The following is a 57,671-nucleotide window of genomic DNA, read 5'->3' as shown; positions in this document are numbered from 1 at the left end:
TGCGAATTAGATCGCGAGCGCCTTTAGAAGCCATGATTCAGATTCCTTATACTTTTTCGCCACGAGCACGCATTTCAGTCAAAACTGAATCGATGCCTTTTTTATCGATAATACGCATGCCTTTAGAAGATACACGTAGACGTACGTAGCGGTTTTCACCTTCGACCCAAAAACGGTGCCAATGAAGGTTAGGAAGGAAGCGACGCTTTGTGTGACGCTTTGAGTGAGAAACGTTGTTACCTGTAACAGGACGCTTCCCAGTAACTTGACAGACGCGAGACATAATTTAATTACCTTATGCTATCCGAAAATTATTGGAAGTTGATACTTCCTCAGGCGGAGCGTGGGTCACTCTGGAACTTCTTCTGAGAAGAAGACACTGGGGCCACAAAATCCCGTACCGAGGATATAGCGGCGCGAATTCTCCCACAGTCCCCTGCAAACAGCAAACGATTTGTTAAAAAATTGATCAATATTCACAGCTCAGTAGACTTTTTCGCTTCCAGAGTAAGAAGGTCAACCCAGAAATAAAACAAGTCATTATGGACGATAGAATGACATTGGAAATGATGTACAGATCGTAGGCTTCTTCCACCTTTAACTTGATTGCCATGGACAATATAAAAGTCGAGGAAGAACTACCTATACTCCCCTTTCGTTCAGAGAATATTAGCTAACACCGAAATGATTGCTTGCGTCAGCTCTTGATGAATATCAGATCGACTGCGCTGACCACCATCGTCACATAAGGCATCCGTTTCTTTAACTGCTTTTAAAAACGCTGCAGCACCTTCCCTGCATTCAGGTAAAAAACTGAAATGTACCGCATCATGGACGTATGTCAGAGAACTATTTGGGGCAAGCTCTGCGAGTGTATCGGCTTTGACAGATACAGGCACTTTTGCTGGATCCCCTAAATTGATAAACGATAAAGGAGCATTTATGTGTTTTAAACTAGTGTGGTCAAATGCCTGAGCTAAGCTCGGATCAATTAGCACCGCCGCCCTAGCTCTTGGGTCGATATTAGACTGCTCAAACATAGCTCGATCCGTCTCATACAAGTCAAAACGTTCGACACTTACCTTTTTTTGGTTGATGTAGGCCACACCTGAGGCAAACCAATGGCAGTCAGCCATACTTGGGTAACGCTCACAATATTGAGCATAATCCTCTAAGCTAGCCGTTGCACCGACCAGTTCCATCGCGGCAGCACCACCTAAAGAGAACCCCAATACACCGATACGCTTTTCATCAACATATTCTCGCCATGTAGAATGAGTTGTCAAAAAATCAATCAGAGTCGAAAGATCATCGGTGCGTTGCCATATCTTGGGCGTATCTTCTGGTGTCGAATCTCCTGTCGTTGTCTTTGGGTGATTAGGGCCTGCAACAACATACCCAGCACGCGCTAATTCTGTAGCGATCCACGCCATCCCTTTCACTGATGAACCAGAACCATGAGACAATAAGACTAACGGAAAAGAGCCTTTTACAGCGGGCGCATCACGCCAAGCAGGCACCCCTTCAAATACTTTACTAGCACCTACTTCTTTTAAAATTCCACCTTGCTTTGCCGGATACCAAACATCCACTGACAAATGCTGATCACGCATCTTAGAAAACACCTGAAACGTTTGCACCCCCACCAACGCCTCACTTTTTTCTTCGGCGTATAGAGGCGCAGCCAACATGCCTTGCACCCAAATACAAATTAGCAAAACACCATATAATTTCATAATAAACCCACCCATCTCATTCAGTAAGTGAAGCGTCTATTATTGGAAGGCGATCATTTAAAGCGCCCTAAAACAGGTTTTAGGACGTTCTAAAACAGGATCTGGGAGAATTTGTCTTATAAGTGCCCCCGTTCTGCTAAAGACAAGGGTCGTGAATCGCCCACAATAAAATGATCCAGTAAGCGCACATCAATGAGATCCAATGCTTTGCGAATGCGCTCGGTAATATTGATATCCGCTTGGCTGGGCTCGGACACACCTGATGGATGATTATGAGCCAAGATCACCGCGGCGGCATTATGGGTTAATGCGGCTTTAACGACTTCACGCGGGTAAACGGCCGCGCTATCGATGGTGCCCATAAACAACTCTTGGTAGCGAATTAGCCGATGTTGTGAGTCTAAAAACAACACGGCAAAAATCTCTCGCTGGGAGTGGCGTAGTTGCGTGGCAAGGTAAGTACGCACCGCTTCGGCGCTGTTGAAGATGGTATCGCGGGTCAGTTGTTCCTGTAGATGTCGCTTGGACATTTCCAGCACGGCTTGTAGCTGGGTATATTTGGCATCGCCCAAACCGAAGCCTTGGCAAAATTCGTCGCGTGTGGCGGATAATAACGCTCGTAACCCACCAAACTGATGCAATACCCGTCGTGCCAACTCTACCGCACTGACACCTTGAGTGCCGGTACGTAAGAAGATCGCCAACAGCTCAGCATCACTGAGCATATGGGCGCCTTGCTGTATTAATTTTTCTCGCGGCCGTTCGGCTTCTGGCCATTGCTTGATACTCATAAACACCTCCTTGTGGTACGCTTTACCAAACTCAATACCGTGCACTGGCGACATCCTGTCGCATAGGAACATCACGGTAAAATCGACTAATTTGTAATCAGAAGCTTATTATGTCCAGTCTTTTAAATAAACAGATTTTAGTGGGAATTACCGGTGGCATTGCGGCCTATAAAACCATTGAACTGATCCGCCTATTAACCAAAGCCGGCGCAGACGTACAAGTTGTACTAACAGAAGGCGCTAAAGCCTTTGTGACAGAAATGACCTTACAAGCTGTCTCTGGGCATCCTGTCCGCAGTAGTTTACTCGACCCGGCGGCAGAACTCGGTATGGGACATATTGAACTAGCAAAATGGGCGGATGCGATTTTAGTGGCCCCGGCCTCGGCGGACTTTATGGCGCGCTACAGCCAGGGTATGGCAAATGACCTACTCACCACGCTTTGTCTTGCTAGCGAGGCGCCCGTGATCCTTGCTCCAGCCATGAATCAAGCGATGTGGAAACACCCTGCCACACAAGCCAACCTTAAAACACTTCAAAGTCGTGGTGTAGACATGATTGGACCGGCTTCCGGTGCTCAAGCCTGTGGTGATGTCGGTGTAGGTCGCATGGAAGAACCTGACGATATTTTTCAATCGCTGAAGTTTATTTTAATGCCTACGCAGCAAGACTTAACTGGCCAACATTGGGTTATTACGGCCGGTCCAACCATGGAAGCCATCGACCCCGTGCGTTACATCAGTAATCACAGCTCAGGTAAGATGGGCTACGCGCTCGCCGAAGCCGCCAAAGTACGTGGCGCAACGGTTACACTCGTGAGTGGTCCAGTCAATCTACCTGCCCCTAGCGGTGTGCATCTGGTTGCCATAAAAAGCGCCGACGATATGCTTACTGCGTGTCGTGCTGCCATGACGTCGCCAGCAGATGTCTTTATCGGCGCCGCCGCCGTAGCGGATTTTCGCATGAAAGACGTTGCCACACAGAAAATGAAGAAGACTGGTGACAGCGATGAAATGCAGCTGACATTAGTTAAAAACCCAGATGTGATCGCCACGTTAAGCCAAGAAAAAGCCGCAAAATGCATGGTTGGCTTTGCCGCTGAAACACAAGATGTAATCGCTTACGCAAAAAGCAAGCTAGAGCGAAAAGGTCTGGACCTCATCATCGCCAACGATGTATCACGCACAGATATTGGTTTTAACAATGATGAAAACCAAGTTACCGTGTTATCCAAAGACCACCAATGGACACCGCCGAAAGAAGCGAAATCCGCCCTCGCCGTCGAGCTTGTCGAACTGATCACGCAACACCAATCCCAAATGTCATGAGTTAACCGATGAAACAACCTATTCAACTAAAAATCTTAAATCCTAAAATCGGCACAGAGCTGCCATTACCAAGTTATGCCACAGAAGGCTCTGCAGGATTAGACTTACGTGCCTGCCTTGACGAAGCCATTGTGCTGGCGCCAGGCCAAACCACATTGCTTCCGACAGGCCTTGCGATTTATATTGAAGATCAAAATCTAGCAGCGACGATTTTGCCGCGCTCCGGCCTTGGTCACAAACACGGTATCGTCTTAGGCAACTTAGTCGGTCTAATTGACTCCGATTACCAAGGCGAATTAATGGTGTCATGCTGGAACCGTGGTCAAACGACCTTCACTATTGAACCAGGTGAACGTGTTGCTCAGCTTGTGCTGTTGCCGGTGGTTCAGGCTGAATTCAACATCGTTGAAGAGTTTGAAGCAACCGATCGCGGCACGGGTGGTTTTGGCTCTACCGGAACCAAGTAACTCTCCGCTCCTGATTAATTTAGGTGAGTAAAACTCACCTAAATTAGCTCTCTTTTTGAACTGCCTCACGCTTCTTGCCTTTGGTAAATAAAGATCTCTTCTTTTGGTCAATTTTGCGTCAACTTTCATCATTTATAACTAGAGAGTCGACGCAGTTCACGTTATTATTTTGAGACATAAGTGGTCGCTTACACTCGCTGTAATGATTCTGCTACATGCTTCAAGTAGACTCCAGCGAACAACGCTTTGCGTCACTTCACTCTCTTCTTTGACTCAGTCAAAAGAGCTCTTTAAATAACAATAGGAGTGTTCCCATCGTGGCTTACACACGAGAATCTGCATTAGATGTTGCTCAGGTATTGAGCGAGTCGCTACCCTACATTCAGCGCTTTGCTGGCAAAACGCTGGTCATAAAATATGGCGGCAACGCCATGACTGACGAAGCGCTTCAAGCAGGGTTTGCACGCGATATCGTGTTAATGAAAGCCATTGGCATCAACCCAATTGTGGTGCATGGTGGCGGTCCGCAGATTGGCGAGATGCTAGCCAAGCTCAGTATCGAATCTAAATTCATCAATGGCATGCGTGTGACTGACACCGCGACCATGGACGTGGTGGAAATGGTGTTGGGTGGTCAGGTAAACAAAGACATCGTCAACATGATTACTCGTGCTGGCGGTAAAGCCATTGGCTTAACGGGTAAAGACAGCGGATTTATTAAAGCGAAAAAGCTGTTTGTAAAACATCAAGCAGAAGGCATGAGCGCACCAGAACAAGTAGACATTGGTCATGTCGGTGAAGTGGCAAGCATTGATACAAGTGTTCTAAAAGTCTTAGAAAACAGTGACCTGATCCCTGTTATCGCACCTATTGGTATTGATGAAGAAGGCAATGCCTACAATATCAATGCGGATTTAGTGGCGGGTAAAGTTGCAGAAGCGGTCAATGCTGAAAAGTTAATGCTACTGACCAATATTTCTGGAGTACAAGACAAGCAAGGTAACGTACTAACAGGCCTTAGCACGATGCAGGTCGACAATCTGATTGCGGACGGTACGATTTATGGCGGCATGCTACCAAAGATCAGCTGTGCCCTTTCTGCTGTAAATGCCGGTGTCACGAGTGCGCACATTATTGATGGTCGCGTACCACACGCTACGCTACTAGAGATCTTTACGGATACGGGCGTAGGGACCTTGATCACGAATCAAAACCAAAACGCTTAACTCGCAAACAACATAATTTTAAAAGCGATAGGCAACATTGATATGACCACAAAAAAAAGCGATCGACGCACGGAAATATTACAAGCTCTGGCGGCCATGCTGGAAAGTAGCCCTGGAGCACGTATCACTACTGCTGCTTTAGCAAAAGAAGTGGGCGTCTCTGAGGCGGCTCTCTATCGTCACTTCCCCAGCAAAGCGAAGATGTTTGAAGGGTTGATCGAGTTTATCGAAGAAACACTTTTCACTCGTATCCACCGCATCGTTCAAGAAGAAAGCGATGTACTGGTACGATTAGAGATGATTTTGAAGTTGACACTCGGATTCGCAGAGCAAAATCCTGGGATGTGCCGCTTACTAACTGCGGATGCGCTCGCAGGAGAAACAGAGCGACTACGGGTTCGAATCGCCCAATTGTTTGATCGTATCGAAACACAGTTGCGTCAGGTGTTACGTGAGTCTGAGTTGAAACAAGCCATGCGGCCTGCCATGGGAAGCAACGCTTGTGCGAATTACCTACTGGCATTATTGGAAGGGAAAATTCGTCAATACGTACGTACTGAGTTTAAAACAAAGCCAACTCAGGCCTGGCAGGAACAATGGCAAGTTATTGCCCCAAGCTTAATGATTGATCACGACTAAGCGTGATCAATCATTAGCCGTTAGACACCGTATTGGTCGCGGTAAGCTTTCACGGCTTCAAGGTGCTGAGCAAACTCAGGAGAGTCTTGTTCTGATAGATAAGTCATGATGTCATTTAGAGACACGATGCTGACCACAGGCATATTGAAATCACGCTCCACTTCTTGGATCGCAGATAACTCGCCTTGGCCACGCTCTTGACGATTCAGTGCGATCAGAACACCGGCTGGCTGTGCGCCCGCCGTATTGATGATATCCATGACTTCACGAATCGCTGTACCTGCGGTGATGACGTCATCGATAATCATGATGTTGCCTTGCAGCGGAGCGCCTACTAATGTGCCGCCTTCGCCGTGTGATTTTGCTTCTTTGCGATTAAACACGTACGGTGTATCAATGTCGTGATGATCATAAAGCGCTACGGCGGTGGTCGTCGCCAGCGGAATACCTTTGTAAGCAGGGCCAAATAAAACGTCGAATGACACGCCTGCTTCGACTAGGGCTGCAGCGTAAAAGCGGCCCAGTTTAGCCAACGCTTGGCCTGAGCTAAATAAGCCAGCGTTGAAGAAATAAGGGCTCACACGTCCCGATTTAAGTGTGAACTCGCCAAAACGCAATACGTTTTGCTCGATGGCGAACTCAATAAATTCTCTTTGGTAAGGTTTCATGCCGACTCCAGAAAGATAAATAACTATAAACAAATTGCCTCTTGCCAGAAAAATATGCTTTCCTGACAAGGAATGGGCGCTAATATAACACACGGCTAGGAATTGTAGGGACCAGAAATGAAGGTCATCAGCCTTAATGTAAACGGTATAAAACAAGCAGCAGAACGCGGCTTCTTCGAATGGATGGTACGCCAAGACCCAGATGTGGTGTGTCTGCAAGACATTCAAGCAGATGAACGCAGCTTAAACGACAGCGTTTTCTTTCCATCTGGGTACAATGCGTACTTTTTTGATTCGATGGAAAATCCAGAAGAAGCAGGTGTGGCCATCTACAGCAAAGCCATGCCTAAAGCGATTATGACAGGAATGGGATTCCCTGAGTGTGACTTCGAAGGACGCTTCATCCAAGCCGACTTCGAGAAAGTCAGCATTGGTTCATTCCTCACGCCGCACGGCTCAAACCACGAAGAAGCACTACAAGAGCAGAAATATCGCTTTATGGAAGGTTTCAAGAACCACCTAATCAAAACACGCCGAAAACGTCGCGAGTTTATTTTCTGTGGTACGTGTAATGTGGCACGTTCACCCATTGATGTGAGCAGCTGGTTTGTCAATCAACGCAACTCAGGATTCTTACCTGATGAACGCAAATGGATTAACGAGATTTTCAATGATCACGAATACATCGATGCGTTCCGTCAAGTAAACAAACAAGATAAACAGTACACTTGGTGGCCTGATTATGAGCGCGCTTGGAAGCTGGATGAAGGTGGTCGCTTAGATTATCAAATCACAACACCTGGCCTTAAACACATCATTCAAGGTGGCAGTGTCTACAAAGGGCAGCGTTTTTCGGACCACGCCCCATTGATCATGGAATACGATCTAGACTAACGTGAGTTGAGTGTATAAAAAAAGCCCAAGAACATACGACATTCTCGGGCTTTTTTAACATACAATCGCGCTCGCTTAATCTTGAGCGGTCGCCTCAGCATGAACCGTTAAGCGCAGCTGGTGCATTTCACCGGCTGGGATCTCATATTGGTTATCCAGTGCATTAGCAGTTTCAACACAAACGAATTGACGATAGTCACCTTCTTCCATATCCGTTCTTAACTTCGCAAGCGCCTCACCAGGGTTCCATAATACTGTAGATTGAGCCCCTTCCGACGCCACTACAAACTTACGCTTAAACACAGGATCATGAAGCTCTAACACTTCTGGCGCATTTAGATAAACACGATCTAATGCTTCACAGGGCGAAACGACACCAGATTGTTTCGATATTTTGTTGTCATCAAACTTATCAACGTACTTCACACCCTCTAAACCGCGCACTTCCGCGGATTGATTATCGCCAATATGGAAATAAGTATGAAGTGCCTCAGAAACAGGCATAGGTTTGTCGGTTAGATTGGCAGCAGAAAAATTGATACTAAACCCATCCCCCAAACGGAACACTTGACGCAACTCAAACGCATATGGCCACATCTCTTCAATAAGGGGATGATCCTCTGATGCTAACCGGATAACGATTTTCACATCACCATTTTTGAAACGTCCGACTTCAACTAGCTGCCAACGAAAGTATCGAGCTAAGCCGTGAGCTGGTAAATCTTCGTCTTCGACATTCGAACCAAACCAAGGCCAGCATACCGGCACACCAAAATGGCGACGCCCAAAGCGCGTTTGCGCCCCTTCATTAGCCGATTGAAACAGTAAGTCAGGTTGTCCGGCCGGAACAAAACTCACCAAGTGCCCGCCCCACAGTGCAATACGGGCGGTAAAACTTGGCTGGTCGATGATAATCTCATCGCATTCTCTCAGACTATTAGGCAGTATTTCACCGCCTAACTCCTCTAGCTCGCGCATCAGCTGAGCATCCATTTATCGCTCCAAAAATTCTCTTCAATTGAGTCATATTAGCCCTTCACGCCTGTATTACAATAGTTTGACGTTATGCTGAACATTCAAATCACAAAATAATACTCCGAACGCAAAAATAGCTTACTAAATCGTCGACTTTGCGCTATAACGCTGCCATCGTAATGGCAGGTTAAATCAGGCAAAATAACGCAATTCTACTATCCTTATTTAATACGCTTCTCCCACTTCAACACTCTTGAGAATATGACACTATGAGTGATTATTTTGACCAGAAATCCGTGATCGGTAACGCCGAATGGTGCACCTTTCCATCATTAAACATCCCGGCAATTAAAGCTCGTGTCGACTCAGGAGCTAAGACATCGTCTTTGCATGCAGTCAACATTCAATCCTTCCAGCGAGCAGGCCAGCTTTGGGTAACCTTTGAAGTTCACCCGATTCAAGAAAGTCGTAAAGTCGTTGTTTACTGCGAGGCTGAGGTTGTTGATCAACGGGTTATCAAAAGCTCAAGCGGCGACCGCGAGAAACGTTACGTCATTCAAGTACCGTTACAGCTTGGTGAACGCACGTGGGAGGTTGAGCTTACGTTAACGGATCGCGACAGCATGGGTTATCGCATGCTCTTAGGCCGAGAAGCCATGAACGGCCGCCTACTGGTTGATCCTCAAGTGAGCTGTATATTCGGGGATCGCCCACAAGAAACGCTAGCAAAGCTGTATGAGACACCAGAGATTCGCGAAGGCGGTCTACGTATTGGTGTACTCGCGAGTAACCCTGAGCTGTACAGTAACCGCCGCATCATCGAAGCTGGCGAAGCCATGGGGCACGAAATGCAGTTTCTTAATGTGCGCCACTGCTATATGAAACTGGACGCTACGACTCCCGAAATCCACTATCGTGGCGGCCGTATTCTGAACGACTTGGATGCAGTGATTCCACGCATTCGACCAAGCATGACGTTCTACGCGTGTACCTTGCTTCGTCAGTTTGAGTCATTGGGCATTTTCTGTCTAAACGACTCAACTGCAATCGCTCAATCACGTGATAAGCTGCGTTCACTGCAATTACTGCTTGAACATGGGCTAGCCATTCCGACCACTGGGTTTGCCAATTCACCGTTAGATACAAACGATCTGATTAATATGGTGGGCGGCGCGCCACTCATTGTGAAGCTATTGGAAGGCACACAAGGTAAAGGGGTCGTTTTAGCCGAAACGAAAAAGGCCGCTGAATCTGTCATTAACGCCTTTAAGAGCCTTAATGCGAATATTTTAGTGCAAGAGTTCATCAAAGAAGCCAGTGGTAAAGACTTACGCTGCTTTGTAATCGATGGCAAAGTGGTCGCATCCATCCAGCGTGTAGCCGCCCCTGGAGAGTTCCGCGCTAATATCCATCAAGGTGGTCGTGCTGAATTAGTGAAAATCACGGCGGAAGAAAAGCGCATTGCAATCAAAGCCGCGAAGGCGATGAATTTAAAAGTAGCAGGCGTGGATTTAATACGCTCAAACAATGGCCCATTACTGCTTGAAGTAAACTCCTCTCCAGGTTTGCAAGGCATCGAAACGGCTACCAATGAAGACATTGCCTCGATGATGATCTCGGCTATTGAAAGACGCCTTGCAGCAAAAGCTCGCGACGCCCTTTAACAATATAAAGCAAAAAGGCTCTTACACCATGTATAAGAGCCTTTTTGCTTATTCTAGCTTCAATAGGAGATCTAGCCTGCAACCACGGTTTGATTACGACCTTTGTCCTTGGCACTGTAAAGCGCTTGATCCGCACTTTCGACCCACTGTTCGATCGAATCGTGGGCTTGGTTAAGCTCACTACAGCCTAAGCTAATGGTGATTTTTAGATCACCTTTACTGGTTTTAAAGACATTTTCTTCCACTTGGGATCGAATCTTCTCACAGTAAATTTTGGCATTTTCTTGTGTGGTGTTTAGCAGCAAAATACAGAATTCCTCACCACCATAACGCCCAACAAAATCCCCTCGACGGGATCCGCTGGACAACATTTTCGCCATTTCCTGCAGCACAGCATCGCCAGTCTGGTGACCGTAGTTATCGTTCACACTTTTGAAATGATCTATATCGACAATGACTAACGAGTGCGGACCACTATTCCCTTTTATATAGGCATCAAAGGTAAGCTTAATCGCTCGGTCTAAGCTAGCACGATTATGAAGATCCGTTAGCCCATCCGTTTTACTCAGTTGATCTAGCTTACGATTAACAGCAGAAAGCGCGGCTTTATTGACAGCCACATCCGTTACATCATAAACCACTAAACATAAATGATTGACCGTACCGTTGGCATTATTAATCGGACGAATCACAACATTCTGAAACATTAGTTCTGAAATGCTGGTAATGGCTCGGTAAGATTTAAACGGAAATAAATAAGGGCGCTGTTCCCACGAAATGTAAATGGGCGTTCTTAGCGCTAATACCGTATCCAATTTTTGCTGTAACCAGTTTTGATTGATGGATGGAAAAATATCAAACAAGCTACGTTGACGAGCACTCGTCGAACTCACACCAGAATGGTTTTCCATAAAACCATTCCAAAGCTCCACTTCGTAATTATTGTTGATCACAACCAATCCCACATCGATATGCTGCAACATATCAAACAACCAATGCAGCTCGGTCATATCTGTCTGTTGCGTCATTTCAATCATCCTCAACCAAATAAGACAAAAGATCCTCTAGTACGGGTAAGGAATCTTCTGTGAACAACAACATCAAATCACAACTAATTTGGTAATTATCCACTTCGTATACGATCTCAACAGCCAGCGTTCTTTTCCATTGAGCACGTTTCACATTAATAAGATCAGCGACTTTAATATGCTGACCTAAGACCACTGGATGACTGTAGCTGAAATCAATATTTAGCTGGTCACCTAACGCTTTAATAAAAGGCCCTATTAATACAGAGGAGATATCCATCTGTAATTCAACTTCTAAATTATGATCAATGTCTTCCGTCACATTTAATAGTTTGGCCATTTCAGGAAAACTTGAGTCAGAGAAGATCAGCAATGCTTCCATCGCAATGCCGGCTCCAACAAACCCTTGAGTCACGGCAGAGCAACGACCAGTATTCATTGCACCGTAGGTCAGTGCCATCTGTAATTCACTGACTTCTAAAATATTGACTTTGGGAACAGGCAGTTTCACAAACACATTGAGCATATCCGCTAATACACTCGCAGCCCGCCCCATCGCGACGTTAGACACTTCTTGCAAGCACTGACTTAGACTGAAGTCGTCTGCGGCACTGCTCTCGAGTACTAAACCCTGTGAGTTCGCGCCATCACCAAACAAGTTGTAGTCTTCAAGTGCTTTTTCCAGTACGTCTTGATCGACCGGTTTTTTTAGAAAGTCTAATGCGCCCAGTGCTTTTACGCGCTCCAAAGCTTTCGTCTGGATATCACCTGAAACGACTAACACCTGAGGAGCGTTGGCAACCGACTGCAATGCTTCTAGTGTTTGGTAGCCATCCATCACAGGCATATTCAAATCTAGAAACAGAACATCAACTTCATTAGATTGAATATGCTCCAATGCTTCTTGACCGTTTGTCGCGAATTCTACTTGGGCATCCCATTCTTTGGGCAAAACTCGAGCTAACTGCTTACGCGCAATTCCAGAGTCATCACATATGAGAACTTTTTTGCTCATTAGAGTTACAACCGCCTATGAATTAAGAGCAACTAACCGCTCAATTTTTCTACAAATTTCATCAAGTGTATCGTTTTCAATACACGATTTATAGTCACTCTTTCGACACACTGATATTAGGCAAACGACAACAGCGCTTCAACAACCTGCTGTTCATCATAACGGTCAGGCTTATTGCGGATAAGATCCGCTTTTACGACCGTTACTCCCCATAACTGCAACTGTAATTCATCCACCTCACCATAATCGTAGTTGCTGTCTAACAGTATCCAATTAAGTACAGGCGTCCGACAGTTTAGTTCTGGCGAACCGAGCATTAAGCGCAACAAATACTCGATACGAGCCATGATTGACCAACCCTTTTGTTCCGGATCCTCCCCTAAATTCGGCAAATACAGCTTAGGGTTTGGATTCGCTACGATCGCCTCAGAAACGCCGGACACCAGTAAATTAGCCACAACACTGGTGAAAAAACTGCCTGGTGGATAACAAATGATATCGGCTTGCTCAATGTTCTGCCGACGGTCTTCAGGGACTTGCGCTGATATAGGGTGATTCTCCGTCAAGCCATGATTGAGCCAAATCTCTTCAATTGGAGACGACAGTGGTCGACATTCTTTTCCGGTTATCAAGTGCTGACCTAAGATACATTCACCGGAGGTTAAACGAACCCCTAAGTGATGTGTTTCATCCACGATCGTCGTGACTTCACCAAGCGTTTTAACCAGTCGGGAGAATAGAAAAATAATGGGATCAAGTAATTGCTGATTGCCCAAATACCCTCCTGAAATAATCAAGTTGCCAACACTGGCCCCACGAAGATCAAAGTCCTCTGGCAAATGCGCTTGCAATCGAGCCAATTGCGCTTTGATCAACGATTTCATTGGCGCCACAATGGGCTGCATCAACACATGAGAACCATCGGTTAATTGACCAAATTCCTGCCACAACTGCTCATCGGACATATCGTGTGCCAAACGGTAGCTGAACAGATCAAATACATCGGGCTGCCCTAAAACCGTTTCGTCCGCCAATGCCATAATGCGACTTCGTAAATCCCCTACCGCTGGCATATCAAATGCTTGACGTAACTTTGCCGAACTACCGCCAGAATCAAACGGAGTGACCATGTGGATCGAATGGTGTGTATAACGCTTGAGCTGACGTGAAATTTTATTAAGTGCAGAGCCGCCACTGAAAAATAAAATAGAAGGGGCGAGCTCTGGGAGGCTTTGATAACGATGAACTCGGACGGAGTCCGGTACCACAAGTCGACGCGAGACGTTGAACATAAAATTATCTACTACTGGGTCAATGGAGGTTCTTCCGTGGATTCAGATTGATGTAGGGCTCGCCATACCATCATACAGTTTCGGCCACTATTTTTTGCTTTATAAAGACTTTTATCCGCCTGATCAAAAACCTTCAGAACGGCATCTTCAGCAGTTTGCTGAACACTAATACCACAGCTCAAACTCAAATATTCGTGAGGCGATGTTGGATGAGGGACGCGCTGGCCGTAGACATCCTCAACAATGGACTGAGCAATATTGACTGCCCGGCGCTCTGGGCAGTCAGGGATAAAGACTAAGAACTCCTCCCCACCATAGCGAATCGCAAGACCTGACGCAGGTGTATTGCGCTTAATCGCAGACGCCACCATTTTTAAAATATTGTCGCCCTGCAAATGGCCTAGCTGATCGTTATAGTGCTTAAAATAATCCACATCAAATAACAGAACCGCATAACCACCTTCCCCCTCCCCTGATTGGAAAGAGGCCACTTGCGTATCAAACAACTTTCGGTTTAGTAACCCTGTCAGTGGGTCAATTTTTGCTTCACTTTCCACCACCATCAAAGTTCGCTTAAACTCTTGCTCTGCTTTGATTTGCTCCGTTACGTCCATGAAACACACTAAGTCAGCTCGCTGGTTATCCCAAAATACAACATCGCTGACAATTTCATACCAATGCTGATTGTGCTCATCTAAGTACGTTGCTTTATCAGCTGCTTTTAAACCACTTTTTGATGCTCGAATACTCTGCTGAACTGATTCAGGGAATTCATCCACACAACGCAACTCTCGTTCTGAAAATAACTGGCTCAAGGATTCACTGCAATACAAGAGTTGCTCACCTTGAAACACCGCCACTTTCATGTGCGAATGTTTAATAATCATCTGCAGTTGGTGGCTTGTGGCTTCGATTTGCTGTTGCTGAGCGGTGATCGTGTCCACATAATTCTGCAGCTGCTTCACCAACACACCTAATTCATTACGCTCATCAAACAGAGCCACATCGTCAGCGGTGATCTTTTTCTGTTGCCCGACTAAGTGTTTCAGTGCCTGTAAACGCCTGAACAATTCCCGATGTAAATACACAATCAACGACAAAGCAACCAGCAACTGAATAATAAACATCACCGTAAGCACATCGATAAAGCGTTCAGAACTCGCAGAAATATCATTTGCTTGAAACGTGACATTGTCTTCTGTTTCTATATATACACGATGCCCAAAATCAACCACGCTCCCTAGAAGAATTCGATTTTGAGTACTGAGCCCCAAAACTTCTGTGCGATAGACTTCTTTTTTGGACAGCAACTCAAATACACCGTTAGGTGCACTGATCAATGGATTGATGGCTTGAAATGATGCGCTGTCTACCTGAGATAACGACGCCAACGTTTTGCGGATGTTGGCCAGTGTTCTATTCTGCTCATAAAGATGCTCGTTTGCTGCCAACTGGTTTAAGTCCTGCCAAAGACTATCCAGTAAGACTTTCGCATCGGCTTGATTCACTAATTTATAATGCTCTATGGCTTGTTGTAGAGCTTCTGTGGTGCGTGCAATCAACGTACCTTCTACTTGATCTAACATCGCTTTAGAAAGCGACATATTCATAACACTTGGCTCAACTTTCGCTACAATTTCTGTCAATCTTTGAATTTGCTCGTTAGCGCTGCCAAGCGTTTTTAAGCTAAGTTGTAGCTCTTCCACTTGCTGACGTACTTGTGACATCAATATTCGGCTGTAAGCAGGCGAGTTACTATTAGAGACTTCATTAGAAAGTGTTGCTAAACGGGTGATGCTCAGCTGAATACTGTTCAGTGTTTTTAAGGCAGGCAGCTCTTGTTCTGATTGTTTCGAAACCGCAATGTTTAATTGAGAAAAGTAATACAGTGAGACTGCGCCCGACACCAACATCAGCAGCACCATAGTGAACACAGCGGCTGCAATTCGAGCACGCAAACTCTTGCGAATACTCAACGATTTATCGGGCATAAATTAACGACCTATATCACTTGAAGGTGTGCGATTAATGATTCGACCTTCAATGGCTGGAGAAATGGTGTCAAATTGCTCTAAATAGTCAGAGACAATATTCCATACAAGACGCTGACTGCTTAAGTTATCTGAAATAACCGTTACGTCAGAAAAATTATACCCATCCCCACCTTCTAGCATGTAGTCCGAGATAGCTAGGGTATAGCGCCCTTTTTCAAGAGGCTGCCCTTGAGCATTTTTTATGCTCATTATACGTTGACCTACGGGCTTGCTGCCATCGTATTCATAATGAAGCCCAGACACCTGAAGGAAGCGGCCATCTAAATCTTCCACGCGAGACACACCGTGCTCTAACAGCTGCTTAATTTTGTCCGCATTCACTTCGACGACGTAGACATTCCCTCCAAAAGGTAACTCACGCTGTACGTCTCGACGGGTTAGCACATAGCCAGCTTCATAATCACGATAACCACGAATCCCACCCCCAACTGTCGCGGCAAAATCCGCTCGAGTATAGTGCCGTATCGCATCCAAAACGATGTTCCCCCAACGGGACTCTTCGCTACGTAAAATATTACGATGAGAATCCATTGGCGCAGCAAGAGTAACGAGTTCTTGATTCAGTACCACGTCTAATTGACTGGTATAACGTTTGATCACAGCTTGGAGTTGATCATCTGGCAGCTCATTCGCCACATGAACAATGTGCCCCGTCATTTCATTAGGCTGAATGTCAATCACCGCTAACTCGTCGTCGACACCTCCAGAGAACATCACTAATGGGCGCTCTGAGTGCACTTTATCCGCGCCATCCTGAGTCACCATGATAATGTCTAGGCTCTGTAAGCGACTCAGTGGGACAGATTTCAGATAAGAATTTTCGGTAATTAACAGTACTTTATCTGCACCCTGCTGACGTGCTTGCTCCGCCCAACGCAGCAACTGCTCAGACGTTTCATCCACAATGGCCTGATTAAACAAAAAAGTCGTGTTTACTTCACTCGATACTGTCATCAGTACGGCGAGGGTCATATCACCTAGTGGCAATAAAGCGTAGGGGCGCACGCCTTCAACATGACTCAAAGTGCGACGATCCAGTAAATTCGATAACACCATAGGAAACAGAGCTTGTGTACTCAGTAAAGAAATTTGGTCAAATCCGTCGTTGAATTCTCGTCGATTGACGCCCAGAGCATCAACAGACATCGAATTCATAATGGATATCATATGAGCGCCTTTGTCATAAACCGATAACGGATTCGGATAAAGACTATCACCACCATGAATAAACAAGACTGGCTCATCACCTTGTTTCATTCTTTTGACGTAATTTGAGATCTTCGCTAAGGAATAACCATTTTCATCTGGGTATAACTCTGGAGCATTAGAGGTGAAAATGATCTTCGCGGCCTCCACATTTGCACTCATTAAAGTGATCGTAAAAAGCGTTGTAATAATTCCTTTCATATCGGCGGTCTCATAACTATTTAAACGTCAGTGTACATTCAACTTATTGAGTAAACATGACAGTCAGCTAGACATCTTGATGCTTTTTCCCTAGCCATGTATTAATCACCTCATTCAAGCGGTCTTTTGAAATAGGCTTAGCAACATGATCATCCATGCCTGCCTCAAAGCAAAGCTGGTCATCACCTTTCATTGCATTTGCGCTGAGTGCAATCACCGGTACGTCTTTCGCTGTTGCAGATTCAATTCCTAAACAGCGTATTTCGCGAGCCGCCTCATAACCATCCATGACTGGCATTTGACAGTCCATGAATATTAAGTCGTAGGTTGTTTGCGCCATCATATCTAATGCAACTTGACCATTTTCTGCTACATCCACCGACAAACCAAATAGGCCAAGCATGCCTTTAGCGACAATTTGATTGGTCAAATTATCTTCCACTAGCAAGACTTTTGCCTTTAAGCTCATAGACGTTGCCGGCTCGGTTTGATCAACAACCGTCTCAGATGTACGGTGCTGAACACTGTCTAATGCAGCAAATAATGCTTTACGATGAACCGGTTTATACACTGATGCTGCACCACAACGCTCAACTTCGGTAGTTTGACTTCCCTGACTTACGAGCACAATCACTTGATTTTGAATCGTGGCCATTGCTCCACGAGTTTCATCATTCAAACAAGACTCATCAACAATCAATATATCGCCGTCATTGATAACATTTAGATTCGGTAGCACATCCGAAAACTCACTGGAAACGTGCCATCTTTGCAGCATGGCCTGAATGTAAGGTTTATCCTCCGCCTCTAGCCCCAATGCATAGACCTTAGATACGTTTTGCAATGTTTTTGAAGATAGCTCATTCAAAACCGTTTCTTTAATCGGTAAATTCAACTCAAACCAAAACGTCGCACCTTGCCCTAATTGGCTTTCAACACCGATCTCACCCATCATAGCATCGATCAACTCTTTACTAATCGCCAAGCCTAGCCCCGTACCACCATAACGCCTTGTCGTAGAGGCATCAGCTTGCTTAAAGCGTTGAAACAAACGTTTTTGCAGGCTATCGGAAATACCAATACCACTATCAACGACTTGCAGCTTAAAGGTTGCTTGATTACCGGCTTGAACTTCTTGATGAGCAACCAGCCGCACCACGCCTCCCGTTTCGGTAAATTTAATCGCGTTGCCTAGTAAATTAAGAAGCACTTGTCGTATACGTAAACGATCGCCAAACACCATGGTCTCAGGCAATAATGTTTGTGGTGCGACTAAAACCAAGCCCTTCTCTTGGGCTTTAATACGCATCAAACTCGAAACATCCTCAAGTAAGTCTTGTAAATCAAAATACTCTGGCTCAAGTTCTAATTCGCCCGCTTCAATTTTAGACAAGTCCAAAATATCATTCACCAAGTCCAGTAACGCATCACCACTTTGATGCGCAAGCTCCACTAGCTTTTGTTGCTCCGTACTCATGGATTGGCTCTTCATTAATGTAAGACTGCCCAGCATACCGTTGAGTGGCGTACGAATTTCATGACTCATATTGGCCAAAAAACGGCTTTTAGCTTGATTCGCTTCTTGGGCCTCTTGTGACACCTGCTTCAGCTTTTCTCCTGACTCACGTAACGCTAAGTTGGCCTGAGACAACTCTTTTGTACGCATGGCTACTTGTCGCTCTACTTGCGCGGCATGACTGAAGACAAGACTCAATACCCATCCCAACAGTCCAGCAACGAATAACCCCCCTACCAGAACGAAATGTGTTCCCCAAGGCTGCTCGATAAACTCTGAGTGACTCACATGAATCAATTCCCAGCGGTGAGCTCCAACCGGAATCATGGATCGATGATAAAAAGGAAATGCTTGCTCAGATATTCCCTTTAATAGCGCGTCACTGCTTAACGATGCATTTTTGCTAGAGGCGAGGATGTACGGCGCTTGATTGGCTTGTCGATCAACTAAATAGACTTCAACACCGCCTACTGGATTACGATCCAGTATGCGGGATGATAGGTCATTGATTTCAAAGAGGCCTGTCGCCATCGCATAAAGTTTCTGGTTTTTATATGCAGGAAGAAAAATCAGAACGGCTTTCGTATTCTGGATTAAGGTAATACTAGACGTCGGCATGGCAGCATTGAGTCTGATCGCATTTTTAATTGCGGTACGTCTCGATGCTTCTGAATAGACATCAAACCCAACTGCCTTCTTGTTCGGCTCAAATGGGTAAATCAACCCTACAGACACATAACGATCTCGTGCCTTTACAGGCTCCAACTCACCTTCCGAATTTCGTTGCTTGACTTCAAATGGAAAGCCATACAAAGCACTCATAGTGGCTTCGTAATCCGAAATGTCTTTCGCTTCAAGTACATGATTAACGGACAGCGCTTTGATTGCCCGATCTTGACTCATCACGACGTCACTGTAATTTTGGAACTCTTGTCTTGATACTTGACCGCTCCCGCGAATGTAACCCACCAGACCGTAGAGAACATCTGTTGAATTCTTTACTCTTTCGCTGAGCAATGTTGAGCTTAAATCGGCATTTGCGTTAAAGGCTTGTCGCTGTTTGTCAAACTCAAAATACGCTGTTGATATGGATAGAATCACTGTGGTTATCGCCACAATAAACAACGCCAAAATAATACGAACGGGGTGATCGTAGTAAACGGAAAAATGCTTACGGAACAAGACGGCTAACCATGGCACTAAGACAATGACGCCCACGGAGTCACCAAGCCACCAACTTAGCCAATTTAATGGCGCTTGATCCGCCGACAAGACACCAAAAGAATAGAGAATAAAGGTTCCCGCGCTGGCACTGACAAGACACCCAATAGGACCCGCTAACAAGATAAAACTTAATACATGGCGTATGTTATAAAACTGAAGTTTTTTGCCAATAAAATATCGTATTAAGGCGTAACTAAACGCCGTTTGGACAGAGCTGCCCAACGCGATAAGCACGGGGATTAAAAAAGAAATTTGCCCCGTATTGCTATAACCAATAGAGATATTAACTAAAGCAGAGCCTAAGAAAACACCCATGACAGGGCGATAACCAAATAATAAACACGCCGCAATGGCCACACCCGATGCCGGCCAAATCACCGTGGCATACCCTGGAGGAATGGCAAATGCCTGCCCAAGCCAACCCACCGCAAAATAACAAATCGCCGCGATGATAACTATTTTCAAACTTTGATTTATGAGCATAAATACCCTTTCTAATCTCGGTGCTCACATTGGTAGAAGGTCTACCTAGAAGCAATATTCCGCAGCATTTTCCCTTCTTTCGAATATAGCAAAGCTAAGCATTTAAATATAAGAAAAGATGAAAGAATGTGTAAGTACGCTTCTTAGGGATTAAAAGATAGTTAACCGGCAATCACACATGCTGAATTTGAAGATTGTTTTTTGGAGGGGCTAGAAACTAAAAAACCCCGCTATAAGCGAGGTTTTAAATGGTGCCCAGAGGCGGAATCGAACCACCGACACGAGGATTTTCAATCCTCTGCTCTACCGACTGAGCTATCTGGGCATACTGTAACGGGATAAGGCACCGTTTTTTTACTCAAAAATTGTATAAAACAAGCTTTTAGTAAAATGGTGCCCAGAGGCGGAATCGAACCACCGACACGAGGATTTTCAATCCTCTGCTCTACCGACTGAGCTATCTGGGCAAGTGCGGCGTATTATAAATAACTGATCATACTCGTCAACTCTTTTTTAAAATTTTTATTGATAAGTTAGTAAATTAGCGCGCTCTGGTATGATTAACACATCTTGAGGAGACCTTAGATGCTAAACATTGTTTTATACCAACCAGAGATTCCACCTAATACTGGCAATGTCATCCGACTTTGCGCCAATACCGGCTACAAGCTGCATCTTATCGAGCCACTTGGTTTTGATTTAGATGAGAAAAAAGTGCGACGTGCTGGGCTTGATTACCACGAATTAGCAAATGTTAAACGCTACACCGACTGGGAAGCCTTTCTTGAGCAAAACGAAGGTCAGTTGGGTACTGTTTATGCATTGACAACAAAAGGTAGCCACACTCATTCTGAAGCACAGTTTAAAGCCAATGATGTTCTTGTCTTTGGTCCAGAAACAAGGGGGTTGCCAAGCGATTTTATCGAAGCGCTCCCCTATAGCCAGCGCTTACGCTTGCCGATGCAAGCGGGCTCACGTAGCTTAAATCTTTCTAATACCGTAGCCGTGATGGTCTATGAATCATGGCGACAACTTGATTACGTATTACCCAGCTCGAAATAAAGGGAACGTACTATGCTGCTAGGAAAGCTAATACATCGCCAAACTCGGTCCCGATTAAGATATCGCAAGCAAGTACACCTGCATGCCGCCAAAGATCTAAAGCGACGCTTTATAATGCTCGCCATGGTCGTTGCTGTACACAGCATCGCGATGGTGTATTTTGAAGACTTAGATTGGTGGCAGGCATTTTGGCTAACCATGACCTCGGCCAGCACCACAGGTTATGGCGATTTATCGGCAGCGACTTTTTGGGGTCAGTTTGCCACCATTGTATTAATCTACGGTATGGGTATTACCTTGCTGGCTCAGATTGCCAGTGACTACGTAGAAATTCGCATCATGCGCAAAGAAATGAAGATCAAGGGACGCTTGGAGTGGAGCGATATGCAGGATCACCTTTTAATCATCAATACACCTTCAACGAATACTGAACGCTATTTGAGCTTGATGGTTCAACAAATTTGCAATACTCCTGGATTAGATGATGTACCCATTCAAATCCTGACGCCTAAGTTTCCAGAAGGGTTGCCGGAAACACTCAGAGCAAAAGGCGTCGTTCACCATACAGGTGATGCAACCAGTCCTGGCATGCTCAACAATGCAGGGGTAGCAAACGCTAAATACATCGTGGTGCTGTCCCCAGATAGCTTAAATGCCCACAGTGACAGTTTGGTGTTCGATACCTTACACCGCATTCAAGAGATCGGTACAAAAGCTTTCATATTGGCGGAAGCCATTGATGATGCGAACCGCCAACGCTTCCGTGAAGCAGGCGCCAAAGCCGTCATTCGACCAATACGTGCTTACCCAGAAATGCTGGTACGCTCAATTGTCGCACCTGGCACCGAGCAAGTACTGGAAGATTTGTTTCGCTATCAAGGTGATCATACCGTACGCATAAATGTCTCGTTGTACGATGTGCGCTGGGCGGATGTGGTGACACAATTGATTCAACGAGATATGGGCACAGCCATTGGTTTTGAAGATACGATGGGGAATATTGTGACGCACCCTAAATCAAGTGAGCACATTAGCTTAAACGCTCTAATACTATTGATTGGGGAAGATCAAGTAACGCCAACCAGTGCAGAAGTAAAAGCGCTTCTAGCCCCAAAAAACTGACGTTCAGATCACACCGATGACGCATAAAAAAGCCAAGCAAAAATTGCTTGGCTTTTTTATTAAAGTTGACCCGTCAATATAAGGTACTTTTCCATTAACTGTTCTTCCGATTCCTTGAAATTAGGATCATGAGGGATACAGTCAACAGGACATACCTGCTGGCATTGAGGCTCATCGTAGTGGCCAATACATTCGGTACATTTAGTAGGATCGATCACGTAGATCTCTTCACCTTGGCTAATTGCTTCGTTTGGACACTCTGGCTCACATACATCACAGTTGATGCATTCATCGGTAATGATTAGAGACATGATGCTCTCCTAATAAATCTGATGCCACTCAGGGCATTCATATAATCAATCAAGAACGCTTTTCAGCCGCCAAAGCGGCTTTATGATAGTGTTCGGTTAACACGTGCTTCACTTTAGGGTGAACAAACATTCCGAAGTCACCATTCAATGAAGCAATCTCACGCACCAATGTTGACGATATATAGGAGTGTTTTTCTGACGGTGTCAAAAATAGGCTCTCTACATCCGGTGCAATAACGCGGTTCATATTCGCCAGCTGAAATTCGTACTCAAAATCCGATACAGCACGTAAACCACGCACAACAACCTGACCATTAACAGAGCGTGTAAACTCAGTTAATAAGTTATCAAAGCCAAGTACTTCGACATTATCTAAATGCCCCAAGACATCCTTAGCCAGTTCAATTCGCACATCATGAGCCAAGACCGGTCGTTTCTTAGGACTTGCCGCTACAGCAACAATAACCTTCGGAAACAGTTTAGCCGCACGCTCCACAAGATCGGTATGACCGTTTGTGATGGGATCAAAAGTGCCTGGGTAAACTGCGATTGTACTCATAGCTCTAGTCCAAGTTAGTTTTGTTTAAAGAACCAGACGATTCTCGGCTTACCTTTAGGCTGGGCATCATATAAGAATATTCTGTTCTACTCAAATCAGCCGCCTAAATCTCACCCAATTTGTTAAATAACAAATGGCGCAATAAATTGTTTCAGCACCGAAATGCCTAAGAAGATAAAAATCGGCGATAGGTCAAAACCACCCAAAGATGGAATAAAGCGATGACATAAGCGATACAAAGGTTCACATATTTGCATCACCAACAATGCCCCTGGATGACTCGACGAAGGCGCAACCCAACTTAAAATCACCGAAATCAACATGGCCCAGAAATACAGATCCAACAAGTGGTAGACAACACCTGCCACCGTATAAATCACGTAATGAGTAGGCGTTAACTTGAAACCCACAATAGTCATCACTAGAACGAGAATCAACGCTTGTACAGCCAGAGCCAATACCACAGAAGACGTATCTACACGACCAATGGACGGAATCACTTTACGCAAGGGCTTCAATAACGGACTGGTCGCTTTTACAATGCCTTGGCTAATAGGGTTATAAAAATCCGCGCGGGTTAACTGCAAAACCAGACGCAACAAGACAATAAATAGGTATAAGTTACCTAATGTTTTTACTACAAGAATTAGCGGATCACCCATCTTTTTGGCTCCTGTTTACATTATTTATTGGCAAATTCTTCGCCAAGTTCTTTAGAGCGCTTAGCACATGCTTCGATCGCTGCAGTAAAAAGTGGTTCAATGCCCTGCGCTTCTAACGTTTCCAAAGCCGCCTGAGTGGTTCCATTTGGCGAAGTAATATTACGGCGAAGCTGAGCAATGTCATCGTCTAGTTGGGTCACCATTTCGGCCGCTCCTTTCATCGCGTACGTTGCCAGTTTACGGCAAGTAGCGTCATCCAGTCCCTGCGCTTTACCTGCTTCAATCATAACTTCAAGAACTCGGAAGAAATACGCTGGGGCGCTACCTGATAACGCAGTGACCGTATGCATTTGGTCTTCTTCATTGACCCAAACATGGCTACCGAAACTATCAAAAGCTTGAGCAACCCATTCTTTTTGTGACTCAGTCGTCTTGTCATTGGCAATCAAACCCGACATGCCACTGCCGACCAACGCTGGCGTATTCGGCATAGAGCGAACTACAGCAACAGGTTTAACCAACCATTCAGCTAACGCATCGAGTTGAATACCGGCGGCAACGGAAACAAACAACTGATCATCACGCACAACACTGGCAAAATCTTCTACAACCGATTGCAGCATATTGGGCTTTACACATAGAAAGACCACATCAGCTTGTGCTACAGCGTCTTTGTTGTCGGCATACATTGTAATACCAAAACGCTGCTCAATCGCCTCATGATCGTCGACATTAATGGAACTGCCAACAATAGACTCACCATTATAACCACTTGCCCGCAATCCACCTATAATCGCAGATGCCATGTTACCTACACCTACAAAAGCAATTTTTAAACTCATTTTTCACCTATCTAAACTAATGACTTAAGCGAGCCAAGCTCGCTATGATGTGTAATTTCGCGCACCGAAAATTGCTGTACCGACACGTACCATGGTGCTACCTGAGGCAATGGCAGCGGCCATATCTCCAGACATTCCTATAGACAAGGTGTCAATATCACAATCTTGTTGTTGCAGTGCTTTAAATGCCTGATAAAGCGGGGCATATACTTGAATTTGATCCGCTTCGCTGGTTTGCGGCGCAGGAATCGCCATTAACCCTCGCAATTTGATATTGGGCAGCTGTTGTATCAACGATACCATGTCATCAAGCTGCTCTAATAAAATGCCTGATTTAGACACTTCACCACTAATGTTAACTTGGATCAGAACATTCAACGGTAGCTGTTCAACAGGGCGCTGTTCACTTAATCGACGCGCAATTTTCTCGCGATCAATGGTGTGTACCCACGCCATTGTTTCTGCTATCTGGCGAGATTTATTGGATTGGATCGGACCAATGAAATGCCACTCGATATCACTTAGGTGACTCAAATGCTCGTGCTTATCGACCGCTTCTTGAACGTAGTTTTCACCAAACATTCGCTGACCTGCCGCATACGCTGCCTCTATATCAGCCAAAGGCTTAGTCTTACTAACCGCTAACAAGCGTACGCTATCAGAGGTTCGATCAAACCGTTGCTCTAACGCTACAATGTCTTGTCGTACATGCTTAAGGTTTTCCGCGACTGACACAGCCTTCCCTCTAAACTCGTTAAATATATTAAACGTCGTAGGCTTCATCTAAGTTCTGAACAAACTTACCGTAGTATTCAAGACGGTAACCTAGCCTCTCCGAAACAGCATTCGCAGCCGCGACAGACGCAACGTGCAGTTTTATATGATTCGCTTGCTCTGGGTACAAAGACATCCCAATTTTGACGTCGCCACTTAATACGGAAACTTGATTAGGGTCCACCTTCAATAACGCTTTCTCTATTTTTTGCGCTACGATCGGAGCATCGTCTAATTGCATAATCCGCATGGCCATCACAAACTCGTGATCCGTCTTGTTGGCTAACAAATCATTGTCTCGCAACGTTTCTCGTAATGTATCTGACAACAATTTCAGTTCATCCACGTTTGCATCTTCATTGACCAATACAGTGACATAAGCCAAACGCTGAAAATAACGTCGTGCGTCTCGCAGCATCATATCTAATGCTTTATCAAAGGCATGAGATTGCAGTAACCCGGTTACTTTATTGGTGTGCTCTTGCAGCCGAACGTCTGTATGAAGACGCGCAACGATGGCATTAAACCAATACGGTAATGTTTGAAGCACTTGCTCAACGGACCAGTAATACAAACGCCGCTCAGATTCAGAATTCAAATTTGGTGAGAATAAACAAAAAGTTAGCCAATTTTTGTTTTCATCGTGCAAACTTACCATGTCACACGTTTCAAGAAAGTGTTCATTCAGCGAGTTATGCCAACAGCTCCAGTCTGTTTTTGTAGGTAGATTATGTTCTCTAGCAAATGGTCGTGATGGGCTGGCTACGAAAGTAGACAGCGTCTGCGGTATATGATGGAGGACGCCGAGAGAATCGGTCATTTCAGGCCAATCTTGATAGTTCAAAATGCGCCACTGAACCAGCTCTTTATCACACCAAATAACGCACGGACGCAGTGTATTAGGAAACAACGACCAAATACTGTTCACAACCTGTTCAGTATATGAAGTCAAACCAGCACTGTTAGCCACTAAATCCAACAAAACCAGATCAACTTTGCGTAGCTGTAACAAAAAATCGCGCTGTATGAGCGATTCATGCACAGCTTCAATCTGTGACGAGTCTTGCTTTAGTGCATCCATTATTGCTGTCTCCATAAACTCCATTACCAAACCAGTTAAAGCCTATAACAAATATAAATACGCCCAGTAGGGCGTATTTATGTAAACCTGTTAACTCTATCATAAATTAGAGTCTATTCTGAGCAAAGCTAACTAAGTGTGTACACGCGCTGCCCAGAAATAAAGGTCTGCACAACCCGGCCAGTCATTTGCTCGCCCGTAAAGCCCGAGTTCAAGCCTTTAGATTTACGTGTTGAATGATCCCAAAGCCAGCGATCGGTACTATCGAAAATAACAAAATCAGCAAAGCTACCAACAGCTAAAGAACCCGCTTCTAGGCCAAAACATGCTGCCGGACCATAGGTCAAAGCGGTAAGTAGCTGATCCAGAGATAAGTCGCCCTCATCCATTAAACGTAGCGCCAAAGGCAGCAAAACTTCTACGTTTGCCATACCAGGCTCAGTTGCTGCAAACGGTGCGACTTTAGCCATTTTTTCGTGAGGTTGATGATCCGAGCAAATTGCGTTGATAACGCCTGTCTTTAACCCCTCAATAAGGGTCAAACGATCGTTCTCAGAACGCAATGGCGGAATAACATGGAACTGGCCATCAAACTCTTTCAGTACTTCATCGGTTAATAGCAGGTTATGCAACGCGACATCACATGTAACGTCTAACCCTGCCGCTTTCGCATTCGCGATCATTTCGACAGACTTAGCACAAGATAATCGAGCAAAGTGCGCTCGCACGCCGCTTTTTTCAACCAGCAGCAAATCTCGCATCAATGCAATGGTCTCTGCTGTTTCTGGAATTCCAGCCAAGCCGTGCATAGTAGACATCATGCCTTCATGGGCGCATCCACCTTCAGATAGACTACTGTCATCAGAGTGAAAGACTACCAATAAGTCATGTGTCGCGGCGTATTCAAGCGCACGTGAGAGTACTCGATTACTCGCAATATCATGACCGTGATTGGAAAGCGCTACACAGCCGGCATCTGTCAAAGCAACCATATTGCTCAATTGTTCACCTTGCAATCCTTGCGTGAGCGCACCAATAGGGAACACATTCGCCATCCCCGCGTCATCGGCTTTATCTTGAATCAAAGCAGCAACGGCCGGCGTATCCACAATCGGCTTCGTGTTAGGCGGACAAATCAACGTAGTCACACCGCCAGAAACAGCGGCCCTTCCTTCGGAAGCAATGGTGCCTTTTTGAGAATAACCCGGCTCTCTTAAGGCGACGGCGGTATCAACCAACCCTGGTAATACCCACTTACCTTCGACATCAACAACCTCACAGTCGTCGAAACCAGATGGCGCTTCGCCAATGGCCACTATACGATGGTCTTCGACAAATAGATCCACAACAGCGTCCAGATTTTGACTCGGGTCGATGACACGACCATTACTAATACGCAATTTCATAGTTAGCCCTCATCTACCGCCGTCTGTTGTTCTTGCATTTGTCCACTCATGGCCATGGACATCACAGCCATGCGCACCGCAATACCATTGGTCACTTGATCAAGAATGACGGCTCGGTCGCTATCCGCCACCTCCGAAGAAATTTCCACACCTCGGTTAATTGGGCCAGGGTGCATAACAATGGCATCGGGCTTCGCCCATGCTAATGTTTCTTCCGTCAAACCGTATAAACGGTAGAACTCGCTCTCGCTAGGAAGCAAAGCCCCCGCCATACGCTCTTTTTGCAGACGTAACATAACAACAACATCCACATCATCAAGACCCACTTTTAGGTCATGACAGATCGTCGCCCCCATGTCGCGGAAATATTCTGGCACTAATGTTTTTGGTCCAACTAAGCGAATATCATCAACACCTAACGTTTTTAAGGCGTGCAATTCAGAACGTGCTACCCGAGAGTGAAGAATATCGCCCACTATGGCCACTTTTAAGCCTTCGAATTGGCCTTTGTGGCGTCGAATGGTCAACATATCCAGCATTGCTTGCGTAGGGTGAGCATGACGCCCATCACCGGCATTAATAATGGCAACGTTTGGGGTGCAGTTTTCGGCGATGAAATGTGGAGCGCCACTGTCTTGATGGCGCACGACAAACATGTCACTTTGCATCGCCTCTAGATTTTGTAGCGTATCCAGTAAGGATTCACCTTTCGACGTCGCTGACGTGGCGATATTGAGATTGATAACGTCCGCCGATAAGCGTTTTGCAGCCAACTCAAATGTTGTACGAGTTCGCGTGGAATTTTCAAAGAAAAGATTAACGACTGTTTTACCACGCAACAAAGGTACTTTCTTAACGGACTGCTCGCCCATTGAAAGGAACGATTCGGCACGATCGAGAATCTCTGTCAGAATATCTTTACTTAAGCCATCCAAGGTTAGAAAGTGCTTTAGTTGACCTTGTTCGTTTAACTGTAACGCCCGAGGGTCGGATCGCATCATAGTTTGCTTTCCTCAATCACTATGTATGATAGGAAAATGCCCGGCGTAGACTTGGCTACGCCGGGCATTCGTGGAGCTAGATGATTACCAGCGAACCACAGTATCCAAGATCTAATTGTCGTATGAGTTGCTTAAAAAATAAAGCGTACATACTAATTTTAGTGGGTTTCCATCACAGAAACAGACAACGGTGTCGGCCCAGACAATTTTATCCGCTGATTTTCAGTCAAGGTGAGTTTCTCCCCAACAATATCCGCACGAATAGGCAACTCACGACTGTTTAGGTCAAATAAAATGGCCAATGTGATACTGGCAGGACGACCGAAGTCAAAAATCTCATTCATCGCCGCCCGAATCGTACGCCCAGACATCAACACATCATCAACCAGAATGACATGACGATCTTCAATGGCTGGTAGATTCGTGTGCCCTACCTGCGGGTGTAGACCCGCGCGAGTAAAGTCATCACGATAAAAAGTAATGTCTAACGTCGCCAGTTCTTCATTGGTCGGCACGGCGTCAAGGATTTCATTTGCCACCCATACGCCACCTGAATGAATACCAACCACAATAGGGTTTTCTAGGTTTTGCTGCCGACAGTAGTCAGCTAACTGCTGCTTCATTGAGTTCAGCGCTTTATCGAGATCCAACGTCATGTGTGATGGTTATCCTTGATTCATTCTTCGGGTTGAGAAGCCTGCTGCGCAAACCATGATTCCAAAATCATTTGTGCTGCCAGTCCATCGACCGAATTTTCTTTAAAGTTCCGATGCCCGCCTTGAGCAATCACATGCCCTTTCGCTTCATAGGACGAGAGGCGTTCATCCATCATATGGTAAGGACGGTTATAACGTCCATGTAGACGTTTCGCGAACTTTCGTGCCCGTTGACACATTTCATTTTCGCTGCCGTCCATATTCAAAGGCAAACCCACCACAAAGGCATCTGGCAGCCATTCTTCAACTAAAGCACTGATCGTATCCCAGTTAGGAATACCTTCATTCGCTTTCAATGGATTAAGGGGACGACCTTGCCCTGTGAGGCTTTGGCCAAAAGCCACACCTATTCGGGTCGTACCAAAGTCAAACCCCAATGCAGTATAAGCTGCATTGGGGTTTGCTGATGTATCTGATGTTGACACTTGGGTCATCAAGCGTGTCCTATTTCAGGCGATAAAAAACTCATATCCAAACCTAGTACTTTTGTCGCGGCACTAAACTGCATATCACTCGGTGTATTAAATAATACGTCTAAATCCGCTTCACACACCAGCCAATCATTATTCGCAATTTCATTTTCTAACTGACCTTCTTCCCATCCGGCACAGCCTAAGGTAATGAGAAACGATTCAGGCCCATCTCCAGCGGCAATGTGCTCCAGAGTTTCAAGCGACGCTGATAAACACACGTCCTCAGTTACAGCTAAGGTGTTCCCCCAACTCCGATCACTAGTATGCAGAATAAAACCGCGTTCAGACTCTACGGGGCCACCTACATAGATGGTTTCGGAAGTAAGTTTGGGGCGAGCCATTTGCATTCCCAAATGCTCTGCGAGTTCGCCAAAATCAATACTGGACGGACGGTTTATTATCACCCCCATCGCGCCTGTGTCCGTGTGTTCACACAAATATACGACTGTGTGTTCAAAATTTGGATCATTCAAATGTGGCATAGAAATCAAAAAGTGATGCTTTAACGATTGAAAAGTATTCATCATACGAACCGCCCTCTATTTGAAATCGACGCAAGAGCTCGCGTCTGTCTATTCCCCGATCGATAAAGACGCTCTTTTAATAAACCTGCAAATCGAGGATCGTATTGCCAGTATAGGACAAGGAATTCATTTGCCCAGAAACAAATCAGTATTTTCTGAATTCATCTTCATTTTGCAAGAAATGCTGTTAAACTCTTTAATATTCAACCAAATGGTTATACTTTAAATTATTCACTGGTAACAAAGGACGCTCTCTTGTACGACAAATCTCAACAACTTAGTTTAGAGAAATGGCGTGATCACTACCTCGAAGAGACCATCGACCTTCGCTATTTCTTTCATAAAGGCTGGTCGTCCTAGTCATACCTTCTTACGTATCCCGTCAATTTTTTCTGTTAGCTAGGCAACCTTCTAGCACATATCGGACTTGATCATAGGAAGACAACATGACTTTAGAAGCCGTCGATTACCGTAGCCCAAATGCCGCCCAAGACTTTGTGAAATCCCTTCGGGAAACGGGCTTTGGTGTACTAAAAAACCATCCTATTCGCCAGCAACTGGTGTCAAACATATACCGCAACTGGCAAGATTTTTTTAACAGTGCAGAAAAGCATACCTACCGCTATAACGTAGGCACACAAGACGGTTACTTCCCGCCCGATGTGTCAGAAACAGCAAAAGGGCATAGCAAAAAAGACATCAAAGAATACTTCCACTATTACCCTTGGGGTCAGTGCCCTGCGCAACATAAAGACCAATTGACACAGTATTACGAAGAAGCCAACACCTTGGCTGAAGAGCTGCTCGGTTGGATTGAACAGTATTCACCGGAAGAGGTAGCAAGCCACTATTCCCAACCACTATCAGGCATGATTGAAAACAGTGATCAGACTTTATTACGAGTCTTACATTATCCACCTCTGCAAGGGGATGAAGAACTCGGAGCCATTCGAGCTGGGGCCCATGAAGATATAAACTTGATTACTATTTTACCTGCGGCAAATGAACCTGGGCTACAAGTAAAGCTCAAAGATGGCCGCTGGATAGATGTACCATGCGACTTTGGCAACCTGATTGTTAATATTGGCGACATGTTGCAAGAAGCGTCTGGAGGCTATTTTCCATCGACCTCCCACCGTGTGATCAATCCAGAAGGCACCGATAAAACCAAATCACGTATTTCACTGCCTTTATTCCTGCACCCACGCCCAGATGTTGTGTTATCGGATCGCCATACGGCGGGCTCATACTTGCATGAGCGCTTAACCGAACTTGGTGTGATTTAAAAACTACAAAACTAACTACAAAAATGGCACCAGTTTAAAGCTGATGCCATTTTTCATTCATCGCTATTCGGTAGCAGAGTCTTTAATACAGTGCTTTCACCAGCAAGATTCCACCTGAAATAAGCAGCATTGTCATAGCAATGCGCTTTACTATAGCGGCTGACAACCATGACAACAGATAACGACGTGACAGCATGGTCCCCAACAGCACAATGGGCGTACCCACCACAGAGACTGTGATCATATCGTCTGTGACAAGCCCTGAGATCAAAGAGGCACTGGTACGAAAGCCCGCTAACACTAAAAATACGCTCAATAGTGTTGCACGTATGACAATAAGTTCAACCGGCTGGCGATACATCAAATACGATATCGGCGGTCCAGCAGTGGAAAACAATCCACTCAACATTCCGGCAAACGCACCGCTGACACCAAAATGCCACGACGGCGACAATGTCGCTTGCGGTTCAGGACGTAACAGCGAGCTTAGGCACACCAGTATCATCACGCACCCCAGCAAGCCTTGCAGTAAGTTCAATGCATACTGGCCCATATGCTCTAACCAATACAGCCCAATCGCAACCATTGGCAATGCTACCGCAAGAAACACAAACATCTGGCGAAACTGAGCCTGTCGCCAAACATTTCCATATAAGCCCGATATACTGTTCACAATGCTTAGCGCACTGGCGATAAATGCTAAGTCGGCGATCGGTAATAAACCAAATGCGCCGCCAATGCCCAATACGACTAAGCCAAACCCAAACCCCGTCGCTGTTTGAATATAGGCTCCAAAAGCAATAACAAAGAGTAAAACCACTAATGAAACCGTCATAAAACTCACCTTACATAAACCTATCAAAAGCATGAAACATGCATATATGGACTCAGAGACAACAGTTTTGGACTACGAAACAAGTAATTATTACACGTTCCACTAACGTTAAGGCAGCCGATGATAATTCCTATTATCGTCTGAGCGACACTAAAATAATTAAGGGAGTATTTTATGAAAGCTGCTGTTGCCAATACGTTTGGCTCAATTCTAACCATTGAAGACATCCAAAAGCCTACCATTGAACCACATCAAATCTTAGTCAAAATTCATGCCTGCGGCGTTTGTCATACGGATCTCCATGCTTGTCATGGTGATTGGCCTGTCAAACCTACGCTGCCGCTGATTCCTGGCCACGAAGGCGTTGGCGAAATTGTAGAGCTCGGCAGCGCAGTGACACATCTAAGCCTTGGCGATAGAGTCGGTATCCCATGGCTTTACAGTGCCTGCGGTCACTGTGAATACTGCCTAGCAGGCCAAGAAAGCCTGTGTATGTCGCAACAAAATGCTGGCTACTCGGTTGCAGGTAGCTATGCTGAATATTGTGCTGCGCATGCTGACTATGTCATTAAAGTACCCGACAACTTGAACTACGTGGATGCGGCACCGCTTTTCTGCGCAGGTGTCACCACTTATAAAGCGCTAAAGGTATCCGATGCAAAACCAGGCCAATGGGTCGCAGTGTTTGGTGTCGGTGGACTTGGGCACCTAGCTGTTCAATATGCAGTAGCAATGGGTTTACGCGTTGTCGCGGTTGATACCGGTGAAGCGAAGCGTGAATTAGCCACCTCACTTGGAGCTGAGCACTTCTTTGATTTTAAAACAGACAATGTGGTCGAAGATATCCGTGACGCAACAGGTGGTGTTCATGGCAGTGTCTGTACAGCAGTGAGTAAAGCCGGGTTCCGACAAAGCTATGACGTGGTTCGTCGCGGTGGTAAATGCGTGTTAGTTGGCCTGCCACCTGAAGACATGCCATTGCCTATCTTTGATACTGTTCTTAATGGCGTTAGCGTTGTTGGTTCAATTGTTGGCACGCGTAAAGACCTCGAAGAGTGTTTAGAATTCGCGGCACGCGGCAAGGTCAAAGCAATCATCACCGAGAAAAAGCTCGACGATATCAATGCCATCTTTGAAGATATGGAAAAAGGCGATATCACAGGCCGTATTGTCATGTCACTTTAACCCGCTAGGCGCTGGTTTCAATCGTTTAAAACCAGCGCCAACCTATAAACTAAATTAATATCACCAAGCACACTGATTCGCTCATAAAAACGCCAGTTTTTCTGCCACTTTTTCGATGGTCTGTGGTATCTTAGCGCATCCTTGAACATTGTTTGCATTTTTGCAAAAACAAGCGTCTGGGACGATCACTTTATGGGGGGTTACGTGTTTTTTCAGCGAGTGCAAAAATCTTTGCTGCTGTCCGTTATTTGCGGTTTTCAAATGAATGCTTGGACTCAGACCGTCACGTTACCGGTGGTCGACTTTCCTCCCTACATTATGATCTCTGAATCAGATAATAGTATCTCTGGTATGGACATTCGTGTCGTCGAAGCCGCCTTCAAAGAAGTTGGTATTCAGACCACGTTTGAAAAGAAACCGTGGCACAGCATCATCCAAAACATGCAAGCAGGAAAGGTGTTAGGGACCGTCACGTGTTCTCGTCGCCCTGAGCGCGCACCGTTTATGTATTTCAGCGATGAGCTGAGCGCAACCAGTCGCGCGGTTATTAGTCGAGTAGAGCTGGACACTCACGCAATAGAAACTATCTACGACCTTGCAGATTATCAAATTATTTCCGTCGAAGGCTGGGATATGGAACAGCAATTACGCAGTCTCAGCATTCCTCATCAATTAGCGCAAAACATCACCCAAGGCTTAAACTCCGTTGTCAGTGGTCAAACAGACCTTTTTTATGTGTCTGATTACCCTGCATTGTATCAAGCACGTATTCTTGGCATTCATAAAAGTCTAAAAGTCACTAATATTGTATCGGAGCCACTGGTCCCCTTACACGTCTGCTTCAGTAAACACTACCCCGAGTCACGTGAGCTGCTACAAGAGTTCAATAAAGGGCTACAGATCATTAAACGTAACGGCACCTACCAAACCATCCGCGACGAATACCTATAGCCCTTTCATTTTTAGATTGGGCAAGCAGGCAAATGCCAAATTTCGTCTGCGTATTCTTGGATGGTTCGATCGGATGAAAACTTAGCCATTCTCGCCGTATTCAAGATCGCCATCTTCGCCCAATGATTTTGATCTCGATACGCCTCGCTCACTCGTTCTTGGCATTCAACATAAGCACGATAATCTACCAACACTTTAAAGCGGTCGCCCTGATCTAATAAGGTGCGACGGATCTCATCGAACGCATGCGGGTCATACGGGCTAAAATACCCTGAACACAGCCAGTCTAGTGCATTTCTAAGCTCTTCATCTCCATAATAATAGTCATATGGGTTATAGCCATTACGATCAAGCGCCTGAACATCTTCGATTTTCAGGCCAAAGATAAAGATATTCTCATCGCCCACTTCTTCTTGAATTTCAACATTGGCGCCATCCAATGTGCCAATGGTTAATGCGCCATTCAAAGCCAGTTTCATATTTCCTGTACCAGAGGCTTCTTTACCAGCAGTGGAAATTTGTTCGGATAAATCGGCTGCAGGGATGATCTTCGCCGCCAACGAAACACGATAGTTCGGTAGAAACACCACCTTTAATTTGCCTTGAATACGCACATCATTATTAACGGCTTCCGCCACCGCATTAATGGCGTAAATGATAGTTTTAGCTAAAGCATAACCTGGTGCTGCTTTGGCCCCAAAAATAAAGACCCGAGGGACCATATCCATATCAGGATTGTTAAGTAGTCGATGATATAAAGTTAGAATATTTAACAAAGTTAAATGCTGACGCTTGTATTCATGCAAACGCTTGATTTGTACGTCAAACATGGCATTCGGGTCTACATCAACACCGCATTCCGCTTTGATCACCTGCGTTAATGCCTGTTTGTTCTGCAACTTCACCTTCATGAAGGCTTGTTGAAATTCTGGCTCGTCAGCGAAATCTTCTAACTTTCGCAAGCGGTCTAAATTCTTTGGCCAATCAGATTCGATACCGTATTGATCAAATAATTGCGCTAAGCCTGAGTTACAGTTCAATAACCAGCGTCTTGGCGTAATGCCATTGGTTTTGTTGGTAAACTTGCCTGGATAGAACTCGTCAAAGCGCGCAAACAAATCCGTCTTCAAGAGCTGCGAGTGCAAGGCTGCTACACCGTTCACTTTATGGCTACCCACAACCGCAAGATGTGCCATACGCACCATCTTGCCATGCCCCTCTTCAATAATAGAAAGTGCTTGTTTGATGTCATCACGACCAGGCCAACGGGCCTCCACATCATCCATTAAGCGGTGATTAATCTCATAAATAAACTGCAAGTGACGCGGCAACACCTTTTCAAACAGCGCAACGCTCCATGTCTCAAGCGCCTCTGGTAACAAAGTGTGATTGGTATAAGCAAAAATTCGGGTTACTAAGGACCATGCTTGATCCCAATGCAGGCGCTTGTCGTCCACTAAAATGCGCATCAACTCCACGACAGCAATCGCTGGGTGTGTATCATTTAGCTGGATCGCGGCCTTCTCCGCTAATACTTCCCAATCCGAGCCGTTATTACGCTCAAAACGTCGTAAAATATCCGCCAAAGAACAGGCCACGAAAAAGTATTGCTGTACTAGCCTTAGCTCTTTGCCATTTTCCGTTGTATCGTTTGGATAAAGCACCTTCGAGATCGTTTCACCAATCGCTTTAGATCGCACCGCTTCAACGTAGTCGCCTTTGTTGAACTCATCTAAGTCAAAGTCCTCTGTTGAGCGAGAAGACCACAATCTTAGAAAGTTAACCGTTTTGGTGTTGTAACCGGCGACAGGAATATCATGGGGAATGCCCAATACATTTTTTGTTTCGACCCAAAGCGGATGGTAATTACCATAACTGTCATAGGATTCCTCTACACGGCCATAAAACTGAATGGTTTGCGCGTACTCGGGGCGAACTAACTCCCAAGGCGTCCCATAATTGATCCATGTATCAGGATGTTCCACTTGTTTCCCACTCTGAAACGCCTGTTTGAAGAGACCGAATTCATAGTAAATGCCGTAGCCGACAGCAGGTAAATCGAGTGTTGCCAACGAGTCTAAGAAACAGGCTGCCAACCGCCCTAGCCCACCGTTACCCAATCCCATATCCATTTCTTCATCACAGATTTCATCCCAATTTTGGCCAAGCTCTGTAATAGCTTGCTGGGCTTGCTCAAACACGCGTATGTTATGCACGTTATTTACCAGCATTCGCCCCATCAAATATTCCATTGAGAGATAATAAAGTCGGCGTACATTGTCTTGATTATGGCGCGCTTGAGTTTCCACCATGTCATCGATGATGCGATCACGCACCGCAAGGGATAGACAAAGCCACCAATCACGCTTTGAAGCTTGCTCTGAACGCAGCGCTAAGGTGTAACGCATGTGGTACAAAATACCCTCTTTTAGCTCAAGACAAGAAGCTGTGTTGGTATTGGATAGCTCTTGAGAAGTATTCGGCATTGCTATCGTCCTCTGATAAACGATTAGGGATACGTAAAGTGTATGTGCCGTATGTTGCAACGGCATTGCGAGGGCTGTCTAGGGATAAATACGCACTCAGAAAACCTATTAATGCGTTAGATTCATGCAATAAAAAAGCCGACTCTTTGAATCGGCTAAAACAAAAGCAGTTTTTAACGCTAAGCATTACCAAACAAAGTGGCGTGCTTCCACGCCAAGAGCGCTAAATGCAATCGAACGACCCTGTTTCTGTGCGAGTGCATGACATACGATCAAAGGGATTAGATGCTCTTCACGAGGGTGACAGAAACGTCCGCCTTCTACTTCCGACCAATGCAACCAACGCTGCTTCGCTTCGTTTAGGTCTAGATGGCTGCTGGTCACGGTTTCATCAAGCCATGTTTGAAAAGCGTGCACATCGTGTTTCACTTGTGGTGTTTTTGGAGCAAAAAAAGCACGCATATTATGAAAACTAAAACCGGAGCCAATCACCAACGCATCCTTAGGAAGGGCTTCAGCTAACTGCTCTCCTAACATCCAATGCTGGTCTGGGCTTAAAGAGCTGGCTAACGAGATTTGCGCAACTGGAATATTTGCTTCTGGATACATCAGCATCAAAGGGATAAACATACCATGATCAAACCCACGCTTTTCATTTAAACCTATGTGTGTGCCTTTCGCTTCCATTTTATCAGCGATGTCACGCGCCAGTTTAGGGGCGCCCGGCGCGGGATATTGAAACTGATAAGACTCATCAGGAAAGCCATAATAGTCATAGATCAAATCGGGATTTTCAGCCGCCGTTATTTCAAAGCCCGATGTTTCCCAATGGGCACTGATCATGATGATAACCGACGGTTGTTTTGGAAATTGCTGAGGTAACGCCTTAAGTGTAGAGACCAATTCCGCATGGCTTGGGTCACCTAGCAGAGGCATAGGCCCACCACCATGAGATACAAATGCGACATGAGACATACATTGCTCCTTGAACGTTTTATGTTCAATAATTTTTACGATGCATCAAACATTAACCTTATCTTTATTGACAATAAATACATCAAAAGACAATACATTGTTTACCTATCAGAAACAGTTATAGACCGCAGTCACTTATCTAAACAGCCAATTGACTGTTCAGCACTATACCAATAGACTCCTTAAAAACACCAAGTAGCGCCAAAAAATAACACCTAGTCAAATGTAAAATTCATGATGATCATGGTAGATTCGACGTCATGATTTACACAAGTCGTACTTATTGCACCATGATCTTTACACATTGTCACAGACTGTGACGGCGTAAACTCAACGGTGTGGCGAGCTGGCAACAACCAGCATTAAAATAATTAGAAGCGCTCAACGCGCGATTATCACTGGAGAACCTCTATGCAAGAGTTCATTGATTTCCTGAACGGAGTCATCTGGAGCCCTGCGCTCATCTATTTGTGCTTAGGAGCAGGTCTGTTCTATTCGATCCTGACTCGATTCGCTCAAGTCCGCCATTTCAAAGAAATGTGGTCATTGCTATTTAACTCTACGCCATCTGAAAAAGGTATTTCATCGTTTCAAGCCTTAGCAGTATCTCTTTCAGGTCGTGTTGGTACAGGTAACATTGCCGGTGTTGCTGCCGCAATCGGCTTCGGTGGTCCAGGTGCTGTATTCTGGATGTGGGTGGTCGCTTTCCTTGGCGCGAGTACCGCTTACGCAGAGTCAACGCTAGGTCAAATTTACAAAGTGAACGATAACGGTCAGTACCGTGGTGGTCCAGCGTATTACTTTGAAAAAGGCCTTCGTCTAAAATGGTTAGGTGTGTTGTTTGCCTTAGCCTCTATTCTTGCTTGTGGTGTGTTCCTTCCTGGTATCCAAGCCAACTCCGTTGGTAATGCTGTTGCCCAAGTCTTTGGGTCTGGCGATATCATTTCTACTTCTTTCGGTGAAGTGGGCACGACCAAACTCGTCGCTCTGGCTGTTATTCTGGTCGTTCTGGCGTTCATCATTTTTGGTGGTATCAAGCGTATTGCGAACTTTACCCAAGTTATTGTGCCATTTATGGCAATGGGTTATGTGATCATGGCTCTGATTGTTGTCTTCCTAAACCTTGATCAAGTGCCTGGCATTTTTGGACTGATCATTTCTGATGCATTCAGTGCTCAAGCAGGTTTTGGTGCAGCAATTGGTTGGGGTGTCAAACGTGGTGTTTATTCAAACGAAGCCGGTCAAGGCACAGGCCCTCATGCGGCTGCGGCAGCTGAGGTTCAACACCCATCTCAACAAGGTTTGGTTCAAGCGTTCTCTGTCTACGTTGATACGTTGTTCGTATGTACTGCAACAGCACTGATGATTCTGATCACACAAAAATACAACGTTCAGGGTACATTACCTGATGGCCAGTTCATCGTGCAAAACCTACCAGCTGATGTAATCATTGCCTCACCTGCGTTCACGCAAATGGCACTGCAAAGCATCTTTGGTGGTTTTGGTTCAGCGTTTGTCGGCATCGCTTTGTTCTTCTTCGCCTTCACGACAATCTTAGCCTACTACTACATTGCTGAAACAAACGTAGCGTACCTACGTCGTGCGTTGAAAATTAATGTATCTCTAACGTTTGTTAAGCTATTGATCATGTTTATGGTGGCCTACGGTACTGTAAACACAGCAGGCTACATCTGGAATCTTGGTGATGTGGGGGTTGGTCTAATGGCTTGGTTGAACATCGTTGGTATCATCGCCATCTTCTTTATGGCTCGTCCAACAATGAAAGCCTTGAAAGACTACGAAGATCAAAAAGCCGCTGGTGTAGAAGAATACACTTTTGATCCGAAAGCGCTCGGTATTCAAGGCGCTGACTTCTGGGAACAACGCCTAGAAGAGCAAAAAAACAAAAAGTCTTAATCTAACCACAGGTTAGTATGATTAATAAAAAACCGCTTGAAGTCATCTCAAGCGGTTTTTTTTATGTACATAACTAATCAACCTACGCCACGCTAATCGGCCGAAGAAGCCTGCTAGGTAAGGTTGTGCGATAACGCTGTTGATGGGCGTTCGCCAAACAATAACCGATAATCTTTCGCAAACTGGCTCATATGCCAAAACCCCCACTGAGCTGCCAAATCGGCGATATTTTGTCCCGCTTCGGCTTCCATCAAAGCACGTCTTACTCCATTCAAACGAGACATCCGTAGATATTGAATCGGACTGATATCAAGGATACTTTCAAAGGCATATTGTATGGAACGTCGACTCACATTGGTCACTTGGCAGAGGTCCGTCACGGTTAGAGGCGTATCAGGGTTTTCCTGTATAAACGCTCGCGCTAAGTCCACAACCTGTTTGCGATGGTGGTAGCTTTGGGTTTGAGCGGGGGCAGGACGCTCCACTTTAAGCACTTCTAACAATGCCATCATAACAAGGTCATGAGAAATGCGTGCAGATAAGCCTTGAGCGCTGCCTGATCCTAACAACCGATTGAGTAAAAAACGCACCTCTTGCAATGTTTTTTCTGGCAACACTAATCGACCATATTCATTGAGCTCAGACCATTTCAGTTCCACATCATGGATTTCAGCCATACGCATCAATGCTGGCAACTTAACGACCATGCCATACAACTCGTAGTCCTGTGGTGTGGTCAGATCAAACTCACACCCACCAGGACGACACATAATATTGTCAGATCGAACTGACAATCCATTAATACGACTGTCTGATTGATCATTTAAAGGGATACCTAACCAAACAGAATCAGGCCACACCATACATTTTTGTTGTAGTGCCTGACTGGTCACTTCTTTAAACACTTGGAGATCATTAAAAGGCAGCTCCACAATCGAGCCATGAAAGCCTCCACGACTGATTTGGTCATACTCTTGCTGCCAGTTCGTTAAGTTAGCTGCGTGCATGTCTGCATCAAAGGCCTGTTTGCAAGACACCTTAACGCTCTTTATTGGTGCGACGTGATTTTTTAGCCCTGCCATCTTTTTCTCCATTTATCAAATTTGCGCAAACTGCAAACATGAAGTTTTTATAGTTATTTGATTTATAAGGGGTTTTAAAAATTGCCAAAATTCGATAACGCCCATGTAACGGTATTCAACAAAATAGAATAACTTGCTAATCGCTTTACAAAGCAATTCCTATTCCATAAGGCAGCGTTATCAAAGCAGGCTTTTAAAAGTAGACTCAAAGGTGCCAACATGGCAAATGACAACACACAATATCGCTTTCGACATACGGTGGGGGGACGAACATTTGGCTTTAAGAACCTTGCCGATTTAATGGCTAAAGCCACCCCCGCGCGCTCAGGTGACCGTCTTGCAGGTGTCGCGGCAGAAACCGCTGAAGAACGCGCCATCGCGCAGATGACATTGGCTGACGTTCCTCTCAAACTGTTTTTGGAAGACCTGCTCATTCCTTATGAAGACGATGAAATCACCCGTTTAATCATCGACGAGCATGATAAAGGCGCTTTTTCTGTCATCTCCCATCTCACCGTCGGTGGCTTTCGAGACTGGCTGCTAAGTGACCTAGCCACACCAATTACCTTAGAACGCATACGCTTAGGCGTGACACCTGAAATGGCGGCCGCCGTGTGTAAGATCATGCGCAACCAAGACCTTATTTTGGTCAGTAAGAAGTGCCATGTGAAAACTGCTTTTCGGAACACCATCGGCTTACCGGGGCACTTATCAACTCGTTTGCAACCCAATCATCCAACAGATGATTTAACAGGCATTGCTGCCAGTATTTTAGACGGTTTGATGTACGCCAACGGAGATGCGGTCATTGGCATCAACCCCGCCACCGACAATGTGGCACAGGCTTGTCGTTTGATGAACATGATGGATGAGGTCATTCAACACTACGAGATTCCGACGCAGTCATGCGTGTTAACGCACGTCACCAACACCATTGAATGCATTGAACAAGGCGCACCAGTTGATCTGGTGTTCCAGTCCATTGGCGGTACGCAAGCGACCAACGATAGTTTTGGTTTTAATCTAGCTACTCTTGCCGAGGCTCGCGAGGCTGCGCTATCACTTAAGCGCGGCACGGTCGGTGATAACGTGATGTATTTTGAAACCGGACAAGGCAGCTCTCTTTCCGCTAATGCACACCACAATCTGGATCAACAAACCTGTGAAGCACGAGCCTATGCAGTAGCGCGAAAATTTAAACCGTTGTTGGTTAATACCGTCGTTGGCTTTATCGGCCCAGAGTACTTATTCGACGGCAAGGAAATTACTCGAGCAGGCTTAGAGGACCATTTCTGCGCCAAGCTATTAGGCTTACCCATGGGCTGTGATGTCTGCTACACCAACCACGCCCAAGCCGACCAAAATGATATGGACAACCTGATGACGTTGCTTGCCGTTGCAGGCTGCACTTTCATCATGGGCATTCCTGGCTCTGATGACATCATGCTCAACTACCAAACCACATCATTCCACGATGCCATGTATGTACGCCAAGCATTAGGCCTAAGCCCTGCGCCAGAGTTTGATCAATGGCTAAAACACACCAACATTTTTAGTGATGACCAGTTCACATTGAATCATAAAATTCCCGCAGCTTTTGAAACGTCACTAAAACGCATGTTGGGAGACCATTAGTATGAAGCGAATCTTTCCAACGCACCCTATCGAAGAGCCCGTCATTGAAAATCCATGGCAACGCTTACGTGAGTTTACAGACGCACGTATTGGCTTAGGGCGAGCGGGCATTAGCGTACCAACCAAACACCTACTTGCCTTCCAGTTGGCCCATGCCCAAGCCATTGATGCGGTTCACACTCCCCTCGATATAGATGGACTGATCGAAAACCTTGTGTCCCAAAGCTGGTGCCCCAAAGGCCAGCCGCTACGTTTACATAGCCGAGCAGAACATCGCGACATGTACCTACAACGCCCAGATTACGGTCGCCTTCTGAATAAAGCCTCAGAGCAAACCTTAGAAGATCACGCTTACCTGTGTGATGACGAATACGATCTGGCATTTGTTATTGTTGACGGTCTATCGGCCTTCGCTATTGAAGAGAACGTAGCGCCCTTTTTAGGAAAATTGATCCCGCAACTGACGAGCGGGCCAGAGCCTTGGCGCATCGCTCCGTTTTGCTTGGTCGAACAGGGGCGTGTCGCCATTGGCGATCACATTGGCGACCTTCTCAGAGCAAAATGTGTTGTTGTGCTGGTAGGCGAGCGCCCCGGCTTGAGCTCACCCGACAGCATGGGGCTCTACCTAACTTGGAGCCCTAAGGTGGGGCATACCGACGCCTTTCGCAACTGTATCTCCAATATCCGTACTGCGGGGCTGAACTACCCTGAGGCTGCCCGCAAAGCACTCTACTTGCTTAATGAAGCGCGTAGCAAACAACTCTCCGGCGTCAAACTTAAGGATCGCACAGACGATTCCGTGCTGGAGCATGAAAACGATAACAACAACTTTCTAATCACTCAAAAACCTTAACCATAACAGTACACATGAGGAACACACATGGCTGAACAAATGGATCAAGACTATCTGGCCAAGCGCCAGCTAAAGCGCGGCACCGCTGGTTGGATGCTACTCGCAGGTCTAGGGGTGTCGTACGTCATCTCCGGAGACTTCGCAGGCTGGAACTTCGGTATTGGCGAAGCTGGCTGGGGCGGCTTCGCCATCGCAGCCGTGCTGATGGGCATCATGTACCTGACACTGGTGCTATCGCTAGCCGAAATGTCAGCATCAATACCCGCTGCGGGTGGTGGCTACAGTTTCGCTCGGCAAGCGATGGGGCCTGTCGGTGGCTATATGACTGGTTTGGCAGTGCTCATTGAATATGCATTGGCTCCAGCGGCTATCGTTATTTTCATCGGTTCAGCGGTAGAAGAACTACTCGGTTTCAATGGCCCTGTTGTCTACGCCCTGTTTTACCTCGTCTTTATCGGCATTCATTTAGCTGGTGTGGGCGAAGCCCTAAAAGTTATGATGGTCATTTCTGGTTTGGCAGTGGTCGCAATTTTAGGTACGGCGGTCGCATTAATCGGCGATTTTGACGCCTCGCGCCTGTTTGATATCGCACCTACCGACGCAGCAGGCGCATCAGAGTTGATGCCTTTTGGTTGGTACGGAGTCTGGGCAGCACTGCCGTTTGCAATGTGGTTATTTCTCGCTGTGGAAGGGGTTCCTCTAGCGGCCGAAGAAGCCAAAGACCCGGCGAAAGATGTGCCGAAAGGTATTATTGGTGCGATGATTTTCTTACTATTTACCGCAACCCTAGTCGTCTTATTGCTGGCTGGTGTTACCGGTGCAGAAGCAATCGGCAGCAGTGCGGTACCGTTAGTGGATGCTTTGAACGTAGCCGGTAAACCAACGTTGGCGACACTGGTGAATGTGCTTGCACTGGCCGGTTTGGTGGCATCATTTTTCTCCATCATCTATGGCTACAGCCGTTTAGTCTTTGCCTTGTCACGTGCTGGCTACTTACCAAAAAGCTTGTCTCTTACGAATAAACGTAAGGTCCCTGCTCGTGCTCTGATTGTTCCTGGCGTATTTGGGTTCCTAGCGTCATTAACGGGCGAAGGGGATCTGATGCTAGGAATGGCTGTGGTTGGTGCCACCGTGTCGTATGCATTGATGGCGCTAAGTCATATTCTACTGCGCATTAAACAGCCTGATATGCCTCGTCCTTATAGAACACCGGGGGGCATTGTTACTTCCAGTATCGCCTTGGTGCTATCGATTATTGCGCTAACAGGTGTTTTCGCCTATGACCCACGTGCCTTTATGTATACCTTGGCACTGTTTGTGATCGGCGCCGCGTATTTCTTTTTGTACAGCAAAAATCGTCTCGTCGCGAAAACGCCTGAAGAAGAGTTCAATATGCTGGCACAAGCGGAAGCCGATTTAACCACAACCCCTTAAAACGCTCTAATCTCTTAGTCTTATCATAGACAACTCTCCTATTTAGGAGCGCCCTTCACGATCTAATCGTGCGGGGCGTTTTTTTGGCTAAACTGCTTTAACCACATTTGCCTATGCTTAATTCGATCCCTTAGCAATCGCTGAATATCCTTAAACGGCTGTGACCACTGACCTATCATCCCCATGTCATCAATCGCTTGCTGGGTACCAAAACGAATAGCTTGATCATCGTGCCCTGCGTGCCAACTACCAAATAATCGATCCCAAATAGCCAACACCACACCAAAGTTACGATCATAGTGATGACGCGCTACCGAATGGTGTATCTGATGTTGCGCGGGTGAGATAAGCCATTTTTCAATACGAGGACCGTAGCTAAGCGCCACACCAGAATGACGTAAATTTGCCCCGAATACATTAAACAAAAATGTCGTGACTAGTACGCCGTAGATCTGCCATAAACTGACTTGATTAGGAAAAGCCACCAGAAATACGCTGATAACAAAACTTTGAGAGACCATAGAGCGGAGGAAAAACAATAACCCTTCAACGGGGTGAGTGCGAAAGACGGTAAACGGCGTTAGTACTTTGGCACTGTGATGCACCTGATGAAACACCCATAACCAAGGGCTTTTGTGCATACACCAGTGCACAAAAAAACGCGAAAAATCATCGATTAGAAAGTAGCATAAGGTAAATAAAACCATTACAACGGAAGTCGACCAGCCTAGCTGCAGATCACGAAAGCCGTGTTCTTGCCAATAGAAGTATAGCCAACTAATCCAAACCGCCTGAGTAAGTGCTTTCGGGATCAATAACGCTAATAAAAGGCGATTAACCAGCCACAATGCGTAGTCAGTTCGCGCTGAGCGATGGAACCAGACTCGCCATGATAAATAAGGCTGTAAACGCAACCATCCCTGACGACCATAACGAATGGTTAATAGCGCGCCCGCAAACAACAATGCCGACGCAAGATACCAAACAGACACTCGCTTGCTCGTATCCAACAAAGACGAGCCAGCAAATGCCAGCTCGTCTCCTAACCAAGCAACAATGTTTTCCAACATTATTAAAACGCCCGTTTAGTCATTTTCAGCGCTTTTACCTGCAGTATTAATTTGTTCTAAAACAGCGCTCATGCCGCCCGTTTTATCTTTCAGCTTTGCTTTTAAGTCAAAATGTTGGGCTAGTAGGTTTTGCACTTTGATCATATTCAATTTGTATTCTTGCATAATGCCCGCATTGGTTTGTACAAAGCCACCTTTACCATCGTATGCGGCCACTTGCATGTCACCGAACAGTACAGGGCTAAAGCCAATCAAACGATCTAGGCTTGCTTGCGCTTTACCTAGATCTCGACCCGCAGCTTCAAGAGACAGCGCAAAACCTTTTAATTCACCCCAGTGTTTTACGTAATCACGGAATGCTTTGCTGACATCACCATGCGCTTCTTCAATGATCGCGATTTTCTCAAGATCAGCGTAGACGCTACCCGCGTATTTGAACGCCGCCTCAGCAATGACTTGCTGCCACGCCGTCGCAATCGTTGCTGCGTAACCCTTTAATTCACCGCGCTGCTCGTCAGTTAGACGTTCACCATTTGCTTTGCTAATCAACTGGCGACCGTCAACAAACGCCTGCATGATCGTATGGAAGTATGTGGTATCAGAGCTGGCATCGATGCTGGCGGCATAATAAGCGTGTGCAAACGCCATTTCTGACTTCAGGTCTACAACACCATCGCCATTTGCATCGGCTTTTGCGAAGTACTCAGGATTCTGTTTGGTAATTTGCACAACTTCATTTGGCGTAAGCTCTAAACCATGTGCCGGCGCTCCAAAGTAACCAAACGCTTCGTCCCATACATGTTCTTTACCTGTATAAGGTACGCCTTCTTTATAGGCTTCGTTATTTGGATGCTGATCTGCCTCTAACTTCTCTTCTAAGTAATGGTTAACCGCTTTGTTATAGAACACTGCGCCCATGGCAAACTTAGAGATTAGCTGAGTGTAATCGTAACCATTAACAGGGTCATAACCTTGCTTACTGTTTGCTGCCAGTTCTACCCATTGTTGTAACAACTCTTGTGCTGTTGGATTGCCAGGCCAACCTGTGATCACACCATCGTAAGCGCTGGATAATAAGTCTTTCCCCTTAGAGAGTTCGTCAACTTGAGACTGTTTAATAGCAAAACCCTCTTTGCTAACAGGATCAAGAATAATACGACCTTCTTCTTTGCCAGATAAGTACATCAACATCTGCGCTAGGTCGCCTTGGCTCACCACTTTTTTCAGCGAATTATGCAGGACATGACGTGCAATCTGACCGGAGTAGGCAACAGAGGAAGTCGCATCACCGTCATAGCCTTTTAACGTAACATCGAATTCATAAGACATGGCATTAGCCTGCACAGCCCCCGCAGTGACTAGCAAAGCAAGTAAGGTCTTTTTCATTGTTCTAACCCTTAGATTTAAATAGTTGACAGTATCAAATACATTAGAAAAAACTTATTAAAAGAGAAGTTAACAATTATAAGAACCATTATCAATATTAATTGTATATATAACTCCTTATATCTGTTTTTCAAAGAACACTTTTATTGACGTACTATTTATTCTTAAAACCTTCTATAAATCGCTTTATTTCTTCCCTAAAACTCCTATGATCGCTTTTCCTTACACAGCTTTCTTAGAGGGTGACTGCGTGCTAAATGAAGAGTTTATCGATCTGCTAAAACATCTTATTCGTGCTCCTTCCGTAGTCGGCGCGGAGCACTCGTTTTTTCGAGTTCTGCAGCGTGAGCTTGAAGAGCGTGGCGCGAAAGTAACTTGGTATGAAGGTGTCTTAGTCGCACAAGGCAGTGATCCATTTAGTACCATGTTCTCTGCGCACATCGATCGACATGGTTTAGTGTGTACTGGCCCTAACGAATTCCAATACGCCGCATTTGTCTCAGCCAATCGAACCGATCTATTGAACAATTCTGTGTCTGAGCAGCTCATGACAAAGGTAACGGAGCGCTTTAACCAAGAAAACGTTTATGCTTACGAACCTTGGTCTGGTGGCTACCGTGGAAAAGGTGTCATCCGCAATGGCTACATCTGTGAATACCGAAACAACTTAATTTTCGAAGTCGAAGGCCTAGAAGGGGTTGTTGCTGGCACGCCAGTCGCTTTTGAAGACACACTCGCTCGTAATGGCGATCGTTTAGAAGGTCAGCTCGATAATGTTATTTCGGCCGCGGCGCTGGTTCACCTATTCAGCCAAGGGTTTACTGGAACCGCTTTTTTTACCGCGCAAGAAGAAGCAGGTAAAAGCTGGCGCTACTTGCTAGAGTGGTTTAGACGCTTTGGCGGTACAACTAACCGCTTGTTCGTTGTTGATACGAGTCCATTTCCAGATATAGAAAGCGCAGATCAACAGCTACTGGTTTTGCGTGAAAAGGATGCTAACGCTTCCTTTAACCCCGAAAGTACAGCGTTGCTCGAACAACTATGTGAAGAGATTGGCTTTAGCTTCTTATATAAGAACCGTTATGTTGAAGCAGAGAACGAAAAATTAATCGCTGCCGGCCAGTCGCCAAGCTCACTTGGCAGTACTGAGTTAGGTCGCATCATCTCGGCATCTAATGGCTTGGTCGATGGTACTACTTTACAAATCCCAACTACGGGCTATCACACTATGCATGAATCGGCTTCATTTGCTTCAGTGAATGCGTTTCTACTATTACTGCAGGCGATTGCAAAACTGCGCTAAGACTGTCTGAAAGCTCGACTATACTCAAAACTGTGGCCATACGAGTGCACATTTTGCTCTTATAGCCTTTTTTAAGTGATTAGCCTAAGCATTTTGTGCAAAAGTTATGTAATTGAAGAGGGATTATTTCAAGAATACTAATGAGTTAAGACGCTATCATTGTGTAAAGAAGCCATAATACGTCAGTTTTTTGTCAAGTTGCTTCAAATGCTTCACAAGTCAGACAATCTTTGCACTTTTATATCTAAGTCAAATTATAAATATTTAATGTACACTTAAGCTATTACTAAATGACATCCCCCCTAAGGAGAGAGACATGTCTAACATTTTTAAGAAAACAGCAATTCTAAGTGGTATCCTTGCAGCATCAGCAACGGCTGTGCACGCAGAAGAGCCAGTTGCAGGTTTCACACTTACACCAAGCATTGGTTATTCCGCACCTGATAACAATCGTGACTTGGATGACGATCGTGCGTTCGGTCTTAGCTTTGGTTACCAATTCGATAACCCATGGGGCGTTGAGTTCACTTACCTAAACTTAGACAGTGAACTTAGCAACGGTCAAAACATCGATGCTGATCAATACCGTCTTGACGGTTTATACAACTTCTTTAACAGCTCTAGCGTAACGCCTTACCTAGCAGCGGGTCTTGGTTCTACGCACTACGACTTAGATCTTGACGGTGACGAAAACACTCAGCTTAATGCGGGTGGTGGTTTAAAATTCGCACTAAGCGACAATACGTCTCTACGTGCTGATTACCGCGTTGTAGAAGATTTAGAAGCAGATCACACAGACCAAGTAGCAACAATCGGTCTTCAGTACTCTTTTGGCGCTAAAAAAGCGGCACCAGCGCCAGCACCAGTTGTTGAACCAACGCCAGTGGTTGAAGTAACGCCTGTTGTTGAGCCAGAGCCAGCACCACCAGTGAAAACAGTACTACCATACGACATTCACTTCGCATTCGACTCTGCTCATGTTGCTCAGTCTGAATACTCTGATCTACAAAACATTGCTGATCACCTAGAAGCAAACCCTGAGCAAGTTGCTCAAATCCGCGGTTTTGCTGATTCAGTGGGTCCAAAAGAATACAACGAAACATTGTCTGTAAAACGTGCTGATGCTGTTGCCAAACGATTAGTTGAAGACTTCGGTGTAGACGCTAGCCGTCTAGACACTGTTGGTTACGGTGAAGCTTACCCAGTAGTAGAAAATACATCTAAAGCAAATCGTCAGCTAAACCGTCGTACAACGACTGTTTCTTTCTCTTCTCGCGAAGCGATGGAAAACGATATGCCTAACTAAGTTTTTGACTTAGTTTAAAAGAAAAACCAGACTTCGGTCTGGTTTTTTTGTGCCTTTCATTTACAAGACTATTAACAATTGCCCTTCTTCGCTTGCCCCGGCGGACAGAAGCTATTGTTATCGCTACCTTTATCATGTTTACGCTTACCATCATGATCACCACTACGACTGGCCTCAACATCGACACCGCCAATTTCACCGGCTACTCGATGTACCGAACAACCCGATACAATTAGCGCGGCTAAAGCCACTAGCAATATATTTTTCATCCATCTCTCCTGATATTCTTTTTCGCCAGACTAACGGACAAAGCGCTGTTTAATCGAGTGTTTTTACACAGGCAAAGCATTCCTTTCGCAATTTAGACACTCCACTTTACGCCATAAATCCGGTATAAAAAAAGGCGATACGCAGTTGCGTATCGCCTTTTCAGTTTGGAACGTTTAGCCGACGAGGTTAAGCCTCAAAGCGATCCAAGTTTTCTAGTGGGTAGAAATCTGGGTAAGGTAAAGATGCAACACCAGAGTCAACGGCAGCTTTAGCCACTGCTGCAGACACTTCAGTTAGCAAACGCGTGTCCATTGGTTTCGGTAGAATGTATTCTTTACCGAACGTCAATGCAGAGCCACCGTAAGCCGCAACAACATCCGCAGGCGCTTCTTCTTTCGCTAGGTTTTTCAAAGCATTCACCGCAGCTACCTTCATCTCTTCGTTAATCTTCGTTGCACGCACATCCAGCGCACCACGGAAAATGAACGGGAAGCCAAGTACATTGTTTACTTGGTTCGGGTAATCAGAACGGCCTGTTGCCATGATCAAGTCAGAACGCGCAGCCAAAGCAGCTTCTGGATTAATCTCTGGATCTGGGTTTGAACATGCAAACACCACTGGATTGGCAGCCATTTTCATCAGCTGATCAACCGTCAATAAGTCTGGACCAGATACACCGATGAAGACATCCGCACCATCAATTGCATCGTCTAAGCTGCGCGCATCCGTTTCGATTGCAAACGTTGCTTTGTATTCGTTCAGATCATCACGACCAGAATGAATAACACCTTTGCGGTCAAGTACGTTGACGTTCTCACGCTTTGCGCCACACGCAATAATCAAGTTCATACATGCTGTCGCCGCGGCACCTGCACCCAGACATACGATTTTCGCGTCAGCAATGTTTTTGCCCTGTAGCTCAAGAGCATTTAATAGACCTGCAGCCGTTACAATAGCAGTACCGTGTTGGTCATCATGGAAAACAGGGATAGAACAACGCTCAATCAACTGACGCTCGATTTCAAAACACTCAGGCGCTTTGATGTCTTCTAGATTGATTCCACCGTATGTATTGGCAATACGCGCAACCGTATCGATGAACGCTTCAGGGCTTTCAGCTTCTACTTCCACATCAACCGAGTTCACACCAGCAAAACGCTTAAACAATACGCCTTTACCTTCCATTACTGGCTTAGACGCCAACGGACCGATGTTGCCTAGACCAAGTACCGCAGTGCCATCAGAAATGACGGCTACTAGATTGCCTTTACCGGTATAACGGTAAGCTGCCTCTGGGTCTTTCGCAATTTCACGGCACGGCTCTGCTACACCTGGACTGTATGCCAAAGATAAGTCGCGAGACGTTGCTGTTGGCTTGCTGATAGTGATGCTAAGTTTGCCTGGTACTGGTTTCTCATGGTACTCAAGCGCAGCTTGTTTTAGATCTTCTGCCATTTTTGTTATTCCGTCTATTTAATAGTGTTGTTCGTTCGCTTTGCAGCAAATGGATGGGCGTCTTTCTGGCTTTTCGATACTAGGAGTACCGACCTAGAAGAAGCTCCTTATAAAATTATAATAGTGCGTATCGGTTAATCCGATGACTTAATTCTACGTAAGTCTTGAGGATGTTTCACCGTCAATACGACGGATTTAAACCGATCTTGCTGGCGTTTCTTGCGTTGATACTGCCAGCCTCGGGCTTCGATCATCTTACCCTGTAGATAGAATACATCTTTTTGAGCCCAATAGTGCTCTGCATATCGAGGAATATTGATCACTAGATCTTGATCAGTCTCTAGCCACCAACCGCCACGATTATGCGTAATGGACATCAGTGTTGATCGTACGACCGCAAAGCCTGCTTGTGGCTGCCAATGCGTCGAGTATTGCCAAAGTCCGCGTTTTGCTTCACGGGCGCTTAGCTCCGCTTGAACAAAACAATCTTGGTATTTTAGATTAGGCGGAACAGCAACACGATAACCTAACCCATCGGATAGTAACCGACTTGTTATCGAGTCTCGATCTTTCGTAAATAAATAATACAGCTTACGACCATAGCGGTCTTCGTTTTCTTGCGCACTTTGCCAATAAACGTGACTTCCCGCAAGCGCCGTTAAGCGCTGCTTGGCTTCTAAAGCATACGCTTCATGGTGTCCCTGCTCGTGATCCAGCTCCGGTGTATTAATACCCACGAGACGAATTTTACGGCCATCCTTGAGGTATAGGGTATCGCCGTCAATGACTTTGGCGACTTGTGCCTTTTGTAAATCCCCATCGGCAAGGCATTGCCCGAAACTTGGGAATGGCAGGCACAAAAAAAGCGCCAAGAGAGCTTGGCGCTTTTTTTGAATCAGCATACGTATCATCCACCAATTACTTAGTAGTACGACGTGCTCCGAAACGTTTGTTGAAGCGATCAACACGACCACCTGTATCAAGCATTTTCTGCTGACCAGTGTAGAACGGGTGACATTGGCTACATACATCGATGTGTAGATCGTTGCCAAGTGTAGAATTTAGAGTCAATGTGTTGCCACAAGTACAAGTTGCAGAAACAGTAGAGTAATTTGGGTGGATATCTTTTTTCATCGTTTTTTACCTTAAGGTTTGGTGTGCCGCCACTTAGTCAGTAATTCAGATTGCTAAGCACCGCACGATTCGTTGTACATCAATTGTACAGTGGTACCAAGAGCCGCGTATTTTAGGCGTCAAAACAGCTTTCGGCAAGCCCTTTTACGATAATTTCACCGTCTGAAAGCAAGTGAAAAGTTCACATTTTCTCGCCAGACTGACGTACACTTAACACATACGCTGTCGTTTGAAATCTTTTTGTTGATAAATCAAGGTATTAGTCTTTTATGGAAGACACACTTCTCACCAAAGACCCCTATGTCAAAGTGGCTTTAAATGTGCCACTACGTGCCAGTTTTGACTATAAAATCCCTAAAGCCTTGGCCTATCGCCATCATATTCGTCCTGGCATGAGGGTCAAAGTTCCATTTGGGAACGGTGACCGTCAAAGCATTGGCCTTGTTATTGAAACCAGCACGCAAAGTGATTTTAGTGATGCTCAGATCAAACCATTAACTGCACTACTAGACGACAGTCCCATCATTCCTCAGGAGCTGTTTGATCTATGTGCTTGGGCCGCACGCTATTACCATCATCCTATTGGCGAAGTCTTTTTTCACGCATTACCCACCAGCTTACGTAAAGGCGAAAGTGCCGATTTTCGCACTGAAACCTGGTGGTTTGTGACAGAGCAGGGTCAACAAACTGACATCGACAGTTTAAAAAACGCAAAACAGCAAAAAGCATTTTTAGAGGCCATACAACAGCACGCTGAGCATGGCTTAAGCCCGCACCTAATAAGCGTGTTAGAACTCACTACCAATGCCGCAAAAGGGCTTGAGAAAAAGGGCTTAGTACGCAGTGAACAGCGTAATTTAAAACGTACAGTAGAAACCCATGCACATCAGACACAAGTACCGCCGAGCCTAAACTTAGAACAAGCCGCCGCGACAAAAACCATCCTCGCCATGCGCAATGAGTTTGGCGTCGCATTATTAGACGGCATTACGGGCAGTGGCAAAACTGAGGTATTTTTACGTGTCATTGAGGCCCTACTTCAAGAAGACAAGCAAGTCTTGGTGATGGTGCCTGAGATTGGCTTAACGCCTCAAACCCTGCGACGTTTTGAAAGCCGTTTTAATACCGACATCGTCTTGATGCATTCGAATATGACGGATCGCGAGCGCTTAGACGCTTGGCTGATGATTGAACACGGTGATGCCAAAATTATCATTGGCACTCGATCATCGGTGTTTATTCCAACCGCGAACCTAGGGCTGATTATCATTGATGAAGAACACGACGCCTCCTACAAACAACACGAAGGTTTCCGTTACCACGCTCGTGACATGGCAATAAAACGTGCTCAGGGGCAAAACATTCCGGTGTTGCTCGCCTCAGCCACACCCTCCTATGAAAGTCTCGCCAACGCCTTACAAAAACGTTATCTATGGCTCAAATTACGCCAGCGTGCAGGGGAAGCGGAGTTACCACAAATGGAGCGTGTCGACCTACGCGGCCAAAGTCTCAAGCAAGGCTTCAGCGAATACACACTGGAACGTATGCGCCAAACCTTGGAACGTCGCGAACAAGTATTGGTCTTCCTCAACCGTCGCGGCTATGCTCCGACATTAATGTGCCATCAGTGCGGCTGGATCGCTGCGTGTGATCATTGCGATGTGAACCTCACCGTTCACAAACACGCCAATAAACTGCACTGCCACCATTGCGACAGCCATAAGCCCCTTACTCAGGAATGCCCAGAATGCCATAGCAACGAATTGTTTACCGTTGGTGAAGGCACTGAGCAAGTCGAGGGTGTACTAAACCAGTACTTCAAACAGACGCCCGTATTGCGTATTGACCGAGACAGCACCCAACGTAAGTCGGCACTCACGCAAATCACACAAAAAATCCACGAGCACGATCAAGCGATACTGGTGGGCACGCAAATGCTTGCCAAAGGCCATCACTTCCCGAATGTGACTTTAGTCGTGATCATGGACGCCGACGTGGGCCTTTTTTCTTCTGACTTTCGTGGCATGGAGCGCACCGCTCAACTGATCACCCAAGTGGCTGGGCGTGCAGGTCGCAGCAGCAAACGCGGCCACGTACTGTTGCAAACGTACCACCCGGACCATGCAGCGATTCAATGCTTGTGCGAACAAGGCTACGAAGCCTTAGCGATGGATGGCTTAAGGGAGCGTCAACAACTCGCTCTGCCGCCATTTCATCATCAGGTGGTTATTCGCGCCGAATCGCAACAAGAGCAACAAGCGATGGGGTTATTGATGCATTTGCGCAACGAATTATCCGTACACCTGTCTGATGATATGCAAGTCGTCGGTCCCTATGCCGCCATCATTGTCCGAAAGGCTGGCCAACACCGCGCATTGTTAAGTATAAAAAGCCCTCAACGAGGCAATTTGCACCGTGTCATCGCATCGGCAAGTCGGTGGCTTGAACAAAACACGAAAAATCATAAAATTCGGTTCGCGATCGACGTCGATCCGCTGGAAACTTTCTAATGCACTGCGCATAATGTGCGCACTCAACTAAAACAATGATTCTCATATGTTAGATTTCATGCTCTTAGCGACCCAGAACAACCGTTCAAGAAAAGGAGCGACGCGTAAAGCACCGCCACCGCCCCCAAAACGCAGCTTGCCGTGGTGGCTTTGGCTCGTCGTACCAGCGCTGTTAGCGTCGTTTGTGTTTGTGCTGGTCAAATTAGCCTCGGTGGAAACACAACCTAGCACGACCAAAGTGCAGACCGTTGCGCCAGCCAAACCTGCGCCAGCTAAACCAAAAGAAACCGTGAAAGCGGCACCTAAAGCAGCGGAAAAACCACAAAGCGATAAATTTGAGTTTTATCAGCTGCTGCAGGACAGCGAAGTGGATACCAGTCACGTCGATGCTTACGAGTATCAACCACGTGAAGAGGAAAACTTCAGCTATATGATTCAAGCCGCATCGTTCCGCTCCAGCGCCGATGCCGACCGTCTTCGCGCCAAGCTAATTTTATCTGGCCTAACCGCATCGATCAAAGCCAGCACCAGTGAAGATCGTGGTACATGGTATCGTGTCGTTGTAGGACCATTCGACACTCGCTCTGGTGAGAGTCGTGCACAAGATAAATTGGCCGAGATGGGCATGAATTCCTATACCTACAAGATCAAAAAAGAACCGTAAAAAGCGCAACAACCCGTAAAGCGCCTAACGATTCCCGTTTGGCGCTTGAAATCCTCACGCTTACCCCCATTTTGATTAGTAATCGAATGTGGAGTAAATCATGACTACGATTCTAACCGTACGTAAAGACAACCAAGTCGTCGTTGGCGGCGATGGCCAAGTTTCCTTAGGCAACACAGTAATGAAGGGCAATGCCCGTAAAGTGCGCCGTCTATACCGTGGCGAAGTCATCGCTGGATTTGCCGGAGGCACAGCTGATGCATTCACCCTGTTCGAACGATTCGAAAGCCAATTAGAAAAGCACCAAGGTCACCTTGTGCGTGCTGCGGTGGATCTTGCCAAAGACTGGCGTTCAGACAAAGCCCTACGCAAACTGGAAGCGATGCTGATCGTGGCTAACAAAGAAAGCACGCTAATTATTACGGGCAACGGCGATGTGGTCGAACCGCAACACGGTGCCCTTGCCATTGGCTCTGGCGGTAACTTTGCCGAAGCCTCTGCCCGCGCCTTGCTCGAAAACACCGAGTTAAGTGCCCAAGACATCGTTGAAAAAAGCCTGAACATCGCGGCTGATATCTGTGTCTTCACCAACCATAGCCTAACGATCGAAACCGTCATCATCGATCCACAGCTTGAAGACAACTCACAGTAACGAATTTAAGAGATTAGACCCATGAGCTACATGACTCCAAGAGAAACGGTCAATGCCTTAGACCAACACATTATCGGCCAGCAAAAAGCCAAACGCGCAGTCGCAATCGCCTTGCGTAACCGCTGGCGTCGCATGCAATTACCCGAAGAAATGCGCGCAGAAATCACACCTAAGAACATCCTGATGATTGGTCCAACTGGTGTGGGTAAAACTGAAATCGCACGCCGTTTGGCAAAACTTGCTAATGCACCATTCATTAAAATCGAAGCAACAAAATTCACCGAAGTCGGCTATGTGGGCCGTGACGTCGACTCTATTATCCGCGATCTGATGGAATCTGCG

Annotated in this window: 54 protein-coding genes, 2 tRNA genes and 1 pseudogene (2 of these 57 only partly in view); 22 read left to right on the top strand and 35 right to left on the bottom strand. The window is 45.8% G+C overall.

Annotated elements, in window-relative coordinates; translation table 11 throughout:
* From rpmG to radC, 4 genes are all read right to left on the bottom strand, one after another.
* Positions 1-34: the beginning of a 50S ribosomal protein L33 gene (gene rpmG, locus ACPUEK_RS05020; RefSeq protein ID WP_417507522.1), read on the bottom strand. It extends 137 nt beyond the left edge of the window; only the first 34 of its 171 coding nucleotides appear in the window; the start codon lies at positions 32-34; its stop codon lies beyond the left edge, outside the window.
* Between the two features lie 12 nt (positions 35-46).
* Positions 47-283, bottom strand: a complete 237-nt coding sequence (gene rpmB, locus ACPUEK_RS05015; RefSeq protein ID WP_067033002.1) for a 50S ribosomal protein L28 — start codon at positions 281-283, stop codon at positions 47-49.
* A gap of 376 nt (positions 284-659) precedes the next feature.
* Complete coding sequence (locus ACPUEK_RS05010; RefSeq protein WP_425642534.1) at positions 660-1,736, bottom strand: alpha/beta hydrolase family protein; 1,077 nt, start codon at positions 1,734-1,736, stop codon at positions 660-662.
* Positions 1,737-1,852: 116 nt separating this feature from the next.
* Entirely contained in the window at positions 1,853-2,527 is a 675-nt protein-coding gene (gene radC / locus ACPUEK_RS05005) for a RadC family protein (protein WP_067220941.1), read from the bottom strand.
* A 110-nt stretch (positions 2,528-2,637) separates the two neighbouring features.
* On the opposite strand from radC, the gene coaBC reads away from it, so the two are divergent.
* From coaBC to slmA, 4 genes are all read left to right on the top strand, one after another.
* Entirely contained in the window at positions 2,638-3,855 is a 1,218-nt protein-coding gene (gene coaBC, locus ACPUEK_RS05000) for a bifunctional phosphopantothenoylcysteine decarboxylase/phosphopantothenate--cysteine ligase CoaBC (RefSeq protein WP_425642533.1), read from the top strand.
* 8 nt (positions 3,856-3,863) lie between these two features.
* The gene (dut, locus tag ACPUEK_RS04995; RefSeq protein WP_067220950.1) at positions 3,864-4,322 is read left to right on the top strand and encodes a dUTP diphosphatase; all 459 of its coding nucleotides are present in this window, start codon (positions 3,864-3,866) and stop codon (positions 4,320-4,322) included.
* Positions 4,323-4,639: 317 nt separating this feature from the next.
* On the top strand, positions 4,640-5,548 hold the full coding sequence (gene argB, locus ACPUEK_RS04990; protein ID WP_067220955.1) for an acetylglutamate kinase: 909 nt from the start codon (positions 4,640-4,642) through the stop codon (positions 5,546-5,548).
* A 42-nt stretch (positions 5,549-5,590) separates the two neighbouring features.
* Positions 5,591-6,187: a nucleoid occlusion factor SlmA gene (slmA, locus tag ACPUEK_RS04985; protein ID WP_067220960.1), complete on the top strand. Its 597-nt coding sequence runs from the start codon at positions 5,591-5,593 to the stop codon at positions 6,185-6,187.
* A 20-nt stretch (positions 6,188-6,207) separates the two neighbouring features.
* On the opposite strand, the gene pyrE is transcribed toward slmA, so the two are convergent.
* Complete coding sequence (gene pyrE, locus ACPUEK_RS04980) at positions 6,208-6,855, bottom strand: orotate phosphoribosyltransferase (protein ID WP_067220963.1); 648 nt, start codon at positions 6,853-6,855, stop codon at positions 6,208-6,210.
* Between the two features lie 117 nt (positions 6,856-6,972).
* Between pyrE and ACPUEK_RS04975 the strand changes: the two genes are divergently transcribed.
* A complete protein-coding gene (locus ACPUEK_RS04975) occupies positions 6,973-7,749 on the top strand; it encodes an exodeoxyribonuclease III (protein WP_425642532.1) in 777 nt (258 codons plus the stop codon).
* A gap of 75 nt (positions 7,750-7,824) precedes the next feature.
* Here ACPUEK_RS04975 and ACPUEK_RS04970 read toward each other — a convergent pair whose 3' ends face one another.
* Positions 7,825-8,742, bottom strand: coding sequence for a D-hexose-6-phosphate mutarotase (locus tag ACPUEK_RS04970; RefSeq protein WP_425642531.1), 918 nt, complete (start codon positions 8,740-8,742; stop codon positions 7,825-7,827).
* Positions 8,743-8,993: 251 nt separating this feature from the next.
* On the opposite strand from ACPUEK_RS04970, the pseudogene ACPUEK_RS04965 reads away from it, so the two are divergent.
* Positions 8,994-9,404, top strand: a pseudogene (locus ACPUEK_RS04965) (ATP-dependent zinc protease); the annotation flags it as partial.
* 69 nt (positions 9,405-9,473) lie between these two features.
* Positions 9,474-10,388: a 30S ribosomal protein S6--L-glutamate ligase gene (gene rimK / locus ACPUEK_RS04960; protein WP_231872612.1), complete on the top strand. Its 915-nt coding sequence runs from the start codon at positions 9,474-9,476 to the stop codon at positions 10,386-10,388.
* Positions 10,389-10,459: 71 nt separating this feature from the next.
* Here the strand turns inward: rimK and ACPUEK_RS04955 are convergent, their stop codons facing one another.
* The 8 genes from ACPUEK_RS04955 to ACPUEK_RS04920 form a co-directional block, all read right to left on the bottom strand.
* A complete protein-coding gene (locus tag ACPUEK_RS04955; RefSeq protein WP_425642530.1) occupies positions 10,460-11,416 on the bottom strand; it encodes a GGDEF domain-containing protein in 957 nt (318 codons plus the stop codon).
* A 1-nt stretch (position 11,417) separates the two neighbouring features.
* On the bottom strand, positions 11,418-12,431 hold the full coding sequence (locus tag ACPUEK_RS04950) for a response regulator (RefSeq protein ID WP_067032936.1): 1,014 nt from the start codon (positions 12,429-12,431) through the stop codon (positions 11,418-11,420).
* Positions 12,432-12,547: 116 nt separating this feature from the next.
* Complete coding sequence (locus tag ACPUEK_RS04945; RefSeq protein WP_425642529.1) at positions 12,548-13,723, bottom strand: GAK system CofD-like protein; 1,176 nt, start codon at positions 13,721-13,723, stop codon at positions 12,548-12,550.
* Positions 13,724-13,734: 11 nt separating this feature from the next.
* Entirely contained in the window at positions 13,735-15,714 is a 1,980-nt protein-coding gene (locus tag ACPUEK_RS04940; protein ID WP_425642528.1) for a diguanylate cyclase domain-containing protein, read from the bottom strand.
* 3 nt (positions 15,715-15,717) lie between these two features.
* The gene (locus tag ACPUEK_RS04935; RefSeq protein WP_425642527.1) at positions 15,718-17,184 is read right to left on the bottom strand and encodes a bifunctional metallophosphatase/5'-nucleotidase; all 1,467 of its coding nucleotides are present in this window, start codon (positions 17,182-17,184) and stop codon (positions 15,718-15,720) included.
* 67 nt (positions 17,185-17,251) lie between these two features.
* Positions 17,252-20,407: a CHASE domain-containing protein gene (locus ACPUEK_RS04930; protein ID WP_425642526.1), complete on the bottom strand. Its 3,156-nt coding sequence runs from the start codon at positions 20,405-20,407 to the stop codon at positions 17,252-17,254.
* A 249-nt stretch (positions 20,408-20,656) separates the two neighbouring features.
* A tRNA-Phe gene (locus tag ACPUEK_RS04925) sits at positions 20,657-20,732 on the bottom strand.
* Between the two features lie 66 nt (positions 20,733-20,798).
* A tRNA-Phe gene (locus ACPUEK_RS04920) sits at positions 20,799-20,874 on the bottom strand.
* Between the two features lie 118 nt (positions 20,875-20,992).
* Between ACPUEK_RS04920 and trmL the strand changes: the two genes are divergently transcribed.
* Together trmL and ACPUEK_RS04910 are read left to right on the top strand one after the other, a co-directional pair.
* Positions 20,993-21,469, top strand: a complete 477-nt coding sequence (gene trmL, locus ACPUEK_RS04915) for a tRNA (uridine(34)/cytosine(34)/5-carboxymethylaminomethyluridine(34)-2'-O)-methyltransferase TrmL (RefSeq protein ID WP_067220988.1) — start codon at positions 20,993-20,995, stop codon at positions 21,467-21,469.
* A 12-nt stretch (positions 21,470-21,481) separates the two neighbouring features.
* Complete coding sequence (locus tag ACPUEK_RS04910) at positions 21,482-22,591, top strand: potassium channel family protein (protein WP_067220991.1); 1,110 nt, start codon at positions 21,482-21,484, stop codon at positions 22,589-22,591.
* 59 nt (positions 22,592-22,650) lie between these two features.
* Here the strand turns inward: ACPUEK_RS04910 and ACPUEK_RS04905 are convergent, their stop codons facing one another.
* The 11 genes from ACPUEK_RS04905 to ACPUEK_RS04855 form a co-directional block, all read right to left on the bottom strand.
* Positions 22,651-22,902, bottom strand: a complete 252-nt coding sequence (locus ACPUEK_RS04905; protein ID WP_425642525.1) for a YfhL family 4Fe-4S dicluster ferredoxin — start codon at positions 22,900-22,902, stop codon at positions 22,651-22,653.
* A gap of 49 nt (positions 22,903-22,951) precedes the next feature.
* Positions 22,952-23,461, bottom strand: coding sequence for a pantetheine-phosphate adenylyltransferase (gene coaD, locus ACPUEK_RS04900; protein ID WP_067032922.1), 510 nt, complete (start codon positions 23,459-23,461; stop codon positions 22,952-22,954).
* Between the two features lie 122 nt (positions 23,462-23,583).
* Complete coding sequence (locus ACPUEK_RS04895) at positions 23,584-24,123, bottom strand: YggT family protein (RefSeq protein WP_067032920.1); 540 nt, start codon at positions 24,121-24,123, stop codon at positions 23,584-23,586.
* Between the two features lie 20 nt (positions 24,124-24,143).
* On the bottom strand, positions 24,144-24,965 hold the full coding sequence (gene proC, locus ACPUEK_RS04890; protein ID WP_425642524.1) for a pyrroline-5-carboxylate reductase: 822 nt from the start codon (positions 24,963-24,965) through the stop codon (positions 24,144-24,146).
* Positions 24,966-25,007: 42 nt separating this feature from the next.
* The gene (locus ACPUEK_RS04885) at positions 25,008-25,748 is read right to left on the bottom strand and encodes a YggS family pyridoxal phosphate-dependent enzyme (RefSeq protein WP_425642523.1); all 741 of its coding nucleotides are present in this window, start codon (positions 25,746-25,748) and stop codon (positions 25,008-25,010) included.
* On the bottom strand, positions 25,729-26,820 hold the full coding sequence (locus ACPUEK_RS04880) for a hypothetical protein (protein ID WP_425642522.1): 1,092 nt from the start codon (positions 26,818-26,820) through the stop codon (positions 25,729-25,731). The genes ACPUEK_RS04885 and ACPUEK_RS04880 overlap by 20 nt, the downstream gene beginning before the upstream one ends.
* A 128-nt stretch (positions 26,821-26,948) precedes the next feature.
* Positions 26,949-28,226: a dihydroorotase gene (locus ACPUEK_RS04875; protein ID WP_425642521.1), complete on the bottom strand. Its 1,278-nt coding sequence runs from the start codon at positions 28,224-28,226 to the stop codon at positions 26,949-26,951.
* Positions 28,227-28,228: 2 nt separating this feature from the next.
* On the bottom strand, positions 28,229-29,227 hold the full coding sequence (locus ACPUEK_RS04870; protein WP_425642520.1) for an aspartate carbamoyltransferase catalytic subunit: 999 nt from the start codon (positions 29,225-29,227) through the stop codon (positions 28,229-28,231).
* A gap of 158 nt (positions 29,228-29,385) precedes the next feature.
* Complete coding sequence (gene pyrR, locus ACPUEK_RS04865) at positions 29,386-29,883, bottom strand: bifunctional pyr operon transcriptional regulator/uracil phosphoribosyltransferase PyrR (protein WP_425642519.1); 498 nt, start codon at positions 29,881-29,883, stop codon at positions 29,386-29,388.
* Between the two features lie 20 nt (positions 29,884-29,903).
* On the bottom strand, positions 29,904-30,377 hold the full coding sequence (gene ruvX, locus ACPUEK_RS04860; RefSeq protein WP_417507485.1) for a Holliday junction resolvase RuvX: 474 nt from the start codon (positions 30,375-30,377) through the stop codon (positions 29,904-29,906).
* On the bottom strand, positions 30,377-30,943 hold the full coding sequence (locus ACPUEK_RS04855; protein ID WP_139084493.1) for a YqgE/AlgH family protein: 567 nt from the start codon (positions 30,941-30,943) through the stop codon (positions 30,377-30,379). The genes ruvX and ACPUEK_RS04855 overlap by 1 nt, the downstream gene beginning before the upstream one ends.
* A gap of 443 nt (positions 30,944-31,386) precedes the next feature.
* On the opposite strand from ACPUEK_RS04855, the gene ACPUEK_RS04850 reads away from it, so the two are divergent.
* Positions 31,387-32,226: an isopenicillin N synthase family dioxygenase gene (locus tag ACPUEK_RS04850; RefSeq protein ID WP_425642518.1), complete on the top strand. Its 840-nt coding sequence runs from the start codon at positions 31,387-31,389 to the stop codon at positions 32,224-32,226.
* An 82-nt stretch (positions 32,227-32,308) separates the two neighbouring features.
* On the opposite strand, the gene ACPUEK_RS04845 is transcribed toward ACPUEK_RS04850, so the two are convergent.
* Positions 32,309-33,061 carry a TSUP family transporter gene (locus tag ACPUEK_RS04845; protein WP_425642517.1) on the bottom strand — a complete coding sequence of 251 codons (753 nt, stop codon included), beginning with the start codon at positions 33,059-33,061 and terminating at the stop codon, positions 32,309-32,311.
* Positions 33,062-33,235: 174 nt separating this feature from the next.
* On the opposite strand from ACPUEK_RS04845, the gene adhP reads away from it, so the two are divergent.
* Both adhP and ACPUEK_RS04835 read left to right on the top strand, forming a co-directional pair.
* Complete coding sequence (adhP, locus tag ACPUEK_RS04840) at positions 33,236-34,246, top strand: alcohol dehydrogenase AdhP (RefSeq protein WP_425642516.1); 1,011 nt, start codon at positions 33,236-33,238, stop codon at positions 34,244-34,246.
* A 204-nt stretch (positions 34,247-34,450) separates the two neighbouring features.
* Positions 34,451-35,197, top strand: coding sequence for a transporter substrate-binding domain-containing protein (locus ACPUEK_RS04835; protein ID WP_425642515.1), 747 nt, complete (start codon positions 34,451-34,453; stop codon positions 35,195-35,197).
* Positions 35,198-35,208: 11 nt separating this feature from the next.
* On the opposite strand, the gene ACPUEK_RS04830 is transcribed toward ACPUEK_RS04835, so the two are convergent.
* Together ACPUEK_RS04830 and ACPUEK_RS04825 are read right to left on the bottom strand one after the other, a co-directional pair.
* A complete protein-coding gene (locus ACPUEK_RS04830) occupies positions 35,209-37,683 on the bottom strand; it encodes a glycogen/starch/alpha-glucan phosphorylase (RefSeq protein ID WP_425642514.1) in 2,475 nt (824 codons plus the stop codon).
* Between the two features lie 186 nt (positions 37,684-37,869).
* On the bottom strand, positions 37,870-38,658 hold the full coding sequence (locus ACPUEK_RS04825; RefSeq protein WP_425642513.1) for a DODA-type extradiol aromatic ring-opening family dioxygenase: 789 nt from the start codon (positions 38,656-38,658) through the stop codon (positions 37,870-37,872).
* 411 nt (positions 38,659-39,069) lie between these two features.
* On the opposite strand from ACPUEK_RS04825, the gene ACPUEK_RS04820 reads away from it, so the two are divergent.
* Positions 39,070-40,575, top strand: coding sequence for an alanine/glycine:cation symporter family protein (locus tag ACPUEK_RS04820; protein ID WP_067032889.1), 1,506 nt, complete (start codon positions 39,070-39,072; stop codon positions 40,573-40,575).
* A 113-nt stretch (positions 40,576-40,688) separates the two neighbouring features.
* On the opposite strand, the gene ACPUEK_RS04815 is transcribed toward ACPUEK_RS04820, so the two are convergent.
* The gene (locus tag ACPUEK_RS04815; RefSeq protein WP_425642512.1) at positions 40,689-41,657 is read right to left on the bottom strand and encodes a helix-turn-helix domain-containing protein; all 969 of its coding nucleotides are present in this window, start codon (positions 41,655-41,657) and stop codon (positions 40,689-40,691) included.
* A 219-nt stretch (positions 41,658-41,876) separates the two neighbouring features.
* On the opposite strand from ACPUEK_RS04815, the gene ACPUEK_RS04810 reads away from it, so the two are divergent.
* From ACPUEK_RS04810 to eat, 3 genes are read left to right on the top strand one after another with little or no spacing between them, the layout of a single operon-like run.
* Positions 41,877-43,292 carry an ethanolamine ammonia-lyase subunit EutB gene (locus ACPUEK_RS04810; RefSeq protein WP_425642511.1) on the top strand — a complete coding sequence of 472 codons (1,416 nt, stop codon included), beginning with the start codon at positions 41,877-41,879 and terminating at the stop codon, positions 43,290-43,292.
* 1 nt (position 43,293) lies between these two features.
* A complete protein-coding gene (eutC, locus tag ACPUEK_RS04805; RefSeq protein WP_425642510.1) occupies positions 43,294-44,145 on the top strand; it encodes an ethanolamine ammonia-lyase subunit EutC in 852 nt (283 codons plus the stop codon).
* Between the two features lie 27 nt (positions 44,146-44,172).
* Positions 44,173-45,579: an ethanolamine permease gene (eat, locus tag ACPUEK_RS04800; RefSeq protein WP_067221028.1), complete on the top strand. Its 1,407-nt coding sequence runs from the start codon at positions 44,173-44,175 to the stop codon at positions 45,577-45,579.
* Between the two features lie 62 nt (positions 45,580-45,641).
* Here eat and ACPUEK_RS04795 read toward each other — a convergent pair whose 3' ends face one another.
* Together ACPUEK_RS04795 and ACPUEK_RS04790 are read right to left on the bottom strand one after the other, a co-directional pair.
* The gene (locus ACPUEK_RS04795; protein ID WP_425642509.1) at positions 45,642-46,649 is read right to left on the bottom strand and encodes a sterol desaturase family protein; all 1,008 of its coding nucleotides are present in this window, start codon (positions 46,647-46,649) and stop codon (positions 45,642-45,644) included.
* Positions 46,650-46,664: 15 nt separating this feature from the next.
* Positions 46,665-48,035, bottom strand: a complete 1,371-nt coding sequence (locus ACPUEK_RS04790) for a DUF4856 domain-containing protein (RefSeq protein ID WP_425642508.1) — start codon at positions 48,033-48,035, stop codon at positions 46,665-46,667.
* Between the two features lie 250 nt (positions 48,036-48,285).
* Here ACPUEK_RS04790 and ACPUEK_RS04785 point away from each other — a divergent pair, with 250 nt between their 5' ends.
* Positions 48,286-49,338 (top strand): peptidase M42, encoded by a 1,053-nt coding sequence (locus ACPUEK_RS04785; RefSeq protein ID WP_197467827.1) that lies wholly within the window; start codon positions 48,286-48,288, stop codon positions 49,336-49,338.
* Between the two features lie 316 nt (positions 49,339-49,654).
* Positions 49,655-50,644: an OmpA family protein gene (locus ACPUEK_RS04780; RefSeq protein WP_067221041.1), complete on the top strand. Its 990-nt coding sequence runs from the start codon at positions 49,655-49,657 to the stop codon at positions 50,642-50,644.
* A 71-nt stretch (positions 50,645-50,715) separates the two neighbouring features.
* Here the strand turns inward: ACPUEK_RS04780 and ACPUEK_RS04775 are convergent, their stop codons facing one another.
* The 4 genes from ACPUEK_RS04775 to rpmE all read right to left on the bottom strand — a co-directional run bounded on the left by ACPUEK_RS04775 (position 50,716) and on the right by rpmE (position 53,503).
* On the bottom strand, positions 50,716-50,913 hold the full coding sequence (locus tag ACPUEK_RS04775) for a membrane lipoprotein lipid attachment site-containing protein (RefSeq protein WP_067221045.1): 198 nt from the start codon (positions 50,911-50,913) through the stop codon (positions 50,716-50,718).
* 187 nt (positions 50,914-51,100) lie between these two features.
* Positions 51,101-52,369 carry a malic enzyme-like NAD(P)-binding protein gene (locus tag ACPUEK_RS04770; protein WP_067032859.1) on the bottom strand — a complete coding sequence of 423 codons (1,269 nt, stop codon included), beginning with the start codon at positions 52,367-52,369 and terminating at the stop codon, positions 51,101-51,103.
* 134 nt (positions 52,370-52,503) lie between these two features.
* On the bottom strand, positions 52,504-53,271 hold the full coding sequence (locus tag ACPUEK_RS04765) for a thermonuclease family protein (RefSeq protein ID WP_425642507.1): 768 nt from the start codon (positions 53,269-53,271) through the stop codon (positions 52,504-52,506).
* A 16-nt stretch (positions 53,272-53,287) separates the two neighbouring features.
* Entirely contained in the window at positions 53,288-53,503 is a 216-nt protein-coding gene (gene rpmE / locus ACPUEK_RS04760; protein WP_082866227.1) for a 50S ribosomal protein L31, read from the bottom strand.
* 269 nt (positions 53,504-53,772) lie between these two features.
* Between rpmE and ACPUEK_RS04755 the strand changes: the two genes are divergently transcribed.
* The 4 genes from ACPUEK_RS04755 to hslU form a co-directional block, all read left to right on the top strand.
* Positions 53,773-56,013, top strand: coding sequence for a primosomal protein N' (locus tag ACPUEK_RS04755; protein WP_425642506.1), 2,241 nt, complete (start codon positions 53,773-53,775; stop codon positions 56,011-56,013).
* Positions 56,014-56,059: 46 nt separating this feature from the next.
* Entirely contained in the window at positions 56,060-56,677 is a 618-nt protein-coding gene (locus ACPUEK_RS04750; RefSeq protein WP_067032853.1) for an SPOR domain-containing protein, read from the top strand.
* Positions 56,678-56,777: 100 nt separating this feature from the next.
* Positions 56,778-57,329: an ATP-dependent protease subunit HslV gene (gene hslV / locus ACPUEK_RS04745; RefSeq protein ID WP_067032851.1), complete on the top strand. Its 552-nt coding sequence runs from the start codon at positions 56,778-56,780 to the stop codon at positions 57,327-57,329.
* Positions 57,330-57,350: 21 nt separating this feature from the next.
* Positions 57,351-57,671: the 5' portion of an ATP-dependent protease ATPase subunit HslU gene (hslU, locus tag ACPUEK_RS04740; RefSeq protein WP_067032849.1), read on the top strand. The gene runs 1,002 nt beyond the window's last position; the window shows 321 of its 1,323 coding nt (coding positions 1-321); the start codon lies at positions 57,351-57,353; the stop codon falls past the right edge of the window.

The sequence above is a fragment of the Marinomonas gallaica genome (genome assembly GCF_049821165.1).
In the GTDB taxonomy this organism is placed as follows: Bacteria; Pseudomonadota; Gammaproteobacteria; order Pseudomonadales; family Marinomonadaceae; genus Marinomonas; species Marinomonas gallaica.
This window is presented reverse-complemented; position numbering and strand designations above follow the sequence as displayed.

Bases quoted from the DNA above. Each gene is read 5' to 3' on its own strand.
- rpmB (WP_067033002.1), bottom strand. From the start codon at position 283: ATGTCTCGCGTCTGTCAAGTTACTGGGAAGCGTCCTGTTACAGGTAAC.
- ACPUEK_RS05010 (WP_425642534.1), bottom strand. From the start codon at position 1,736: ATGAAATTATATGGTGTTTTGCTAATTTGTATTTGGGTGCAAGGCATG.
- radC (WP_067220941.1), bottom strand. From the start codon at position 2,527: ATGAGTATCAAGCAATGGCCAGAAGCCGAACGGCCGCGAGAAAAATTA.
- coaBC (WP_425642533.1), top strand. From the start codon at position 2,638: ATGTCCAGTCTTTTAAATAAACAGATTTTAGTGGGAATTACCGGTGGC.
- dut (WP_067220950.1), top strand. From the start codon at position 3,864: ATGAAACAACCTATTCAACTAAAAATCTTAAATCCTAAAATCGGCACA.
- slmA (WP_067220960.1), top strand. From the start codon at position 5,591: ATGACCACAAAAAAAAGCGATCGACGCACGGAAATATTACAAGCTCTG.
- pyrE (WP_067220963.1), bottom strand. From the start codon at position 6,855: ATGAAACCTTACCAAAGAGAATTTATTGAGTTCGCCATCGAGCAAAAC.
- ACPUEK_RS04975 (WP_425642532.1), top strand. From the start codon at position 6,973: ATGAAGGTCATCAGCCTTAATGTAAACGGTATAAAACAAGCAGCAGAA.
- ACPUEK_RS04970 (WP_425642531.1), bottom strand. From the start codon at position 8,742: ATGGATGCTCAGCTGATGCGCGAGCTAGAGGAGTTAGGCGGTGAAATA.
- ACPUEK_RS04955 (WP_425642530.1), bottom strand. From the start codon at position 11,416: ATGACGCAACAGACAGATATGACCGAGCTGCATTGGTTGTTTGATATG.
- ACPUEK_RS04950 (WP_067032936.1), bottom strand. From the start codon at position 12,431: ATGAGCAAAAAAGTTCTCATATGTGATGACTCTGGAATTGCGCGTAAG.
- ACPUEK_RS04945 (WP_425642529.1), bottom strand. From the start codon at position 13,723: ATGTTCAACGTCTCGCGTCGACTTGTGGTACCGGACTCCGTCCGAGTT.
- ACPUEK_RS04940 (WP_425642528.1), bottom strand. From the start codon at position 15,714: ATGCCCGATAAATCGTTGAGTATTCGCAAGAGTTTGCGTGCTCGAATT.
- ACPUEK_RS04935 (WP_425642527.1), bottom strand. From the start codon at position 17,184: ATGAAAGGAATTATTACAACGCTTTTTACGATCACTTTAATGAGTGCA.
- ACPUEK_RS04930 (WP_425642526.1), bottom strand. From the start codon at position 20,407: ATGCTCATAAATCAAAGTTTGAAAATAGTTATCATCGCGGCGATTTGT.
- trmL (WP_067220988.1), top strand. From the start codon at position 20,993: ATGCTAAACATTGTTTTATACCAACCAGAGATTCCACCTAATACTGGC.
- ACPUEK_RS04910 (WP_067220991.1), top strand. From the start codon at position 21,482: ATGCTGCTAGGAAAGCTAATACATCGCCAAACTCGGTCCCGATTAAGA.
- ACPUEK_RS04905 (WP_425642525.1), bottom strand. From the start codon at position 22,902: ATGTCTCTAATCATTACCGATGAATGCATCAACTGTGATGTATGTGAG.
- coaD (WP_067032922.1), bottom strand. From the start codon at position 23,461: ATGAGTACAATCGCAGTTTACCCAGGCACTTTTGATCCCATCACAAAC.
- ACPUEK_RS04895 (WP_067032920.1), bottom strand. From the start codon at position 24,123: ATGGGTGATCCGCTAATTCTTGTAGTAAAAACATTAGGTAACTTATAC.
- proC (WP_425642524.1), bottom strand. From the start codon at position 24,965: ATGAGTTTAAAAATTGCTTTTGTAGGTGTAGGTAACATGGCATCTGCG.
- ACPUEK_RS04885 (WP_425642523.1), bottom strand. From the start codon at position 25,748: ATGAAGCCTACGACGTTTAATATATTTAACGAGTTTAGAGGGAAGGCT.
- ACPUEK_RS04880 (WP_425642522.1), bottom strand. From the start codon at position 26,820: ATGGATGCACTAAAGCAAGACTCGTCACAGATTGAAGCTGTGCATGAA.
- ACPUEK_RS04875 (WP_425642521.1), bottom strand. From the start codon at position 28,226: ATGAAATTGCGTATTAGTAATGGTCGTGTCATCGACCCGAGTCAAAAT.
- ACPUEK_RS04870 (WP_425642520.1), bottom strand. From the start codon at position 29,227: ATGATGCGATCCGACCCTCGGGCGTTACAGTTAAACGAACAAGGTCAA.
- pyrR (WP_425642519.1), bottom strand. From the start codon at position 29,883: ATGACGTTGGATCTCGATAAAGCGCTGAACTCAATGAAGCAGCAGTTA.
- ruvX (WP_417507485.1), bottom strand. From the start codon at position 30,377: ATGACCCAAGTGTCAACATCAGATACATCAGCAAACCCCAATGCAGCT.
- ACPUEK_RS04855 (WP_139084493.1), bottom strand. From the start codon at position 30,943: ATGATGAATACTTTTCAATCGTTAAAGCATCACTTTTTGATTTCTATG.
- ACPUEK_RS04850 (WP_425642518.1), top strand. From the start codon at position 31,387: ATGACTTTAGAAGCCGTCGATTACCGTAGCCCAAATGCCGCCCAAGAC.
- ACPUEK_RS04845 (WP_425642517.1), bottom strand. From the start codon at position 33,061: ATGACGGTTTCATTAGTGGTTTTACTCTTTGTTATTGCTTTTGGAGCC.
- adhP (WP_425642516.1), top strand. From the start codon at position 33,236: ATGAAAGCTGCTGTTGCCAATACGTTTGGCTCAATTCTAACCATTGAA.
- ACPUEK_RS04830 (WP_425642514.1), bottom strand. From the start codon at position 37,683: ATGCCGAATACTTCTCAAGAGCTATCCAATACCAACACAGCTTCTTGT.
- ACPUEK_RS04825 (WP_425642513.1), bottom strand. From the start codon at position 38,658: ATGTCTCATGTCGCATTTGTATCTCATGGTGGTGGGCCTATGCCTCTG.
- ACPUEK_RS04820 (WP_067032889.1), top strand. From the start codon at position 39,070: ATGCAAGAGTTCATTGATTTCCTGAACGGAGTCATCTGGAGCCCTGCG.
- ACPUEK_RS04815 (WP_425642512.1), bottom strand. From the start codon at position 41,657: ATGGCAGGGCTAAAAAATCACGTCGCACCAATAAAGAGCGTTAAGGTG.
- ACPUEK_RS04810 (WP_425642511.1), top strand. From the start codon at position 41,877: ATGGCAAATGACAACACACAATATCGCTTTCGACATACGGTGGGGGGA.
- eutC (WP_425642510.1), top strand. From the start codon at position 43,294: ATGAAGCGAATCTTTCCAACGCACCCTATCGAAGAGCCCGTCATTGAA.
- eat (WP_067221028.1), top strand. From the start codon at position 44,173: ATGGCTGAACAAATGGATCAAGACTATCTGGCCAAGCGCCAGCTAAAG.
- ACPUEK_RS04795 (WP_425642509.1), bottom strand. From the start codon at position 46,649: ATGTTGGAAAACATTGTTGCTTGGTTAGGAGACGAGCTGGCATTTGCT.
- ACPUEK_RS04790 (WP_425642508.1), bottom strand. From the start codon at position 48,035: ATGAAAAAGACCTTACTTGCTTTGCTAGTCACTGCGGGGGCTGTGCAG.
- ACPUEK_RS04780 (WP_067221041.1), top strand. From the start codon at position 49,655: ATGTCTAACATTTTTAAGAAAACAGCAATTCTAAGTGGTATCCTTGCA.
- ACPUEK_RS04775 (WP_067221045.1), bottom strand. From the start codon at position 50,913: ATGAAAAATATATTGCTAGTGGCTTTAGCCGCGCTAATTGTATCGGGT.
- ACPUEK_RS04770 (WP_067032859.1), bottom strand. From the start codon at position 52,369: ATGGCAGAAGATCTAAAACAAGCTGCGCTTGAGTACCATGAGAAACCA.
- ACPUEK_RS04765 (WP_425642507.1), bottom strand. From the start codon at position 53,271: ATGCTGATTCAAAAAAAGCGCCAAGCTCTCTTGGCGCTTTTTTTGTGC.
- rpmE (WP_082866227.1), bottom strand. From the start codon at position 53,503: ATGAAAAAAGATATCCACCCAAATTACTCTACTGTTTCTGCAACTTGT.
- ACPUEK_RS04755 (WP_425642506.1), top strand. From the start codon at position 53,773: ATGGAAGACACACTTCTCACCAAAGACCCCTATGTCAAAGTGGCTTTA.
- ACPUEK_RS04750 (WP_067032853.1), top strand. From the start codon at position 56,060: ATGTTAGATTTCATGCTCTTAGCGACCCAGAACAACCGTTCAAGAAAA.
- hslV (WP_067032851.1), top strand. From the start codon at position 56,778: ATGACTACGATTCTAACCGTACGTAAAGACAACCAAGTCGTCGTTGGC.